Genomic DNA, 57,337 nt, shown 5'->3' with positions numbered 1-57,337 from the left:
GCCTGCTCGAGTCCGCGTGCGGAGGTGTCGATCGCCGCCTGGGTCTCGAGAGTGCTGGGTGCGCGGTCGGAACCACCCAGCACCCAGCCGGCACCGGCCAGAGCGCCGGTGCGGGTGACGGCACGCAGGTCCGGGCGCCGCGCGCACAGCTCGGTCGCAGCGGCGAGATCGTCGACGACGACGGTGCGGGCGAGCAGTGCGTCGACTCCGCCTCGCAGGTCGTCGGCACAGTCCACGACGTCGCGGGCCCACCGCGCCCCGGCCGGCAGACCGCCGCCGCTCCCGGGGCCGGCGACACCGGCGGCGACGAATGCGACGCGGCCCTGGTCGGCGTCGTCGAGAGCGGCGACCGCGGCGAGGGCGGCCTGGACCGATTCGGCGGCGATCGCGTCGGCAGCGGGACCGAGCGCCGCCGCGATCGCGGTCTCGAAGCCGGGTTCGACCTGCAACCGTTCCGCGAGGGGGCCGAGCAGACCCGCGTCGGGCCGGTGTTCGAGCAGCCAGGCTGCGCCGTCCTTGCGTTCGAGGCCCATCGACAACGCCTCGATGCGGGCACCGAGGGACGCGACCTCCTTGCCGGCGGCACGTTCGGCGTCCTGTAGCTCCTTGACCCGTTCGTCGGCGAGGCGCAGGGCCTCGAGCGCACGTTCGTGCTGGGCGTCGGCGTCGACCTCGCCGGCGTCGAGGTCGTCGATGCGGGACTGGGCGGTCTCGAACTCGGCCTGCGCCGCGACACCGCGCAGGCGCGCCTCCTCGATGGCGACGGTGAGCCGCGCGACCTCGGCGTCGATGGATTCGGCGCGGGTGCGCATCGTGTCGACCTGGCCGGACAGCCGGGCGAGTCCTTCGCGGCGGTCGGCGACGGCCCGCACCGCGGCCAGGTGCGCCCGTTCGGCGGTGGCGGCCGCTTCCTCCTGCATCGCGAGTTGTTCGCGAGCGGCTTCGAGGGTGCCGTGCGCGATCTCGACGGCCTCGAGGAGTTCGGCTTCCTCTTCCGCGATGCGATCGGCGCGCGCCTCCATCTCGTCGGGGTCCTGCCCGGCCCGGGTCACGGGCGCCTCGTCGAGGTGGCGGGCTCGTTCCTGCGCGATGCGCACGGTCGCGCCGAGTCGTTCGGCGAGCGCGGACAACCGGAACCATGTCTGCGAGGCCGCTTCGGCCCCCGGGGTCAGCCGCGCCACGGCCTGCTCGTGCCGGGCGAGTTCGGCGTTCGCCTCGTCGAAGGCGGCCAGCACATGGTCGAGGCGTTCCCGCACAATGCGTTCCTGCTCGTCCTGTCCGGCGAAGTCGCTGCGGCGGGTGACCAGATCGTCGGCGGCCAAGCGCAGCCGCGCGTCGCGCAGGTCGGCCTGGATGGTCTGGGCGCGCCGCGCGACCTCGGCCTGGCGACCGAGCGGTTTGAGCTGACGGCGCAGTTCGGCGGTCAGGTCGGTCAGGCGCGCGAGGTTGGCCTGCATCGCGTCGAGCTTGCGCACCGCCTTCTCCTTGCGACGGCGGTGCTTGAGGACTCCCGCGGCCTCCTCGACGAATGCGCGGCGATCCTCGGGGCGCGACTCGAGGATCGCGGACAGCCGTCCCTGCCCGACGATGACGTGCATCTCGCGGCCGATTCCGGAGTCGGACAGCAGTTCCTGCACGTCCATGAGCCGGCACGAGCTGCCGTTGATCTCGTACTCTCCGGCACCGTCGCGGAACATGCGGCGGGTGACGGACACCTCGGAGTATTCGATGGGAAGCGCGCCGTCGCTGTTGTCGATGGTCAGGGTGACCTCGGCGCGACCCAGGGGCGGGCGTCCCGCGGTGCCGGCGAAGATGACGTCCTGCATCTTGCCGCCGCGCAGCGCCTTGGCGCCCTGCTCCCCCATCACCCAGGTCAGGGCATCGACGACGTTCGACTTCCCCGAACCGTTGGGTCCGACCACGCAGGTGATGCCGGGTTCGAAACGCAGAGTCGTCGCGGACGCGAAGGACTTGAAGCCCTTGAGCGTCAGACTCTTCAAATACATGAGGAAAAACCCTACCCGGGCGCTACCGCTCGGCGAATCCGGTCAGATCGCCGCGCGCCGGATCCCACGATTCGACGACGAGCCGCACCTCGCCCGGGGTCTGCCCGGAACGCAGCCAGCCGAGAAGCTGCTCGAGTGCGGGACGCGGGCCTTCGGCGATGACGAGCACGCGCCCGTCCGGATGGTTGGTGGCATGTCCGACGAGCCCGAGTTCGAGTGCCCGGGCGCGGGTGAACCACCGGAATCCGACGCCCTGCACCCGGCCGTGGACCCACGCGGTCAGTCGTTCGGCCGGGCCGGTTGCAGGGGTGTTCACCGGTGTCTCCTATTCGTCGGCGGGCTGTGCGGTGCCGGGGTGCGCTGCGCGGACGGTGCCGTCGAACCCGGTGGTGTAGATCGTGTCCGGGTCCCAGCCCGGTCCGTTGCCGAAGGCCACCGACGAGACGAACGGGATGCCCTCGGCGACCCGGCAGCTCTCGCCGGTCTGCGGGTCGACGCGGAGGATCGCGCCGGCGAGGTTCAGCGCGATGTACAGCGCGCCGTCCGGGCCGAGTGTCAGGTCGTCCGGTGCCTGCAGCAGTCCCGGACCGGGCAGATCGATGCTGCGGACCGGACCGGTGAGGTCGGTGGCGGCGAGCACGTGCAGGCGGTTGACCGCTTCGAACGTGGTGACCGTGTACACGGTGTCGCCGTCGACCTCGATGCCGTTGACCGAGCCGAGGTCGGTGCGCAGCACGGTGGCCTCACCGCCGTCGCCGGCCGCGCGGCTCAGGCCGACGGCGCCGATGTCGCGGGAGGTGAGCAGCGACCCGTCGGGCAGCACCCCGAGACCGTTCGGCATGACGATCCCGGTCGCGACGGTGCGGCGTTCGCCGGTGTCGAGATCGATCGTGTCGATCGTGCCGTCGGGCGTGTTGTTCAGGCCGGACGCGGCGGTGTTGCCGACGTTCAGGTAGGTGGTGGCTCCGTCGACGACGATGCCACCGGGCCCGGTGACGTCGTCGAGGACCGTACCGACCGTGCCGTCGGAGGCGACGCGCCGCAGAGCGCCGTCACCGGCGAGCGCACCGCCGGAGACGAGCAGCCCCCCGCGCCCGTCGAATTCCAGATTTTCGAGCACCCCGAGCCCGGACGTCACCGTGCTCACGGTGCGCGGTGCGCAGGCCGTAGTGCCGGCGTTCGCGGTCGGCACCGCGATCATCGCCGAAACGGTCGCAGCCGCAACCCCGACCGCGATCCGCATCGTGTGTTCCCCCACTGTTCCCCCTCGAAATCCACCGACCGTGGCCGCTCAGGCGTCCGCGGTGATCGTCAGGCTCACCTTCGTGCCGGCCTTGAGAGTACGGCCGACCGTGCACACCTTGTCGACGGACCGCTCGACCAGCGTGAGCAGACGCTGCTGGGCGTCTGCGTCGAGTTCCGACAGGTCCAGGACCATCTCCTCCTCGAGGTGCGGATACACCTCGTTCTCCCGGTCCGCGGCCCCGGACACCTTGATGGTGGCGTCGTAGTCGTCGCCCAGCCGACGCGACAGCGGGAAGTCCGAGCTCATGCCGGAGCAGGCGGCAAGCGCGATCTTCAGCAGCTCACCGGGAGTGAACACGCCCTCGACGGTCTCGGAGCCGATGAGAACTTCGGCGCCGCGAGAGCTGCGTCCCGTGTAGCGGCGGGTGCCGGTGCGCTCGACCCACAGTTCGGTGGTCGGGGTGTCGGGAGTCTGATCAGCCATGGCACGAATCCTGCCACGGCACACCGACGGCTCCGTCACCGAGGATCGTCGGCGGCCGTCCACTCGACCGGCGGGGGCGAAGCGCGGTCGGGTCCGGCGGCGACGAGTTCCTCGGCGATCCGCACCACCGCGATGTTGCGTTCCTGCGACAGCCGGCGCAGCAGCTCGAACGCATGCACGGCGTCGATGTGGAATCGCTCCATCAGCATGCCCTTGGCCTGGCCGATCGTGTCGCGGCTCGCCAGGGCGGAGGTCATCTCCCGGTGGGCCGACGCCGCGGCGGACGCCAGGGCGGCGTGGGTGCCGAGCATCTCGGCGGTGGCTTCGTCGGAGCGGTCGAATCCTGCCGCGCGGAAGCTGTACAGGTTCAGTGCCCCGAGGGTCGAGCGCTGGCTGTACAGGTGAACCGTGAGCATGCTCAGGACTCCGGCCTCGACCGCGGCCCGCGCGTATCGGGGCCACCGCGTCTCCTCGCGCAGGTCGTCGGCTCGGACCGTCATGTCCCGGGTAGCGGCATCGAGGCACGGACCTTCCCCGAGGGCGACCTGGACGGCGGCCAGTTCGGCCGGCAGGGCCGAAGTCGCTGCTTTCGATTCGAATCGCCTGCGACCGCCGACGACGAGAACGTCGGCGCAGTCGGCGCCCGGAATCAGCTCCACGGCAGCCTCGGTGACCCGCCGGAGAACCTCGTCGACGTCGGCGGGGACTGCGAACTCCCGGGCGAGCTGGGCCATGCGGGGTCCCAGGTCCTCCGGTTCGGTGGAAACAGCCATACTTGGATTGTGCCCTCGAACGGCGGCGCGGACCTGCCGGTCCGACACGTTCCGGCCCGGTGGATTCGGTGCGCGGTGCGCGGGGAACCCAGCGGCGGGAACACACTCGGAGGTGGACGATGACATCGAATCCGGAACCGATTCCGGACGAGTTGGCGGTCGTCTACGCCCGCATGTCCGGATTGCTTCTGTCGGAACACACCGTCGCGACAGTGCTCGAGCTGATCACCTCGCTCGCCAAGGACACGCTGCCCGGCTCGGCCGGAGCCGGGGTCACCTTGTTCTCCTCGGACGCGACCGCGACCACGTCCGCGGCGACCGACCCGATCGTCGAACACCTCGACGCGCTGCAATACGAACTCGGCCAGGGTCCGTGCCTGAGCGCCGCCCAGGAGCAGGTTGTCGTGCGCGTCGACGATCTGACGACCGAACGTCGGTGGTCGCAGTGGTCCGCCCGCGCCGCCGCAGAGGGAATGCGGTTGACGGTGAGCGCACCGTTGAACTCCGCCGGACGCCCCCTCGGCGCGATCAAGGCCTATTCGGTCCATCCGCAGACCTACTCCGCGACAAGCGAAGACATCCTGCAGCGTTTCTCCGCCCAGGCCGCGATCCTGCTCGCCAACATCCACACACTCAGCGACGCCGAGCAGCTCAGCGAGCGGCTCAAGCAGTCCCTGCGGTCCCGCGACACCATCGCCACGGCCAAGGGAATCGTCATGTTGCGCGAGCATCTCGACACGGATGCCGCGCTGCGGTGGCTGCTCGAACAGTCCGGGCGCCGTCGCGTCCCCGTCCAGCAGCTGGCCGCGGAGATCATCGCGTCCGTCGCCGGCGCCGTGGACTGAGGAGCGAGGATGCGGTACCTGCCCGACGGTGAACACCGGCACCGATTCCTGGCCGCTGTGCGCGCCACCGGACTGTCGCTCGAAGAGCTCTGGTTGCGGTACTTCGGTCTCGGCGGCGACGCCGGCAAGATCGAGATCGACGCGTATCTCAGTGGCCTGGCACCGTTGTCGTCGCTCCAGCACGATCTGCTGGCCCACGCGATCAACGAACGACTCGACGAGATCGCTCCCCCGCGCGCCCCCTACGCCGAGGAACTCCCCCGGAACTCGGATTCCCCGCCTCCGACCGAATACGAATTCGACACCGGTGACGGACCGGATGCCACACCCGGGACCGACGCCGCCCGCGACTGACCGGACGCGAACCGGGAAAGGTCAGATGCGTCGAATCCGCGGTCGCGGCTGGCACTTCGGGCAACTGTAGGACGAGCGGTTCATGAACTTCTCACGGCGGATCGCGGTGCCGCAGCGCGAGCAGGGCCGGTTCTCCTGGCCGTACACGTCGAGGGAGCGGTCGAAGTAGCCGGATTCTCCGTTGACGTTGACGTAGAGCGCGTCGAACGAGGTACCGCCCTGGGTCAGGGCCTCCCCCATCACGTCCCGCGCCGCGTCGAGCACCGTCCTCAGCTTGGGCCGTGACAACGTGTCGGCGATGCGGTTGCCGTGAAGCTGTGCGCGCCACAGGGATTCGTCGGCGTAGATGTTGCCGACGCCGGACACCACGGTCTGGTCGAGCAGCGCACGCTTGATCTCGGTGTGCTTGCCCCGCAGGACCTTCACGACGGCGTCGGCATCGAAGCTGGGATCCATCGGGTCGCGGGCGATGTGCGAGACCGGCACCGGCAGCAGATCACCGTCGACCTCGACGAGCGGCGCCAGAGCCCAGCCGCCGAAGGTCCGCTGGTCCACGAATCGAAGATCCGCACCGTTGTCGAGCACGGCGCGGATACGCAGATGCTTCTCGTCGGGCACCGACGGGGGCTGCACGAGCATCTGCCCGCTCATGCCCAGGTGCACGACCAACGCGAGATCGGCCGGTTCGAGCACCAGCCACAGGTACTTGCCGCGTCGCTGCACTGCCGCGACCGACTGCCCGGTCAGCTGCAGTGCGAGGTCGCGCGGGCCGGGTTCGTGCCGTCGCACCGCACGCGGATGCAGAACCTGCACGGATTCGATCGTCGCACCGAGCACGTGCTCGTGCAGGCCGCGACGGACCACCTCGACCTCGGGAAGTTCCGGCACCGCGGATCAGTTCTGTTCGGTGCCGGTCTCGCCCGACGCAGTGCTGTCCGACGCGGTCTCGTCCGCCTCGGATCCCGCGCCGTCGGTCAGCGACTGCCATGCGGTGGCCGCCGCCTTCTGCTCGGCTTCCTTCTTGGTGCGACCGATGCCGACACCCAGCGCGGAACCGCCGATGATGACCGTCGCCGTGAACTCCTTGTCGTGGTCGGGTCCCGTGGCGGAGATCTCGTAGACGGGGACACCCACGCCACGCTCGGCGGTGAGTTCCTGCAGGCTGGTCTTCCAGTCGAGTCCGGCGCCGAGTCGCGGACCTCGTTCGAGGAGGTCGGAGAACAACCGCAGCACGACGCCCCGGGCGACGTCGATACCGTGTTCGAGATGGACGGCGCCGAGCAGCGATTCCATGCCATCGGCGAGGATGCTCGCCTTGTCGCGGCCGCCGGTCAGTTCCTCGCCCTTGCCTAGCAGCAGGTGCACACCGAGACCGCCCTCACCGAGGCCCCGCGCGACCTCCGCGAGCGCGTGCATGTTCACCACGCTCGCGCGGATCTTCGCGAGTTCGCCTTCGGATCTGTCCGGGTGCGTGAGGTACAGCTTCTCCGTGACCGTGAGGCCGAGAACCGCATCGCCGAGGAATTCGAGGCGCTCGTTGGTCGGGAGCCCCCCGTTCTCGTAGGCGTACGACCGATGCGTGAGCGCCAGCCTCAGCAGTTCCGGGTCCAGAGTCACGCCGAGGGCGGCGAGGAGAGATGCGTGATCCTCCTCGCCGCCCACGGACGATGTGTTCATCGACTTGTTCGTCACGATGCCAACCGAATCAGACGGCAGCGGTCACCTGACGGCCGTTGTACGTGCCGCACGACGGGCACGCCACGTGAGGCAGCTTCTTCTCGCCACAGCCGCGGTTCGGGCAGGTGACGAGGGTCGGCGCAGTGGTGTTCCACTGGCTGCGCCGCGACCGGGTGTTGGAACGCGACATTCTGCGCTTGGGGACGGCCACGTCTACTTCTCCTCGTTGTTCTTGCTGTCAGGTGCACTGCTGGGTCCTTCGGATCCTGCGCCGATGGCAGCTGCCAACCCAGCCCAGCGAGGATCGATTATTTCATGCCCGTGCCCGGATTCCGCAATCGCCAGGCGAATGCCGCATTCGGGGCACAGTCCCGCACAGTCGTCGCTACACAACGGCCGCAGCGGAAGCTCCAGTCCGACGGCGTCGACGATGACCGGTTCCAGATCGATCTCGTCGTCCACCATCCGATAGATCTCGTCCTCTTCGGTGGTCTGCTCCGTGACGCTGTTCGGGTAGGCGAACAGCTCCGTGAGATACAGGTCCACCGAACCGGTGAACGGCTCGAGGCACCGCGAGCACTCGCCGACGGTGTCGGCGCGGACGGTGCCCGTCACGAGCACGCCCTCCGACACGGCTTCGAGTCGCAGATCGAGTTCCACGTCGGTGCCCTCTTCGATCGCGACGAGGTCGAGACCGATACGGGACGGCGACGGCACGACCCGGTTCACCGTTCGCATCGACCCCGGCCGACGGCCGAGGGAGATCACGTCCAGCACGAGACCCTCGTCCCGGGCGGGACGAGACGCACTGTGATGACGGGCAGACACTGGAACTCGCTTTCGGATCGACGGCACGAGGCCGCCTGGTTGTACTGGGCAACCCCCCAATGGTACGCGACGGGAGGTGCCCCGGCGAAATCCGGCCGCTCGGCGAGCGTTCAGCGACGCCGTTCGGCGCGCCAGTCCGCTTCCGCGTAGTCCGGAGCCCCGGAGGTGCGCAACTGCTGCCGGCCCCGCCCCACCGAACGCAGTGTCGTATCGAGGATTTCCTCGAAATCGGCGAGTTTGCGGTCGACGTACTCGTCGCACTCGGTGCGCAGGCGGTCCGACTCGGCGTGGGCACCGTCGATCACCCGGGCCGATTCGGCGTGGGCCGCCTGCACGACCTCGGTCTGCGACACCAGCCGTGCCTGCTCGGCCTCACCGTCGGCGACGGAGCGCTCGTAGGACGCCTTGCCGGACTCGATCATGCGGTCCGCCTCGGCGCGCGCCCGGCCGGTGACGGCCTCGTACTGCCGCTGGCCGTCGGCGATCGTGTCCTCGGCCTCGGCCCGGGCGTCACGGACGAGTTCGTCGGCGTGCGCCCGCGCCTCGTGCACCATCCGATCGGCCTGGTCCTTGGCGTCGGCGAGCATGCGATCGGCGTCCGCGCGGGCCTTCTCGAGCAGCGCCCGCGCCTCGTCGTCGGCGTCGCCGACGGTCTTGTCTGCGAGGGCGCGGGCGTCGCCGACGAGCCGGTCACGATGGTCGAGCACGTCCTGCGCGTCGTCGAGCTCGCCGGGAAGCGCGTCGCGTACGTCGTCGAGGAGCTCGAGAACGTCCCCGCGCGGTACCACGCAACTCGCGGTCATCGGAACACTGCGTGCTTCCTCGACGATCGCGACAAGTTCGTCGAGTGCCTCGAATACCCGGTACACGCCCAACCCCAATCCTCGTCCGACCCGGCCGGTGCGGCCGCGGCCAGCTGCCAGTCTGCCGCAGGTGCAGCGGTGCGGCTCGACGCGCGCGGGCGTGTCGGCGAACCGGTGCCCGAGTTGTCGAAACCGTTATCCGCCGGACGTGCCGGGGCTACTTCGCCGCGGCGCGTTCCGCGATCCGCGCGAGCAGCCGCTTGTGGACCGTCGCGGGGAGCATGTCCGCGACGTCACCGCCGTACGTCGCGACCTCCTTGACGAGTGAGCTCGACAGGTAGCTGTAGGCGGGATTGGTCGCGATGAACAGGGTGTCGACACCGGTGAGCTTGTGGTTCATCTGCGCCATCTGCAGCTCGTAGTCGAAGTCGTTGGCGCCGCGGAGACCCTTGACGATCGCCGTGATGCCGTGTGCCTTCGCGTAGTCGACGAGCAGTCCCTGCCAGGCATCGACGCGGACGTTCCCGAGGTGCGAGGTGGCCTCGGCCAGCATTTCGAGCCGCTCGGGCACGGTGAACATGCCCTGCTTGTTCGGGTTGATCATCACGGTGACGACGACCTCGTCGAACTGCAGCGCGGTTCGGCTGATGACGTCGAGGTGCCCGTTGGTGACAGGGTCGAAGGATCCAGGACAGACGGCGCTGCTCATGATTCAGCACCGTAGCAGGTGGCGACCTCGATCCGGGTCTCCCCGTACTTGCGGACACGGCCGGCCTCGAGCGCCTCCGGCCAGGTTGTTTCCGGTGACCGCGAGGACCTTTCGAGCACCACCACCGAGCCGTCGCCGACCCAGCCGCCGTCGACGAGCGCAGCCAGCAGGCCGGACACCGCGTCTTCCGTCACCGCATACGGCGGATCCGCCAGCACCAGGTCGTAGACGCGGTCCGGGCTGCCGGCGAGGACGGTGGACACCGGCGCCGCGCGCAACACCGCACCGGTCAGCCCGAGCTCGGTGATGTTCTCTCGGATCACCGCCGCGGCCTTGGCGTCGGATTCGACGAGCAGCGCGTACGCGGCGCCCCGGGAGAGGGCTTCGAGGCCGAGCGCACCGGAGCCCGCGTAGAGATCCAGCACCGAGGCCCCGTCCAGATCCATCCGTGCATCGAGGGAACTGAACAGTGCCTCGCGCACGCGTTCGGATGTGGGCCGGGTACCGCGGGGCGGCACCTTCAGGCGCCGCCCCCCGGCCCGGCCCGCGACGATCCGTGTCACTCGGCGCTTTCCTCGGTGGCCACGACCACGAGCAGATCGCCGCCCTCGACCTGCTGCACGCCACCGATCGCGAGACGGGTGATCTGCCCACCGCGCGGCGCGGTGATCGCGGCTTCCATCTTCATCGCCTCGATCGTGGCGACGGTGTCCCCGGCGGCGACCTTGTCACCCTCACCGACGACGAGGGTGACGGTGCCCGCGAACGGAGCTGCGACGTGACCGGGGTTGTTCCGGTCGGCCTTCTCCGCGGCCGGGACCTCCGAGGCGATCGACCGGTCCCGCACCGAGACGGGACGCAGCTGGCCGTTGAGGATGCACATCACGGTGCGGAAACCACGCTCGTCCGCATCGGAGATCGCCTCGAGGCCGATGAGCAGTTCGACGCCCTTGTCGAGCTTGACGCGATGTTCCTCGCCCTGGCGCAGGCCGTAGAAGAACTGGTTCGCCGACAGTTCGGAGGTGTCGCCGTAGGCGTCGCGATGCTCTTCGAACTCGCGGGTCGGTGCCGGGAACAGCAGCCGGTTGAGGGTGGCGCGACGTTCGAGCGAGCCGGCGCCGAGTGCCTTCTCGTCCTCCGGCGCGAGTTGCGTTTCGGCCTTCGGCTCGCTGCGACCGGCCAGCGCTTTGCTGCGGAACGGTTCCGGCCAGCCGCCGGCCGGAGTGCCCAGTTCACCGCGCAGGAACCCGACCACCGAATCCGGGATGTCGAACCGGCCCGGCTCCGCGGCGAAATCGTCGACGGACACACCCGCACCGACCAGGTGCAGCGCGAGATCGCCGACGACCTTCGACGACGGGGTGACCTTGATCAACCGGCCCAGCAACCGGTCCGCGCCCGCATAGGCGGCCTCGACGTCCTCGAAGCGGTCACCCAGGCCCAGCGCGATGGCCTGCTGTCGCAGGTTCGACAGTTGACCGCCGGGAATCTCGTGGGTGTAGACCCGGCCGGTCGGCGCGGGCAGCCCGGACTCGAACGGCGCGTACACCTTGCGCAGCGCCTCCCAGTACGGCTCCAGGTCGCACACCGCCTGCAGGTCCAGGCCGGTGTCGAACTCGCCGTTGGCCGCGGCCGCGACGATCGCGGACAGCGCCGGCTGGCTGGTGGTGCCGGCCAGGGCCGCCGACGCACCGTCGACCGCGTCCGCGCCGGCCTGCCAGGCCGCCAGGTAGGTGGCGAGCTGACCGCCGGGGGTGTCGTGGGTGTGCACGTGCACGGGCAGGTCGAAGTTGGAGCGCAGCGCCGAGACGAGAGTCGCGGCGGCGGGGGCGCGCAGCAGCCCGGCCATGTCCTTGATCGCCAGCACGTGCGCGCCGGCCTCGACGATCTGCTCGGCGAGCTTCAGGTAGTAGTCGAGCGTGTAGAGGGTTTCGTTCGGGTTCGACAGGTCGCCGGTGTAGGACAGGGCGACCTCGGCGACGGTGGTGCCGGTCTCGCGCACCGCGTCGATCGCCGGACGCATCTGGTCGACGTTGTTCAGCGCGTCGAAGATCCGGAAGATGTCGATACCGGTGTCCGCGGCCTCCTGCACGAACGCGCGGGTGACCGCCTCCGGGTAGGGGGTGTAGCCGACGGTGTTGCGCCCGCGCAGCAGCATCTGCAGGTTGATGTTCGGGATCGCCTCGCGCAGCGCGGCCAGGCGCTCCCACGGGTCCTCGTGCAGGAACCGCAGCGCCACGTCGTAGGTGGCACCGCCCCACGCCTCGATGGACAGCAACTCGGGGGTCATCCGCGCCACGTGCCCGGCGACGGTGAGCAGGTCCTTGCTGCGCACCCGGGTCGCGAGCAGCGACTGGTGGGCGTCACGGAAGGTGGTGTCGGTGACCGCGAGGGCCTTCTGCTCGCGCAGCGCACGCGCGAAACCTTCGGGGCCGAGCTCGAGCAGCCGCTGCCGCGAACCGGCCGGGGGCTGGGCCGTCAGGTCGATCGCGGGCAGCTTGTCGTGCGGATACACCGTGGTGGGGCGCTGGCCGTGCGGCTTGTTCACCGTCACGTCCGCCAGGTACCGCAGGATCTTGGTGCCGCGGTCCGCGGAGGAGCGCTGCGTCAGCAGCTGCGGGCGTTCCTCGATGAAGGAGGTGGTGACGTTTCCGGCCCGGAAGTCCGGGTCGTCGAGCACCGCCTGCAGGAACGGGATGTTCGTGGCCACGCCACGGATCCGGAACTCGGCGACCGCGCGCCGCGCCCGCGCGACCGCGGCCTCGAGGTTACGGCCCCGGCAGGTCAGCTTGACCAGCATCGAATCGAAGTGGGCGGAGACCTCCGCGCCGACCGAGGTACCACCGTCGAGGCGGATACCCGCGCCTCCGGGGGTGCGGTAGCCGGTGATGCGGCCGGTGTCCGGGCGGAAACCGTTGGCCGGGTCCTCGGTGGTGATGCGGCACTGCAGCGCCGCACCGCGGATCGCGACGGAATCCTGCGACAGCCCCAGATCCGACAGGGACTCACCGGAGGCGATGCGCATCTGCGCCTGCACCAGGTCCACGTCGGTGATCTCCTCGGTCACCGTGTGCTCGACCTGGATGCGCGGGTTCATCTCGATGAACACGTGCCGGCCCTGCTTGTCGAGCAGGAACTCGACCGTGCCGGCGCACTCGTAACCGATCTGCTTCGCGAACGCGACCGCGTCCGAGCAGATCTTCTGCCGCAGTTCCTCCGACAGGTTCGGTGCCGGCGCCAGCTCGATCACCTTCTGGTGGCGACGCTGCACCGAGCAGTCCCGCTCGAACAGGTGCATCACGTTGCCGTGCTTGTCGGCGAGGATCTGCACCTCGATGTGGCGGGGATCGACGACGGCCTGCTCGAGGAACACGGTCGGGTCCCCGAATGCGGCGTCGGCCTCACGCGAGGCGGCCTCGATGGATTCGCGCAGCTGGCTGCGCTCGGCGACTCGGCGCATACCACGCCCGCCGCCACCGGCGACGGCCTTGACGAACACCGGGAATTCCATGTTCTCGGCAGCGGCGAGCAGCGCCTCGACGTCGGACGACGGTTCGGACGAGGCGAGCACCGGCAGACCGGCGGCCTTGGCGGCGGCGATCGCGCGGGCCTTGTTGCCGGTCAGCTCGAGCACCTCGGCGGGAGGACCGATGAAGGTGATGCCGGCCTCCGCGCACGCTGCGGCCAGGTCGGGATTCTCGGACAGGAATCCGTAACCCGGGTAGATCGCGTCGACACCCGCGGACTTCGCGGCCGAGACGATCTCCTCGACGGACAGGTACGCGCGGACCGGGTGCCCTTCCGTACCGATCTGGTACGACTCGTCGGCCTTGAGCCGATGCAGCGACTTACGGTCTTCGTACGGGAACACCGCGACGGTTCCGGCACCCAGTTCGTAGGCAGCACGGAACGCGCGGATTGCGATCTCGCCACGGTTGGCGACAAGCACTTTCGAGAACATTGGACGACGGTACCGCGCCGAAACACGCCGATTTACCCACCTGTTCCACATTGTGGGACGACGGCCCGGCTCACCGGGACTGAAACGATGCAGTTCGCGAATCGGTAACTCGCAGGTAATACCATGGATGTGCTCGTTTTAACCTCACGGTCCCGGCCGGCGGCCGGTGCGCAGAACGTTACGCGGTGACGGCGTCAGGATTTCTCGAGATATTCGACCCGGTCGGTGTCGAGCGCCGCGGTGACCATCCGCGCCAGACCGGGATGCTCGTCCAGCCCCGGGTCCTCGTCGGTCACCGCCCGCGCGAACGTCTGCGCCGCGGCGATGACCTCCACATCGTCGACGAGCGAGAGCAGCCGCAGCGTCGACGCCGTGCCGGACTGCGCGACCCCGAGCACGTCGCCCTCGCGACGCTGCTGCAGGTCGAGTTGCGCCAGCGCGAATCCGTCGGTGGTCCCGGCCACGGCGTCGAGACGCATCATCGCCTGCGAGCCGGGCCGGCTGTCGGTGACGAGCAGGCACAGTCCCTGGTGTCCCCCACGACCGACGCGACCGCGGAGCTGATGCAGCTGGCTGACACCGAACCGGTCGGCGTCGACGATCACCATCACCGTCGCCTTGGGCACGTCCACACCGACCTCGACGACGGTCGTGCACACCAGCACGTCGATCTTCCCGGCCCCGAAGTCCAGCATCACCGCGTCCTTCTCGTCCGCGGGCAACCGGCCGTGCAGCAATCCGACGCGCAGGTGACTCAATGCGCCGGTGGACAGCTCCTCGTACTGCTGCAGCACCGACTTCGTCTCCGGCGGCTCGGCACCGGCACGCGCACCCTTCCCGCTCCGGCCGCCACGGCCCTTCGCGGTGCCGCGGTCCGGTTCGGCGTCCTCGAGGACGAAGAAGTCGGCGTCGGCGTCCTCGTCCGCCTCGCCCTCCCCGATGCGCGAGCACACCACATAGGCCTGCCGTCCTTCCGCGACCTCCTCACCGATCCGCTCCCATGCACGGGCGACCCAGCCCGGATGCACCTTCGCCGGCACGACCCGGCTGACGATCGGCGAGCGCCCGCGCGGCAGCTCGGTCAGGGTGGAGACCTCGAGGTCGCCGAGGACGGTCATCGCGATCGTCCGCGGGATCGGGGTCGCGGTCATCACCAGCACGTGCGGGCTGGCCCCGTCGCGGCCCCGATTGCGCAGCGCGTCGCGCTGTTCGACGCCGAAGCGGTGCTGTTCGTCGATCACGACGAGACCGAGATCGAAGAAGTTCACACCCTGCTGGATCAGTGCATGGGTGCCGATGACGATCCCGGCGTCGCCGTTGACGGCGTCGAGCAGGGCCTGCCGTTTCCGGGCCGCGGGCATCGACCCCGTCACCAGGGTGACCTTGGTCGCAAGCTCGTGGGCGCCGAGCTCACCGGCCGCGGCCAGGTCCCCGAGCATCGACGTCAGCGACCGGGCGTGCTGCGCGGCGAGCACCTCGGTCGGGGCGAGCAGCGCACACTGGTGGCCGGAGTCGATGACCTGCAGCATCGCGCGCAACGCCACGATGGTCTTGCCCGAGCCGACCTCGCCCTGCAGCAGCCGGTTCATCGGATGCGACACCGACAGGTCCGCGGCGATCTCGTCGGCGACCGCGAGCTGCCCGGCGGTCAACTCGAACGGCAACCGCCGGTCGAATTCCGTGGCGATACCGTCGTCGCGGCGCGCGCAGACCGGGGCGGTGCGCACGGCGACGTCGTGGCGGCGACGGGCGAGCACCAGTTGCAGTGCGGTGGCCTCGTCGAAGCGCAGCCGCGACCGCGCGGCGCTCACCTGGTCCTTCGTGTCCGGCAGGTGGATGGTGCGGAGCGCCTCGTCCAGTCCGACGAGGGCGTGCTCGCGGCGCACCCAGTCCGGCAGGGGGTCGTCGACGACCTCGAGCTGGTCGAGGATCTGCCGCACACAGCGCATCACGGTCCACGATTCGACGTCGCGCGTGGCCGGGTACATCGGGATCAGCGCCCGGTCGAAGATCGACATGTCGATGCCGTCGCTGCCCTGCGCGCTGCGTGCCATCCCGGCCAGAGCGCCGGCACCGCGCACGCGGCCCGGTGCGGGTGCCGCTCCCCCGACCTCCGCGTCGCGTGGCTCGGGGAGGATCACGTAGCTGGGATGGGCGAGGCTCCACTTGTCCCGGAAATACTTGACGGTGCCGGAGAACATGCCGCGCACGCCGGGCTTGATGTTGTACTTCACCTTGTGCGGGTTGAAGAAGGTCACGTCGATCTTCTGCCGGTCCGACACCAGCACCACCGCGAGCCGCGTACCGGGCCGGCTCTTCATCCGCACCTCGTCGGCCTTCTCGACCCGCGCGATGATCGTGACGTGCTGGCCTTCCTCGGGCTGCGCGTCGCCGAGTTCCGCGCCCTGCGTCGCGTACCGGTGCGGGTAGTGGCGCAGCAGGTCCTCGACGGTCGACATGCCGAATGCGTCGAACAGGGCGTCGGCGGTCTTGCGGCCGAGAAGATGATCGAGTCGGTCCGCGAGTGTCGCCACTGCCGTCCTTCCGCCGTGCCGGCTTCTGCTCGGTGCGGCTATTCGACACCGAGTTGCAGCAGGTCGCTGCCCTGCCCACCGTGATACACCACGACCTCCACCTCGGGATGGTGCGCATCGAGGTGGGCGGTCAGCTGCTCGGTGAGGTCCTCGGGAGCGTCGGACCCGACCAGCATCGTCACGAGCTCTCCGCCCGCGGCGAGGACCTTGTCGAGAAGCGACGCGCCCGCTGCCACCAGATCATGCTCGATGACTACGACATCGTGTCCCGCCAGGCCCAGACTGTCACCCGGCTCGCACGTTCCCACCCAGGTCAGGGCACGTTCCTGCGCGACGCGCAGCGAACCCCAGCGGGTGGTCGCGGCGGCCTCGGTCATCGTGAACGCGTCGTCCACGGAGTCCCGTCCCGCGTCGTGCACGGCAAGGGACGCGAGTCCCTGCACCATCGACCAGCTGGGCAGGAACATCACCGCCCGATGGTCCTCGCGGGCCGCGGCACCGACCGCGACGAGATTCTGCTCGCTGAGCGATCCGTTGGGCAGCACCAGCACCTCCGGAGCATCGACGGCGCGGATCGCGTCGAGCAGCCCCGGGATCGTCATCGGGCGATCGGCCCGGACGACGACGGCACCCTCCGCCTCGAACAACTGCGCCGCGCCGTCACCCTCGACGACGGCGAGCACGGCCCGGCCCGACGCCGCGGGCGGATGCCGGTGCTCACCGGCGCAGCTGTCCCCGTGGACCGCGTCGAGCGCGAAGCACGTGATCTCGATGCGGTGGAGACGTCCTGCGGCCAGACCCGCCTCCACGGCGGCGCCGGGGTCGCAGCAGTGCACGTGCACGGACCATGTGCCGGCGCCGTCGCCCACCACCGCCACGGAGTCGCCGAGTGCGTCGAGGCGAGTTCGCAGCGTCTCCAGGTGCTCGTCGTCGGAGTCGCTCACGAAGTACATGACCTCGTAGTCCTGAGTTTCGCGGGTGACGTCGTGGACGAGGGTGTCGTCGAACCGGGAGTCGTCCGGTCTCGCCGCGGAACGCACCGGCGGCACGGGCCGCGTGGTGAGGGTCAGGCACCGGTCCGGCCGTTGCCCGGTCACGACCTCGACGAGTGCGTCGAGCAGGATCAGCAGGCCCAGTCCCCCGGCATCGACGACACCGGCCTCGGCGAGGACGTCGAGCTGCGTGACGGTGTGCTGCAGGGCGGCTGCGGCGGCGTCCGCGGCCGCGAGTGCGACGTCCGCGGGTGTCGCGCCGGCGCCGAGCCGGGAAGCACCGGCGGCCGCGGCGTGCAGGACGCTCACGATGGTGCCGTCGGCGGGTGTGCTCAGCGCGCGCATCACCTCGGCGGCTGCGCGATCGAGCGCCCGCGCCAGGCCGGCCGCGTCGAGCGGGTCGTCGGTGGCGGTGGCGTCGGCCATTCCGCGCAGCATCTGCGCGAGGATCACCCCGGAGTTGCCGCGCGCTCCGGTGAACGCGCCGCGCGCGAGAGCCTCGAGGACACCGGCCGCGCTGTCCGACGTGCCGGACGAGTGGAGACCGTCCACCGCGGCACGTACGGTGATCAGCAGGTTCGTGCCGGTGTCGCCGTCCGGGACGGGAAAGACGTTGAGGACGTTGATCTCGTCGCGACGCTCCTCGATGGCCTTCAGGCCGAGTTCCGCCCAGCGACGGAGCGCCCGTGCGTCCACCGCGTCCCCGGCTTCGAACAACTGTGGACACCCCTTCCCCCAACGCACCGAATTCCGATGCCGAAAGGGTAACCGCGTGGGCGGGAGGAGGCCGGTTTGGTCATCCGCCACCGGATTCGCTACTCTTGCAGGGTTGCCTCGCACGGGTAGCGACAGTTTCCCGTGTTCGTAGGTCGAGAATGACAATATCCACTACATAACAAGGAGTTCGCGACATGGCTGCCGTCTGCGACGTATGCGCCAAGGGCCCCGGCTTCGGGAAGTCGGTCTCGCACTCGCACCGGCGTACCAATCGTCGCTGGAACCCGAACATCCAGAGCGTGCGCGCCCAGGTTTCCCCGGGCAACACCCGCAAGGTCAACGTGTGCACCTCCTGCCTGAAGGCGGGCAAGGTCGTTCGCGGCTGATCGAGTCGAGACCACACGCGAGTACCCCCGGCGATCATCGTCGGGGGTACTCGCGTTTTGCCGAGTGTACGACGGCAGCTAATGTGCGAAATGTGACCGAAACTCCTGTGACCGACCTCTCCGCGAGCAGCACCGGTGCGTCCGAGGCCTCCCCGTCGCACGTCAGCGTGACCGACGGAGTCCTGCGTATCGCCGTGGCGACCGCCGAGAACGGCACCTCCCTGTCCCCCGCCGGAGTCGATCAGGGCACCGCCGCGTTGCGCGCCGCCGGACCCGAGATCGGCGCCGTCCTCCTGGTGGGTGAGGGCTCCAACTTCTGTGCCGGCGGAAACGTGCGCGGATTCGCCGGCGCCGACGACCGCCGCGAGCACGTCCGCGACATCGCCCACCGCTTCCACGAGTTCGTGCTGGCCCTCGACGCCGTGGGTGTGCCCGTCGTCGCGGCGGTGCACGGCTGGGCCGCGGGCGCCGGAATGAGCATCGTGCTGCACGCCGACATCGCACTCGGTGGTCCGTCGACGAAGCTGCGCGCCGCCTACCCGTCGATCGGGTACACGCCGGACGGCGGCATGTCCTGGACACTGCCGCGGGTCGTCGGTGTCGCGCGGGCCCGCGAGATGATCCTCACCGACTCCGTCCTCGGGGCGGACGAGGCGGTTCGCCTCGGAGTGCTGAGCCGGCTCGTCGCCGACGACGAGATCGAGAGCGAAGCGCTGCGGATCGCACGGACACTCGCCAACGGCCCCACGGCGGCCTACGCAGGGATCCGCCGGCTCGTGGCCGAGTCCGACCACCGGACGCTCGCCGAGCAGCTCGACGCCGAACTGGAGTCGATCTCGGCGGCCGCGGTGTCGCCGACCGGTATCGAAGGCGCGAACGCGTTCGTCGAGAAACGCCGCCCCGATTTTTCGGCGCTGAAGCAGAACTGACCCGGCGCGGGCCGGTGGTCAGGCCAGGCGCCAGTCCACCGGCTCGCCGCCCTGCTGTTCGAGCAGGGCGTTCGCGCGGCTGAACGGCCGCGATCCGAAGAACCCGCGGGACGCGGACAGCGGCGACGGATGCGCCGACTCGACGGTGGGCACGGTGCCGAGCATCGGCTTCAGCGTCGCCGCGTCCCGTCCCCACAGAATCGCGACCATCGGCGTGTTCCGTGCGACGAGCGCGCGGATCGCCTGTGCGGTGACCGCCTCCCAACCCTTGCCGCGATGCGACGCGGGCTGGCCCGGCTGGACGGTGAGCACCCTGTTGAGCAGCAGCACACCCTGCTCCGCCCACGGCGTCAGATCACCGTTCGCCGGTACCGGCAGGCCCAGGTCTTCGCTGTATTCCTTGTAGATGTTGACGAGGCTGCGCGGCACGGGCCGCACGTCGGGGGCGACGGAGAAGCTCAGGCCGACGGCGTGCCCGGGCGTCGGGTAGGGATCCTGCCCGACGATGAGCACCCGCACCCGGTCGAACGGCTGCGTGAACGCGCGCAGCACGTTGCTGCCGGCAGGCAGGTAGCCGCGCCCGGAGGCGTTCTCGGTGCGCAGGAACTGCCCCATGGCCGTGATGTCGTCGGCGACGGGCGCGAGGGCCTGCGCCCAGCCCTCCTCGACGACCTCGGTGAGCGGTCGCGGCCCGGCCGGGGTGTCCGGATCGGTGATCTGGTCGGTCATGGTGCTCGTTCCTAGTCGATGCGGCGCAGCGCGGTGCGGTAGTAGTCGGCGTTCGCCGCGTACATCTCTGCGTTCGCGGCGAAGTTGCCTTCCGGGATCTCGTGGCCTTCCCGGACCTTCGCGGGCACACCCATGGCCATGCGTCGTTCCGGCAGTTCGAACCGCGGCGGCACGAGTGCACCGGCGGCGACCTGCGATCCGGCGCCGAGGGTCGAACCGTTGAGCACGAGCGACCCGGACCCGACGAGGCAGCCGTCACCGATGGTGGCGCTCTCGATGTGGGCGTTGTGCCCGACCACGCAGCGGGCGCCGATGATCGTCGCCTGGATCGCGGTGCAATGGATGATCGTGCCGTCCTGGATGTTGGTGTACTCGCCGACGGTGATGTAACCGTAGTCGCCGCGCAGCACCGCCGTCGGCCACACCGACGCGTGCGCACCGAGGGTGACGTTGCCGATCACCACGGCGTCGGGATGCACCCAGGCATCGGGGTGGATATCGGGGACACGATCGCCGAGCGCATAGACAGCCATACTCGGAAACCTATCTCGAGAAGCTCTGCCATCCGCCGGGGCCCGTGTGGTCGCGGCCGTCGACGGTGACGCCCGATCCGGGGCGCACCGTCCCGATGCGACGCCAGCCGTCCGGCAACATCACGTCCGGCGGGAAGCACGCGGCCAGCGCGTGGTCCTCACCCCCGGTGAGCACCCACTCCCACGGATCCGCACCCACATCGGTGGCGGCGGCGCGCAGTTCGTCGTCGGGTTCGAGCAGCCCCGATTCGACATCGATCGCGACCGCGGACGCGGCCGCGATGTGGCCGAGGTCGGCGAGCAGGCCGTCGGAGATGTCGGTTCCGGCGCGGGCGCCGGCGCGGGCCGCGGCGACACCCGCCTCGTACGGCGGGTTCGGCACCCGGTGCATCTCGACGAGACCGGGGTGTCCGGTGTCGCCGGCGAGCAGCAGCGCCAGCCCCGCGGCGGAACGGCCCACGGTTCCGGCCAGGGCCACCACGTCACCGGGGCGGGCCGCGGTCCGCAACAGGGGCGTCCGGCCTTCGAGGTCGCCGAGGACCGTCACCGAGACGATCACCTGATCGGCCTGGACGAGGTCGCCGCCGACGACGCCCGCCCCCATCGCCTCAACCGCTTCCCCGAGACCTGCGGAAATCCCCTCGAGCACCTCGACGGGGGTACCGGGAGGGCATCCGAGGCCGACGACGAACGCGGTCGGGCGGGCACCGAGCGCCGCGACATCCGCACCGTTCTGTGCCGCTGCCTTGCGTCCGACCTGCTGCGGCGTCGACCAGTCCAGCCGGAAATGCCTGCCCTCGACGAGCATGTCCGTCGAGATCGCGACGCGGCCGTCGGACGCGGCGACGACCGCCGCGTCGTGACCCGGCCCGACGAGTGTCGACGCGGGCTGGCTCCGGCCGGCGGTCGCACGGTCGATGACGGGGAATTCGCCGAGGTCGGCAACGGTGGGGCCGGTGCGGTCGGGCACGGTGGCGGCTGTCTCCTTCCGGCTCCGGCCGGCAGGCCGACGCCTCGGTGGGCACGGAGGTTCTCGGGGCACTGATAGGTTCGAATCACGCTACCGCTCCCGAAAATGGACCTGATGATCGAATCCGATTCTTCTCCCGAACCCGACGGCTCCCGCGGGGCCGACACCGCTCCCACCGCGTCCGATGCGCAGAAGAGCGACGAGGACCGCCGCCATCCCGCGGTGATCGCCACGGCGATCGCACTGCCCGTCGCACTGCTCGCCGGAATCGTCGTCGCCGCGGTGATCGTCGACCGCACACCTATGCTCGGTCCGCTCGCGCTGGGTCCGGTACCCGCGCCGGAAGCCGAATCCGACGCGTGCGCGGGCCTGCTCGCGGCACTGCCCGAGAAACTCGGCGACTACGCGCGAGCCGAACTGGTCGATCCGATTCCGGCCGGCACCGCGGCCTGGCAGATCGCCGAGGCGGAACCGGTCGTGCTGCGATGCGGCCTGGACCGTCCGAGCGAATTCGATGCGGCCGCGGCGCTGCAGGTCGTCGACGGAGTGCAGTGGTTCGAGGTGTCGGGCGAAGCCGAGGGCATCGACGCGAGCACCTGGTTCGCGGTGGACCGGCCCGTGTACGTGGCGTTGACGGTGCCGAACGGGTCCGGGCCGACACCTCTCCAGGAGGTGTCGGCCGCGCTCGGTGAGGCGCTGCCGCAGCAGCAGATCGACCCGGCGCCGGTCGGCGGCAACTAGCTCTTTCCCTCGGGAATCCGTCGAAGTTGCACGGAGACAATCGAATCCACAATCGATCGGTCCCGGCACAGGTGTTCGAGCCCTGCCCGGCCGCGCCGGGCAGGGCGACGATCACGGACGCATCGAACCTGTTTCGACGAATCGCTGATGGAACGAGAAGGCGTCGCCGAGCAGGTGCGGGGTGTGCCCGGCGCCGGGCTCGGCCTCGGCGCGGGCGACGTACTCGTGCAACGCGTCCCGGTAGTCGGGGTGCGCGCAGTTGTCGATGACGACCCGCGAGCGGCGCCGCGGCGAGAGCCCGCGCAGATCCGCCAGGCCCTGTTCGGTGACCAGCACCTGGGTGTCGTGCTCGGTGTGGTCCACGTGGGGCACCATCGGGACGATCGAGGAGATGCTGCCGCCCTTGGCGGTGGACGGGCTCAGGAACATCGAGACGTAGCCGTTGCGGGCGAAGTCGCCGGAACCGCCGATACCGTTCATGATCTTGGTGCCCATGACGTGGGTGGAGTTCACGTTGCCGTAGATGTCCGCCTCGAGCATGCCGTTCATGGCGATGAGGCCCAGGCGCCGCACCACTTCCGGATGGTTGCTGATCTCCTGGGAACGCAACACGATCCGCTCGCGGTAGAAGTCGATGTTGGAGACCAGCTCGTCGATACCGGCCGCGCTCAGCGCCAGCGCCGTCGCCGACGCGAACCGCACGGTGCCGTGCTTGATCAGGTGCAGCATGCCGTCCTGGATGACCTCGGAGTAGCAGGTCAGACCCTTGTGGGGTCCCGCGTCGAGTCCCTGGAGCACAGCATTGGCCACGTTACCGATGCCCGACTGCAGCGGCAGCAGCGAATCGGCAGGCAGCCGACCGCGGGACACCTCGTGTTCGAAGAAGTCGAGCACGTGCGACGCGATCGCCTGGCTCACCGCGTCCGGCGGGGTCAGCCCGCTGGCGCTGTCGCGGACGTTCGTCTCGACGACCGCGACGACCTTGTCGGGGTCCACCCGGAAGGTGGTCTGTCCGATACGGTCCTCGACGCCGGTGAGCATGATGGGTTTGCGGTCGGGCGGCAGCGCGGTGCCGTAGTAGACGTCGTGGATGCCCTCCATCGCGGCAGGCACCCAGGAGTTGACCTCGAGGACGACCTTCTCCGCGACCTCGAGCCAGGTCTTGTTGTTGCCGATCGACGTGGCCGGGACCAGTTCGCCGCTCTCGGTGATTCCGGAGATCTCGACGACCGCGATGTCCACATGCCCGTAGTACCCCTCCCAGACCTGCTGGGCGACGTGCGAGAGGTGGATGTCGACATAGTCCATGGAGCCGGCGTTGATGCTGCGGCGGGCGGTCGGCTCGGCCTGATAGGGCATGCGCAACGACACGCCGTCGACCTCGGCGAGCATCCGCTCGGTGTCGGGCGCGACCGACGCGCCGGTGAGCAGGTTCACCGTGAAGTCCTCGCCTGCGGCCCGGGCGAGGCGGATCCGCTCGGCGAGCGCCGGAGTCACCGCCTTCGGAGTGCCCGCGCTCCCGAAACCGCTGATCGCGACGGTGTTCCCGGCGTGGATGTACTTGACCGCCTCCTCGGCGGAGACGATCTTGTTCCGAAACACGGAGTTACGGATCCGGTTCGACTCCGCCGTGACTTCGGGGAGGAGGTGGTGCGCGTTCATGCCCCTCAGATTAGACGTGGCGACGAAAGGCCCGTCACATTCTCCGAGCGCGAGGGACCCACACCACTCACAGTGGGCACCGCCACACGGCCACCGAACGGTACTCGTGAACCACTGCACCACAACGCTTTCCGAACCGATACCGAACTTCGGACCCGAGGCGGCCCGATCGGCGCGCCGACCTCCGGCGAACAGCGACCGGGGCGCGCTCGTCGCATCATTGCAACCGCTCGCCGCGCCGGGGCGCGCGCTCGACGCGGACGGACCATGATCGTGGCAGCATTCGCGTGACCCGTGTCCGTGTCACCCCGGTCCGGCACGATGGTCGGCATGAGTACCGCGACGACGAATCTGCGCGACGAGGCCGAACGACTGCTGCGCGAGCTCGCCGGTCCGCACGCGCGGCTGCGCGAGGACCAGTGGACGGCGATCGAGGCGCTGGTGGTGCAACGCCGCCGCGCCCTCGTGGTGCAGCGCACCGGCTGGGGCAAGTCCGCCGTGTACTTCATCTCCGCGAAGCTGTTGCGCGCGCATGGACACGGCCCGACGGTGATCGTCTCGCCACTGCTGGCGCTGATGCGCAACCAGGTCGAGGCCGCCGAGCGCGCCGGGGTGCAGGCCGCAACGATCAACTCGGGCAACGTCACCGAGTGGGACGAGATCCACGAGCGCATCGCCTCGGGCGAGATCGACGTGCTGCTGGTCAGCCCGGAACGGTTGAACAATCCGGATTTTCGCGATCAGGTGCTGCCGGCTCTGGCCCGAGACGCCGGGCTCGTCGTCGTCGACGAGGCGCACTGCGTCTCCGACTGGGGGCACGACTTCCGGCCGGACTACCGGCGGATCCGCACGCTCGTCGCCGAGCTCGGGGAGGGCATCCCGGTGCTGGCCACGACCGCGACCGCGAACGACCGGGTCGTGGCGGACGTGGCGGCCCAACTCGGTGTCGGTGAGGGCACCGGGGAGACGCTCGTGCTGCGCGGCGGGCTCGACCGGCCGTCGCTGCACCTGTCGGTGGTGCGGATCGACGAACCGGCCCGGCGGGCGGCGTGGCTGGCCGAGCACCTCGACGAGCTGCCCGGTTCCGGGATCGTCTATGCGCTGACCGTGTCGGCGGCTCAGGATCTGGCCGCGTTGCTCGCCGAGCGCGGGTACGCGGTCGCGGCGTACACCGGGCAGACCGACACCGCCGAGCGTGAGCAGCTCGAGGCGGACCTGCTGAACAACCGGGTCAAGGCGCTGGTGGCGACCTCGGCACTGGGGATGGGCTTCGACAAGCCCGACCTGGGGTTCGTGGTGCATCTCGGGGCGCCGTCCTCTCCCATCTCCTATTACCAGCAGGTCGGCCGCGCGGGTCGGTCCACCGACCGCGCCGAGGTTGTACTGCTGCCGGGCCGGGAGGATCAGCAGATCTGGACGTGGTTCGCTTCGGTCGCGTTCCCCGGCGAGTCGCTGGTGCGGCGGGTCGTCGAGGTCCTCGACACCGAGCGTCCGCAGTCGACGCCCGCGATCGAGCCGCTGGTGGATCTGAACAGATCGCGACTCGAGATGGTGCTCAAGGTGCTCGACGTCGACGGCGCGGTGCGCCGCGTCAAGGGCGGCTGGGTGGCGACCGGGCAGCCCTGGCACTACGACGCGCCGCGCTACGCCCGGCTGGAGGAGGCCCGTGCCGCCGAGCAGGCCGCGATGCTCGAGTACGAACGCACCACCGAGTGCCGGATGCTGTTCCTGCGCCGGCAGCTCGACGATCCGGAACTCACCACGACCGTCGAGGGCTGCGGACGGTGCGACAACTGTTCCGGCGCCCGCTGGAGCACCGATGTCGACGAAGCCGGTGTCGCGCGAACCATGGCCCGCCTGGACCGGCCCGGGGTCGATCTGGCTCCGCGCAAGCAGTGGCCGACGGGCATGGCGAAACTGGGCGTACCGCTGTCCGGGAAGATCACCGACGGTCCCGAACCCGGGCGGGTGCTGGGCCGGTTGTCGGATCTGGGGTGGGGGCCGCGGCTGCGGGCGCTGCTGGACGGACCGGATGCCCCGGCTCCGGAGGAGCTCATGCGGGCCGCGATCTCGGTGCTCGCGGCGTGGGACTGGGCACAGCGCCCGGTCGCGGTGATGGCCGTCGAGTCGGAGTCCCGTCCATTGCTCGTCGGCTCGCTGGCCTCGGGACTGGCCCGGGTCGGCCGTCTGCAGGATCTCGGCACGCTGCGGTCCCGTCCCGGGCGGCCACCGGTGACAGCGGCGAACTCCGCCTATCGCATCGCCGCACTGGTCGATGCCTGGATCCCGCCGGAGCTCGACGGGGTGCACGGTCCCGTCCTACTGGTCGATGCGGTGACCGATACGGGGTGGACGCTGACGATGGCAGCACGGGCGCTGCGCGCTGCCGGCGCGGAGGCGGTGCTGCCGTTCGCGCTGGCGAGCCCGAAATAATCGGTACGTTCGCACCGATTGCTACACGATGTGACTCAACTCACTCGGGTGTCCTTACCTGCGCGTAGGCAAGGGTTCCGATGTCCGATTTCAGCGACGCGCGTGATTTCGGCACGAAGGATTGTTACGTTGCCATTGCTTATGACGCCCGTTACGGAGAGAAGTACCCCGACCCCTGCACCGGCCGAATCGAACCTGCGGTCACCGGCCGAATTGCAGTTCAGGACACCTCGGATCGCAGACGGAATTCGGATGTGGGAAATCGCCCGCGATTCCCGAGTGCTCGACGTCAATTCCGGTTACGCATACGTACTGTGGTGCCGCGACTACTCGGCAACCTCGGTCGTCGCGACCGACGAGTTCGACCGGCCCGTCGGATTCGTGACCGGTTACCGCCGTCCCGAGTCACCCGCCACGCTGTTCGTGTGGCAGGTGGCCGTCGACGCGGATCAGCGAGGACGCGGTGCGGCCGGTCGTATGCTGCACACTCTCCTGGACCGGCTCCGCCCCTGCGGCGTGACCCGCCTGGAGACCACCATCAGTCCGGACAACACGGCCTCGATCGCATTGTTCACGGCCGTCGCGCAACAGCGCGGCACGCATATCACGCGGACCGATCTGTTCGCGCCGGACGATTTTCCCGATTCACACCTGGCCGAAGATCTCTACACAATCGGCGACTGAATTTCGGTCCCGATCCACAATTCAAAATCAGGAGGAGCACCCAAAATGACCATCCTGGAACAGCGTGAAACTTCTCGGACCAGCATTTTCGAGAACCTCGAATCCGAAGTTCGCAGCTACAGCCGCTCCTGGCCCGCCGTTTTCGAAACGGCGTCCGGTTCGTGGCTGCGCGACGAGAACGGCAAGGACTATCTCGACTTCTTCGCCGGTGCCGGCGCCCTGAACTACGGGCACAACAACCCGGTCCTCAAGACCGCGCTCGTCGACTACATCATGAACGACGGCATCACCCACGGTCTGGACATGCACACCGTGGCCAAGCGGGAGCTGCTCGAATCGTTCGAGCGCACGGTCCTCGAACCGCGCGGACTGGACTACAAGGTGCAGTTCCCCGGCCCGACCGGGACCAACACCGTCGAGGCCGCGCTGAAACTGGCCCGCAAGGTCACCGGCCGCGAGTCGATCATCAACTTCACCAACGCTTTTCACGGCATGACGCTCGGCGCCCTGTCGGTGACCGGCAACTCGATGAAACGCGCCGGCGCGGGCGTGCCGCTCGTGCACGCGACCCCGATGCCGTTCGACGGCTACTTCGACGGCTCGACCGAGGACTTCCACTGGTTCTCGCGCGTCCTCGACGACTCGGGCAGCGGCCTGAACCGGCCGGCCGCGGTGATCGTGGAGACCGTCCAGGGCGAGGGCGGCGTCAACGTCGCGCGCCCGGAGTGGCTGCGAGCGCTCGCCGACCTGTGCGCCGAGCGCGGCATCCTGCTCATCGTCGACGACGTGCAGATGGGCTGCGGCCGCACCGGCCCGTTCTTCTCCTTCGAAGCCGCCGGCATCACGCCGGACATCGTGACGCTGTCGAAGTCGATCGGCGGCTACGGACTGCCGCTGGCCCTGACGCTGTTCAAGCGCGAACTGGACGTCTGGGGTCCCGGTGAGCACAACGGCACGTTCCGTGGCAACAACCCGGCGTTCGTGACCGCGCGGGCGGCGCTCGACCACTACTGGTCCGACGATCGCCTCGAGCGCGACACCCTGCGCAAGGGCGAGCGGATCCGTCAGACGTTCATGAACCTGGCGACGATGTTCGACGGTGTGTCCACCCGCGGTCGCGGCCTCGTCCAGGGCCTGGTGTTCGACGACCCCAGCGACGCGCAGAAGGTGTGCGCGTTCGCGTTCGAGGAAGGGCTGCTCGCGGAGACCGCGGGACCTTCCGACGAGGTCGTCAAGCTGCTGCCGCCGCTGACCATCACCGACGACGAACTCGAGTACGGGCTCAACATCATCGCCGAGGCCACCGCGAAGGTCTGCGCCTGATCCGCCCGCACTGCTCCACCTGCGCGGTCCGTCCGCGAAAGTCTTTACAGCAGAGGATTTTTCCATGATCGTACGCACCACCGACGAAATCACCGGCACCGAACGAGACGTCGAGTCCGAGGACGGCAACTGGCGTAGCAAGCGCATCGTGCTCGGCGGCGACCGCGTCGGCTTCTCGTTCCACGAGACCACCATCGGGGCAGGCACCGTCAACGAGTTCCACTACGCGAACCACGTCGAGGCGGTGTGGCTCGTCGAGGGCACCGGCAAACTCACCGACCTCGAGACCGGCACGGTGTACCCGCTGGCGCCGGGCACGATGTACCTGCTGAACGGTCACGAGCGGCACCGCGTCGAGCCGGACACCCGGATGCGGATGCTGTGCGTGTTCAATCCGCCGGTCACCGGCCGCGAAGTCCACGACGAGAACGGCGTCTACCCGCTCGTCGAAGTCGACTGAGCGCACAGCACGAGATGACCCGGAGCGGGCGCACGAATAGAGTCGAACCATGACCTTCGTGCGTCCGCCCCGCATCGCTGTCGGTCCCGTCCCGGACGCGTTGTTCGACCGGGCGGTCGTGCGCGGGGGTGGGGTGCCGTGCCGGCTCGACGAGCAGCCGGACGCGCTGGTGTGGACCGGTGGGCCCGCCGATTTCCCCGAGTCGCTGCCCGCGTCGGTGCGCTGGGTGCAACTGCCCGCGGCCGGGGTCGAGCAGTGGTTCGACGCCGGCACCGTGAAGTCGCACCCACAGGTGGTCTGGACGTCCGCGGCCGGCGCCTATGCCGCAACGGTCGCCGAGCACGCTCTCGCACTGCTCCTCGCCGGCGTGCGGGCGCTGCCCGCCCACCTGGCCGCGTCGTCGTGGACCCCCGCCGAGTTCTACCCGAAGCTCGGCACGTTGCGCGGCGCACTCGTCGGCATCATCGGGGCCGGGGGGATCGGCCGCGCCCTGATCCCGATGCTGGCCGGCATCGGCGCACAGTCCCTGGCCGTGACCCGCAGCGGCCGTCCGGTCCCGGGCGCCGCCGAAACGCTCCCCGTCGAACGGATCGACGAACTCTGGCCCGCCGCAGACCATTTCGTGATCGCCGCGTCCGCGACCACGCGGACCGTGCGGCTCGTCGGTGCCCGTCAGTTCGCGGCGATGAAATCGACGGCCTGGGTGATCAACGTCGCCCGCGGGTCGCTCGTCGACACCGACGCGCTCGTCGACGCGCTCTCGACCGGTGCGATCGCCGGCGCCGGACTCGACGTCACCGATCCCGAACCCCTCCCCGACGGCCATCCCCTGTGGGCGCTGCCGAACGCGATCGTCACCCCGCACGATTCGAATCCGCCGGCGCTGCGCATACCCGCCTTCGCCGACCACGTCGTCGAGAACGTCACCCGCTTCGCCTCCGGCGCCGAACTCGCCGCGATCATCGACACCAGCGCGGGTTACTGACCCGGTTCGGCGAGCCCGGCCGCCTCGTCCCGATCCGCCCAGTCCAGCAGCGGATCGAGCGCGAACACCGCCTCGTCGATGCCCGCATGCAGGTCCCCCAGCTTCGCGAACCGGTCCGGAACCGTGCGAATCGTGAAATCGCGAGGGTCCACATCGTCGATCTCGTCCCACGTCACCGGCGTCGACACGGTCGCCTCCGGGACCCCGCGCACCGAATAGGCCGCGGCGATCGTGTGGTCCCGGGCATTCTGGTTGTAATCGACGAACAGCTTCGCGGGATCGCGGTCCTTGCGCCACCACGTGGTGGTGACGTCCTCCGGGACACGTCGTTCGACCTCCCGCGCGAACGCGAGGGCAGCCCGGCGCACGTCACCGAAATCCCACCGCGGATCGATCCGCACGTACACGTGCAGGCCCTGCCCACCGGAGGTCTTCGGCCATCCGGTCGCCCCCAGCTCGCCGAGCAACTCGCGCACGACACCCGCCACCCGCCGCACGGTGCCGAAATCGCACTGGGGCATCGGGTCCAGATCGATGCGCCACTCGTCGGGCCGTTCGACGTCCGCGCGCCGGGAGTTCCACGGATGGAACTCGACCGTCGACATCTGCACCGCCCACACCACGTCCGCGATGTCGGTGACGCACAGCTCGTCGGCGTAGCGGTCGTAACGCGGGAAGTGGACCTGCACGGTCTGCACCCAGTCCGGGGCTCCGCGCGGCAGGCGCTTCTGGTGCACCTTGTCGCCGGCCAGTCCGTCCGGGAACCGGTGCAGCATGCACGGGCGCTCCCTCAGCGCCCGCACGATGCCTTCGCCGACAGCCAGGTAGTAGTGCGCCAGGTCCAGTTTCGTCGCGCCCGTCCGCGGAAAGTACACCCGGTCCGGATGGGACAGGCGCACGGTGCGGTCGCCGACGATCAGTTCGACGGCGTCGGACGACTTGCCGGTCGGTGCCATCGGTCCATTGTGTTCACTCTCGGCGGCCTGTGGGACGGAACGCGTGGATCGGGGTCGCGCTACCGTGGACAGCGTGATCGACGACCTGCACTCGCTGCTGGCCGGGCGCCGGGTCGCGGTTCTCACCGGGGCCGGGCTCAGCACCGACTCCGGCATCCCGGACTACCGCAGTCCGAACTCTCCCCCGCGCAACCCGATGACATTCCAGCAGTTCGTCGGCGACCCGGTGTTCCGCCGCCGCTACTGGGCGCGCAACCACGTCGGCTGGCGTCACATGGACGCGGCACGCCCCAACGACGGACACCGCGCGCTCGCCGCACTCGAGCGCAGCGGCACGGTGCTCGGCGTCATCACCCAGAACGTGGACCTGTTGCACACCAAGGCAGGCAGCCGCCGCGTGGTGGATCTGCACGGCACCTACGCGCAGGTGCGCTGCCTCGCCTGCGACCATCGCATCTCGCGGTTCACCCTGTCCGAACTGCTCACCAACGCCAACCCCGGATTTCTCGAACATGTCCGTGCCACAACGGGTTCGGAGGTCGCACCGGATGCCGACGCGGTGGTCGAGAACACCGACGAATTCCGGGTCGTCGACTGCGAGCGGTGCGGGGGCATGCTCAAACCCGACATCGTGTACTTCGGCGAGTTCGTGCCCCGCGACCGCGTCGAGCGGGCGTACACACTCGTCGACGAGGCCGACGCACTGCTCGTGGCAGGCAGTTCCCTCACGGTGCAGTCCGGCCTGCGGTTCGTGCGCCGGGCGGCCGCGAGCGGCAAACCGGTCGCGATCGTCAACCGCGGCCGCACCCGCGGCGACCGCTTCGCCGATCTTCGGGTCGACGCCGGCTGCTCGGAAACCCTCGCCACCCTCGCCGACACCGATGCGCGCGGCACCCTGGACGAAAGCGCCTAGAAGCGGGCGAGGTCGTCGGCGTGCACGACGGGACGCTGCAGGTCCGGTGGGAGCTGCTGCGTCGAGAAACCGATCATGAAGTCCAGTTCGCTCGCGTCGTACGCGACGACGCCCCGCGCAACGGTCCGTCCGTCCGGGCCGACCAGCCCGACGACGTCCCCGGCATGGAACGACCCGCTGAGCCCGGTGACACCGGCGGGCAGCAGCGAACGCCGGCGTTCCACCACGGCGCGGACCGCCCCGGCGTCGAGGTGCAGATCGCCGTGGGTGTCGGCGGCGTGCCGCACCCAGAACGTGCGGGCGGACATGCGGTTCGGGCGCGCCGCGAACGCGGTCCCGACGTCCGCTGCGGTGAGCGCCCGATCTGCCTGCGCGGCAGCGGTGAGCAGCACCGGCACTCCCGAATCGGCGGCCAGGCGTGCCGCGGACAGCTTCGACGCCATCCCACCGGTGCCGAGCGCGCCCCCGGATCCGGCGACGACCCCGTCGAGATCCTCGGGGCTGGTGACCTCCGGGATCAGCGTCGCGGTGCCCTTGCGGGGATCACCGTCGTACAGACCGTCGACATCCGAGAGCAGGATGAGCGCGTCCGCGCCGACCAGGTGCGAGACGAGCGCGGCGAGCCGGTCGTTGTCGCCGAACCGCAGTTCCGTGGTTGCGACGGTGTCGTTCTCGTTGACGACCGGAACGGCGTGCAGGGCACGCAACCGGTCCAGGGTGCGCTGCGCGTTGCGGTGCTGAGTACGGCGGGCGATGTCGTCGGCGGTGAGCAGCACCTGCCCGACGGTACGTCCGTAGCGGGCGAAGGACGTGCCCCACGCGTGAGCGAGCGCGAGCTGTCCGACACTGGCGGCGGCCTGCTTGGTGGCCAGGTCGCGGGGCCGGCTGGTCAGCCCGAGCGGCGCGAGACCGGCCCCGACCGCACCGGAGGACACGACCGTCACATCGGAACCGGCCTGCATGCGGGCCTCGATCGCGTCGACCAGCCGGTCGAGACGATCACGGTCGAGGCCTCCGACCAGGCTGGTGATCGCCGACGAGCCGATCTTGACGACGACGCGGCGTGCGGAAGCGATGACCTCGCGGGTGTCGCTCACGGTGGTTCTGGCCTGCCTTTCGGATGAGCGCCGATCTAGAATTCGTCGTCGTCGGTGGCGAGCCCGCGACGCACCTTCTTCGCATGACGGCGCTCGGCTGCGCCGACACGGTCGACCTGATCGAGGCGGGCATCGGTGCCGCGGCCGGTGGGCACGATATCGACACCGGCCTGCGTCTGCGGCTCCCATTCGAAGCTGACGTCGCCGATGGTGACGTAGCAGCCCGGCTCGGCGCCCTGCTTGACCAGTTCGTCCTCGACACCGAGGCGCGCGAGACGGTCGGCGAGGTAGCCGACGGCCTCGTCGTTGTCGAACGCGGTCTGCCGCACCCAGCGTTCCGGGCGGGTGCCACGGACGATGAAGCCGCCGGGGGTCTCCGGATCGGCGATGACGCTGAATCCGGATTCGTCGCGGGCGACCGGCCGGATGACCGGGCGCTTCGGCGCGGCCGCCGGATGAGCGGTCCGGTACTCCTCGACCATGCGGGCCAGGGCGAAGGTCAGCGGGCGCAGACCCTCGCGGCTGACCGCGGAGATGGTGAACACGGGCCATCCGCGTGCTTCGAGTTCGGGGGTGACGAACTCGGCGAGTTCGGCGGCATCGGGTACATCGGCCTTGTTGAGGATGACGATGCGGGGCCGGTCGGCGAGGTCGCCGAGGCTGCTGTCCCCCGACAGCGCCGGCTGGTAGGCGGCGAGCTCGGCTTCGAGCGCGTCGATGTCGGAGATCGGGTCGCGGCCCGGTTCGAGGGTCGCGCAGTCGACGACGTGCGCCAGCACCGCGCAGCGTTCGATGTGCCGCAGGAAGTCCAGGCCCAGACCGCGGCCCTCGCTCGCGCCGGGGATCAGACCCGGCACGTCGGCGACGGTGAAAGTGGTGTCGCCGGACTGCACGACCCCGAGATTCGGCACCAGCGTGGTGAACGGGTAGTCGGCGATCTTCGGCTTCGCCGCGGACAGCACCGACACCAGCGAGGACTTGCCTGCGGACGGGAAGCCGACGAGGCCGACGTCGGCGACCGACTTGAGTTCGAGGACGAGATCGCGTTCTTCGCCTTCCTCACCGAGCAACGCGAAGCCGGGCGCCTTGCGCGCCTTCGAGGCGAGCGCGGCGTTGCCGAGACCACCGCGGCCACCGTGCGCCGCGACGAATCGGTTGCCGACGCCGATGAGGTCGGCGAGCACCTTGCCGTCGGTGTCCAGCACGACGGTGCCGTCGGGCACCCGGAGCACCAGGTCACCGCCGTTGGCGCCGTCGCGGTTGCTGCCCGCGCCCTGCGCGCCGTTGGTGGCCTTGGCGTGCTGATGGAAGTGGAAGTCGAGCAGCGTGTGGACGTTGCCGTCCACTTCGAGGATCACGTCGCCGCCGTTGCCTCCGTTACCGCCGTCGGGGCCGCCGAGCGGCTTGAACTTCTCGCGATGGACGGAGGCGCAACCGTTGCCGCCCTTACCGGCGCTGACGTGCAGCACCACCCGGTCGATGAAGCGGGACATGGGTGGACCTCTCTCCGTCCGGACACCGATGACGTTCGGCATCGGGTGTACAGGAAAATCAGGGTGTAAACGAAAACAGTAGGGGCGGACCGGGTATGCGACCCTGGTCCGCCCCTACTGGGAGTATGTCGCGAGGGAAGCCCTCGCAAAGTCCGAATCGGACGGCAGATCAGGCGTCTGCCGCGACCGGAACGATGTTGACGGTCTTGCGACCGCGCTTGCTACCGAACTCGACCGAGCCGGCAGCAAGGGCGAACAGCGTGTCGTCGCCGCCGCGTCCCACGTTCACACCGGGGTGGAAGTGGGTGCCGCGCTGACGCACGAGGATCTCGCCGGCGTTGACGGCCTGGCCGCCGAAACGCTTGACGCCGAGTCGCTGCGCGTTCGAATCGCGACCGTTGCGGGAGCTGGATGCACCCTTCTTGTGTGCCATGACGAACCCTCCTGGGGTTGAAGCTGGAAGTTCGAGTTACTTGATGCCGGTGACCTTGACGACCGTCAGCTTCTGACGGTGGCCCTGGCGCTTGTGGTAACCGGTCTTGTTCTTGAACTTGTGGATGCGGATCTTCGGGCCCTTGGTGTGCTCGACGATCTCGGCGGAGACCGAAACCTCGGCCAGCTTGTCGGCATCGGTGGTCAGCGCGGACCCGTCGACGACGAGGACCGGAGCAAGGGAGACAGCCGTGCCGGGCTCACCCTCGATCTTCTCGACCTTGACGAGATCGCCCTCAGCGACCTTGTACTGCTTACCGCCGGTCTTGACGATCGCGTACGTTGCCATCGGACGGCTACCCCTTGCTTCTTCGAACGTGCTCGCGCCACGGTGTGCAGCGCGACTGGTCTGTGGTTGCTGACTCGGAGCCCGCAAGTCTTACCCGATTTCTCGGTTTCCCGGAATCCAGGCGCAGCTGGGCTGTATCGCGAGTAGCGACTGTGCAAGATTACGGGAAGGTGACTGCCAGGGTCAAACCGGTGGTGCCGATTGTGTCGAACGACGCCTGCGCTCGGCAGCCACCCCTCACCGGCCCGCGAACGGCGGGCCGGTGAGGGTGTCTCACGCTTCTGCGTCGACCGGGGGACCCGCGGGCCGGCCGGCGGCACGACGCCGGCGAGGCCGTCGTTCCACGACCGTCGCGGCCGCGTCCCCGTCTCCGCCCGCGACAGCCGGGGCGGGTTCCGCCGCCGGCGCCTCGACGACCGTGGGCGTCGGGATGACGAACACGGTGCCTGCACCTTCGCTGTCCCCGGCCGGTGCCGCTGCGGCGCGGGAGACCCGGCGGGCACGGCGGCGCCGGGGCGCCTCGGCCTCCGTCGGCGCTTCCACCTCCGGTGCCGCGGTCTCCGACTCCCCCGCCTCGCCCTCGGGTGCCGAGGGCTCACCGGCGGGCTCTGCGCCGACCGTGGTCTCGGCAACCGGCTCGGACGGGGTAACCGGGGCGCCGGGTGCCTCGTCGGCAACCGCAGCCTCCGACTCCTGCTCCACTACCGCCGCGACGGCGGGCGTCTCCGCCTCGACCGCGGTCACATGCTCGGTGTCCGCCTCGGTCGCATGGTGGGCAGCCATCGCCAGCGCGACCGGATGCGCCCGGCGAGCCGCGGCCTCCTCCGGCGTCGCATGATGCTGCGCCGCGGGTTCCGCCGCCGGCTCGTGGTGCTGCGGCTGCTGCGACTCCTGCCCTGCCCCGCGATCACGGTTGCGCTTGCGACGCGATCCGCCACCCTCGCTCTTCGAGCGGCCCGACTCCTCGGCCGGCTTCGATTCGATCGGATCGGAATGAACGATGAGGCCGCGCCCGTGGCAGTGCTCACACGTGGTCGAGAACGCCTCGACCAGGCCGGTGCCGAGCCGCTTGCGGGTCATCTGGACCAGACCCAGCGACGTCACCTCGGACACCTGGTGCCGGGTCCGGTCGCGCCCGAGAGCTTCGGTGAGGCGGCGCAGCACCAGGTCGCGGTTCGACTCGAGGACCATGTCGATGAAGTCGACGACGATCATGCCGCCGATGTCGCGCAGCCGCATCTGCCGCACGATCTCCTCGGCCGCTTCGAGATTGTTACGGGTGACCGTTTCCTCGAGGTTGCCGCCCGCACCCGTGAACTTACCGGTGTTGACGTCGACGACGGTCATGGCCTCGGTGCGGTCGATGACGAGCGTGCCACCGGACGGCAACCACACCTTGCGGTCGAGCGCCTTGGCGAGCTGCTCGTCGATGCGGTGGGCGCTGAACACGTCGACACTGCCCGGGTTGTCGTACTGCTCCACCCGCGGCAGGAGATCCGACGCCACGGTGCGGATGTAGTTCTCGACGGTGCGCCAGGACTTGTCACCCTCGATGACGAGCTTGGAGAAGTCCTCGTTGAACAGGTCGCGGACGACCTTGACGAGCAGGTCCGGCTCCTCGTACAGCGTCTTCGGGTGGCCGGATGCCTCGGACTTCGCCTTCGCGGCCTGCTCCTCGATGGCGGCCCACTGCGTCTGCAGCCGGGTCACGTCACGCGAGAGCTCCTCCTCGCTGACGCCTTCGGCGGCGGTACGGATGATGACGCCGGCGTCCGCGGGGACGATCTCACGCAGGATCTCCTTGAGACGCTTGCGTTCGGTGTCCGGAAGCTTGCGGCTGATGCCGGTCGACGAACCGCCCGGCACGTACACGAGGAATCGGCCCGCAAGGCTGATCTGTGTGGTCAGTCGGGCACCCTTGTGCCCCACCGGGTCCTTGCTGACCTGCACGACGACGTGATCGCCGGGCTTGAGCGCCTGCTCGATCTTGCGGGAGTTGCCGCCGAGGCCCGCGGCCTCCCAGTTGACCTCGCCGGCGTACAGCACGCCGTTGCGGCCGCGGCCGATGTCGATGAACGCGGCTTCCATCGACGGCAGCACGTTCTGCACCCGGCCCAGGTAGACGTTGCCCACCATGGACGCCGAGTTGGCGCTGGTCACGAAGTGCTCGACGAGGATGCCGTCCTCGAGCACCGCGACCTGGGTCATGCCGGCGTGCGAACCCTCGGTGCGCTCCCGCACCACCATGACCCGGTCGACGGATTCGCGACGGGCGAGGAACTCGGATTCGGTGAGGATCGGCGGACGCCGGCGGCCGGCCTCCCGGCCGTCGCGGCGGCGCTGACGCTTCGCCTCCAGTCGCGTCGAACCACTGATGCCCTGGACCTCGTCCTTCGCGGCACGGGTCTTGCTGCGCGGTTCACGCTCGTGGATCACGGTGGGAACGGAGTCGTCCTCGGTGGTGTCCGCGGCCTCGCTGCCCTTGCGACGACGGCGACGGCGACGGCGACGCGAGGTGCCCTCACCCTGCTCGTCCTCCGCGCCGGCCTCGTCCGACTCCGCAGTCTCCTCGGCGGACTCGGTCGCCTCGGCCGCCGGGGTCTCCTGAGCTTCGGCGCTCCGCTCCGGCTCGGCCTTGCTCTCCGCTTCGCCACCCTCGGTGGTGTCGATGTCCTCGCCGCCTTCGGCTGCTTCACCGCGACCGCGACCACGACCTCGGCGTCCACGACGCCGACGGCGGGGATGGTCGTCGTCGCTCTCGGCGACGGCCTCGGAGGGCGCTTCCTCCGTCGCGGGCTCTTCGGTCTCCTCCATCTCGGCGACCGGCTCGGCGGGCGCCTCGGCACCGCGACGGGTGCGGCGGCGGCGCGGCGCGCTCTCGGCCGGCGGAGTCGGCTCGGGCTGCAGGAACAGCGGTGCCTCGACGACGGGTTCGGTGGTCGCGGGCTGCGGAACCTCGAACAACGGGGTGTCCTGTACCGGAGCGGTGAAGAGTGACCCGGGTCCGGCGGGATGCTGCTCGGTTTCGGGGGCTGCTTCGGGTTCCGGGGCAGCCTCGACCTGCGCTTCGGTCTCGGCGGGGGCTTCGGTCTCGGCGGGGGCTTCGGTCTCGACCGGAGCTGCCGGTGCGGTCTCGGGGACCGTCTCCGCGGCGGGGGCGGTTTCGTCGGTCGCCGGGGCAGTTTCGTCGGTCGCCGGGGCAGTTTCGTCGGTCGCCGGGGCGAGCAGCGCGGCGCGCACCTGCTCGGCGGCTTCCCGGTGGAGGGTCGAGTGCGCGCTGCGCAACTCGTGGCCGAACTCCGCAGCTTTCGCGATGACCTGCTTGCTCGTCAGTCCGAGCAGCTTGGCGAGAGCGTGCACCCGGATCTTCGCGGGCAGCTCCGCTGCGGCTTCGGTGGAATTGTTGTCCTGCGGCACCTGATCGGCCACGTAAGTCTCCTAATACCCCCGGGCGCGTCCATCGCTGTCATCGACGATGTGACGCGGCCACGCGGGGGCGCAGCTTGTGTGCTCGCGCCCCTCGGGCGCGAGATTCCGGTCTCGCATCGCGCGGTCGTCCGGTGCCCGTTATCACTGCACGGCCGAGCGTTGCCTGGCTTGATCGCGAGTCGAGCGCCGGAACATCCAGCATGTCGCCGAGCGAGGTGTCTCCTGCGTTTCTCGGCCACAGCGATGTCGGGCATCGATCCGTGATGTCGTCGGCCGCTCCGCACGTGTTCGTCCGGAGCAACCTTCCCCAGTATCCCACACAGGATTGCCCGGATACGCCAACGGCGCCCCGAAGGGCGCCGTCGACCGGTCTCGGCTTCGGCGAGCGACTAGCCGTTCGCGAGCTCCGGGAACCACAACGCGATCTCCCGCTCGGCGGATTCGACCGAATCGGAACCGTGCACCAGGTTCTCGCCCGCGTCGAGTCCGAGGTCGCCACGGATCGAACCGGGAACGGCCTTCTCGACGGGGTCGGTGCCACCGGCGAGCTGCCGGAACGCCGCGATGGCGCGCGGGCCCTCGAGCACGGCGGCGACCAGCGGGCCACCGGTGATGAACTCGATCAGCCCCGGGTAGAACGGCTTGCCCTCGTGTTCGGCGTAGTGCGCCCCGGCGATCTCTTCGGTCGCGGTGCGCAGCTGCAGCGCCACGATGTTGAGGCCCTTGCGCTCGACGCGCGAGAGGATCTCTCCGACATGACGGCGTGCGACGCCGTCGGGCTTGATCAGTACCAGTGTCCGTTCAGTCACGCCGAACAGCGTAGAGGTTCAGTCGCGCTGGCCCGGGAGCAGACCCCGCGCCTCCCGTTCCTTGATGTCCTTGCGCAGGTAGAGCAGGTACGCCCAGACCACCGAGAACAGCACGCCCACGGCCCCGAGCGCGGGGTCGATGAAGAAGCCGAGCAACGTCAGCACCTGCAACCCCAGGTTGAACGGGATCGCCCACGAGCGGCCCTGCACCCCCGCGCCGAGGAACATCAGCACGGCCAGCACCACGATGTAGCTGCCGGAGAACGCGTCGAGACCACCGCCGACCGCGGCGACGACCGGCAGCACGAGCAACACGACGATCGCCTCGAGCACCAGCGTGCCTGCCATGACGCCGCGAAAGCCCTTCCACGGGTCCTTCGCCGGGGGCCGGATCTCGCGGTCCTGTCCGTCCGGGTTCTCGTTGCTCACGCTGGGTCCTTTCCGAACAGGCTGCGGGCGGCACCGGCAGTGACGACCGATCCGGTCACCACGACACCCGCCCCCGATACTGCCTCACCGGGTTCGGCCACCTCCTCGGCGATGGCGATCGCCGTCTCGATCGCGTCGGGCAGTGTCGCCGCGGTCACCACGCGTTCGTCGCCGAACCGGGCGACGGCGAGATCGGCGAGGTCGTCGACGTCCATGGCCCGCGGCGACCCGTTGTGGGTGACGACGATCTCGTCGAACACCGGCTCGAGGGCCTCGAGCAGCCCGCGCACGTCCTTGTCGGCCATCACCGAGACGACACCGACGAGCTTGCGGAAGTCGAATTCGGCGGCGAGCGCCGCGGCGAGGGCCTTCGCGCCGTGCGGGTTGTGGGCGGCGTCCAGGAACACCGTCGGTGCGCTGCGCACCCGTTCCAGCCGGCCCGGGTTCACCACCGAGGCGAACGCTTCGCGCACCGCGTCGACGTCGAGCTGCCGATCGGGTCCGGCACCGAAGAACGCCTCGACCGCGGCGAGCGCCAGCGACGCATTGAACGCCTGGTGCTCGCCGTGCAGCGGCAGGAAGATGTCGCTGTACACACCGCCGAGTCCCTGCAGCTCGAGCTGCTGGCCGCCGATGGCGATCTGCCGCTGCAGGACCGTGAACTCCGAGCCCTGCCGCGCGACCGCGGCGTCGGACTCGACCGCCTGACGCAGCAGCACCTCCATCGCCTCGGGTTCCTGCCGGGCGATGATGGCGACGGTGTCACGGGGCACCAGGTCGTCGGGGCGGGCCGGCTTGATGATCCCGGCCTTCTCCCCCGCGATCTCGGTGAGGGTGTCGCCGAGATAGCCGGTGTGGTCGATGCCGATGGGTGTGATCACCGCGACCTGGCTCTCGACGACGTTGGTGGCGTCCCAGCGACCGCCGAGACCGACCTCGACGACCGCGACGTCGACGGGGGCGTCGGCGAACGCGGCGAACGCCATCGCGGTGGTGACCTCGAACTTGCTCATCCTGGGGCCGCCCGCGGCCTCGGACTGCTGGTCGATCATCCGGACGTACGGCTCGATGTCGCGGTAGGTGTCGACGTAGGTGCGCGGCGAGACGGGCACACCGTCGATGCTGATCCGCTCTGTCGCCAGCTGCAGGTGCGGGCTGGTCGTGCGGCCGGTTCGCCGGTGCATGCGGGTCAGCAACGCGTCGATCATGCGGGTGACCGATGTCTTGCCGTTGGTGCCGGCGACGTGGATCACCGGATAGCTGTGCTGCGGGGAGCCGAGCAGGTCCATGAGCGCGGCGATCCGGGTCAGCGACGGTTCGATCTTCGTCTCGGGCCAGCGCTGGTCGAGTTCGGCCTCGACCAGCGCCAGCTCTGCGAGATCGACGGGGGACGGTTCCCCGGGACGTTCGGTGCTCACGCCTGTCCCAGCTCCGCCAGCCGGGCCGTGAAACGGGCGATCTCCTCTTCGGCGATCTGCTTGCGCGCCGTGATCTTCTCCACCACCGGCGCCGGGGCCTTCGCCAGGAACGCCTCGTTGCCGAGCTTGGCGGAGGTGCCGGCCAGTTCCTTCTCGGCGACGGCGAGATCCTTGCGCAGACGCGCGATCTCGGCTGCGACATCGATCGTGCCCGAGGTGTCGAGCTCGACCGTGACGGTCGCGCGGGACAGGCGCACCTCGACGGACGCGGTCGCGGAGAACCCCTCCGCGGGATCGGTGAGACGGGCCAGCGACCGCACCGCCGGAACCTGCGCGGCGAGGTCGGCGGCGTCGATCTCGGTGATCCGCGCGGCGACCTTCTGCGACGGCTTGAGGCCCTGATCGCTGCGGAAACGGCGCACCTCGGTGACGAGCTTCTGCATGTCCTCGATGCGGCGGGCCGCGTCGTCGTCGGCGGTCTGCGTACTCGCGGCGGGCCATGCGGCGACGACCAGCGACTCACCGCCGGTGAGCACCTTCCACAGGGTTTCCGTGACGAACGGGATCACCGGGTGCAGCAGGCGCAGCAGCGCGTCCAGGACGGTGCCGAGCACGGCCCGGGTGTGCGCGGCACGGTCGGCGTCCTCGGCGAACTGCACCTTGGCGAGTTCGAGATACCAGTCGCAGACCTCGTCCCAGGCGAAGTGGTACAGCGCCTCGCATGCCTTGGAGAACTCGAACTTCTCGAACGCCTCGTCGACGTCGGCGCGGACCTGCTCGAGCCGGTCCAGAATCCAGCGGTCGGCGTCGGTCAGGTCGCCGCGGGCCGGCAGCTCGGCCACCACGGCACCGTTCATCAGCGCGAACTTGGTGGCGTTGAAGAGCTTGTTGGCGAAGTTGCGCGAGGACTGGGCATGGTCCTCGCCGACGGCGAGGTCGCTGCCCGGGTTCGCGCCGCGCGCGAGCGTGAAGCGCAGGGCGTCGGCGCCGAAGCGGTCCACCCAGTCGAGCGGGTCGATGCCGTTGCCGCGGGACTTCGACATCTTCTTGCCGAACTGGTCCCGGACCAGGCCGTGCAGGAACAGGTCGGTGAACGGAACCTTGGCGTCGCCGATCGCGTCGTCTCCCGAGACGTAGGTGCCGAACATCATCATGCGGGCGACCCAGAAGAACAGGATGTCGTAGCCGGTGACGAGAACGCTGGTGGGATAGAACTTTTCGAGTTCGGCGGTCTTCTCGGGCCAGCCCATCGTGGAGAACGGCCACAGGCCCGAGGAGAACCACGTGTCGAGCACGTCGGGGTCCTGCTCCCAGCCCTCGGGCGCGGTCTCGTCCGGTCCGAAGCACTCGACCTGACCGTCGGGGCCGTACCAGATCGGGATGCGATGACCCCACCACAACTGCCGGGAGATGCACCAGTCGTGCATGTTGTCGACCCATGCGAACCAGCGCGGCTCCTGGCTCGCCGGGTGAATCACCATGTCGCCGTTACGGACTGCGTCACCGGCCGCCTTCGCGAGCGTCTCGACCTTGACCCACCACTGCATCGACAGACGCGGCTCGATGGTCTCACCGGACCGCTCGGAGTGGCCGACGCTGTGCAGGTACGGGCGCTTCTCGGCGACGACGCGCCCCTGCTCGGCGAGCGCCTCGCGGATCTTCACGCGGGCTTCGAACCGGTCCATGCCGTCGAAACGCGTTCCGCTGTCGGCGATCTTGCCGGCCTTGTCCATGATGGTGGGCATCGGCAGGTTGTGCCGCAGGCCCATCTCGAAGTCGTTCGGGTCGTGCGCCGGGGTGATTTTCACTGCGCCGGTGCCGAAGGTCGGGTCGACGTAATCGTCTGCGATGACCGGGATCTGCCGTTCGGTGATCGGATGGTGGATCGTGGTGCCGACGAGGTGCTTGTAGCGCTCGTCCTCGGGGTGCACCGCGACGGCGGTGTCGCCGAGCATCGTCTCGACGCGGGTGGTCGCGACGATCACGTGCGGTTCGTCGTCGTTCAGGGAGCCGTAGCGCAGGGAGACGAGTTCACCCTCGACCTCCTCGAACTTGACCTCGATGTCGGAGATCGCGGTCTGCAGCACCGGCGACCAGTTCACGAGACGCTCGGCGCGGTAGATGAGGCCGTCGTCGTACATGCGCTTGAAGACGGTCTGCACGGCGCGGGACAGGCCCTCGTCCATGGTGAAGCGGTCGCGGGACCAGTCGACGCCGTCGCCGATGCGGCGCATCTGCCCCTGGATGGTGCCGCCGGACTCGCGCTTCCAGTCCCACACCTTGTCGATGAACAGCTCGCGGCCGAAGTCTTCCTTCGCCTTCCCGTCCGCGGCGAGCTGCTTCTCGACGACGGTCTGGGTGGCGATGCCGGCGTGGTCCATGCCGGGCAGCCACAGCGTCTCGTACCCCTGCATGCGCTTGCGGCGGGTCAGCGCATCCATGAGGGTGTGGTCCAGGGCGTGACCCATGTGCAGGCTGCCGGTGACGTTCGGCGGCGGCAGCACGATGGAGTAGCCGGGCTTGTCGCTCGCCGGATCGGCACTGAAGTACCCGGCATCTACCCAGCCCTGGTAGAGCTCGGCCTCGACAGCGCTGGGGTCCCAGCTCTTGGGGAGGGCGTCGGCGGGATTCTGCGGGTTCTCTGGCGCACTGGTCACCAGGCAATCCTAAGCGCCGGGCACAAATCGCCTGGACAGCCCCCGATCGTCGGACCTCGCGGCCGAGTTCACTGTGCCCAGGGCGGGGTCAGCCGGGTGCCGTCGCCGAGGGTCGCGGTGAGCCCCGGGGTCGTCGTGACCCACACTGCCGCTCCCCGCGGACCGCCGTCGACGATCACCTCGGCGCCGGCCCGCACCAGCGCGACGTCGCCCGCCGCGACGCGGTGGTGGACGCCGTCGATGGTGATGTGCAGGGTGCCGTCGAGGACGAGAAGCACCTCGTCGCGGCTGGGACGGTGGGCGACACCGCGCGACCCGGCCGGGACCGTGAGCTTCCAGGCGCACAGTTGCGTGCTGTTCCTGGATGCCACGTAGGACGAGAACGTGCTGCCGTGCGCCTCGAATCGGATGCTGGCAGCGGAGTCGAGAACCGTCATCTCTGTTCCTCTCGAATGGTCAATCTCCTTGTCTATATGGTCAAGCTCCTTGTCCTTTCTGTCAAGATGGTTGCATGCCCGATTTCCCGGATCTGCCCGCGCTCGTGCTGCGCGCGGCCACCCAGCTCATCGATGCCATCCAGGACGGTGTCGTAGAACGGGGGTTCACCGACGTGCGGCCGTCGCACGGATTCGCGTTCGCGCGGATCAGCGCCGGCGACGCCACCGCCTCCGACCTCGCCGACCATCTGGGTGTCACCAAGCAGGCCGCCGGGCAGCTCGTCGACCAACTGGTCGAGCGCGGCTACGTCACGCGCGAACCGGCCCCCACCGACGCCCGGGCGCGCCTGCTGCAGCTGACGGACAAGGGCTGGGCCTGTACGCGCGCGGCGGACGACGCAGCGCGGGAAGCGGTCGCGCGATGGCAGCAGCAGCTCGATCCCGCGACCTTCGCCGCGCTGGGCACCGCCCTCCGGACGGTGATCACCCCGGGAGGCCTCCGCCCCTCATGGTGACCGCCCCTCGTGGTGAGGCCCCTCATGGTGACGGTCCCGCCGGGCGGCCGCTCCGCGTGTGAACCGGCCTCCCACCGGGTATCCCATGGGCCCGAACCGGTCGACACGAACGGGAGACCACGATGATGCGAGCACTGATGCTGGCGGCGGGTGCGGCCGCGGCGGGGTACGTCCTCGGCTCGAAATCCGGCAGAGGCGCCTACGAGAAGATGAAGGGCCAGTCGGCGGATCTGTGGCACAACGCGGCAGTCCAGGACAAGGTCAGCGAGGCGTCGAAGGTCGTCAAGGAGAGCGTTCCCCACGCGAAGGAGACTGTCAGCGAACTGGCGAAGAAGGCCGGACACCGCACCGGCATCACATCCTGACTTGTCCCGACTTCCGCCCGCGTGACGCGCCGATCGGCGGATTTCAGCCCAGCAGCTCCGGGAGGTCGATCGGCCGGCCCAGCACGTGCTCGGACAGGAACGCTTCGACCGTCCGGTACCAGATCGCCGTGTGCTGCGGACTGAGCACCCAGTGGTTCTCGCTCGGGAAGTACAGGAAGCGGTGGACGGTGGTGCCATCGTCGTCGGCCGGCAGGCCCGATTCGGACAGCAGTTCGTACCAGAGGCGCAGCGCCTCCCCGATGGGGACGCGATAGTCCTTGTCACCGTGGATCACCAGCATCGGGGTGACGATGCTGTCCACGTACAGATGGGGCGAGTTCTCCACCGCCATCTCCGGGGTCATCTCGCGCTGCCAGTACCAGGCAGCGTCGGTCGTCGGCGCGAACTGGTCGAGCGCCCACAGGCTCGCGTGGGTGACGATCGCGCGGAACCGGTCGGTGTGCCCGGCGATCCAGTTCGCCATGTAGCCGCCGAACGATCCGCCCATCGCGGCGGTGCGCTCGCCGTCGATCTCGGGCAGCGCTTCGGCGGCGTCGGTGATCGCCATGAGATCGGTGAACGGTTCCTTGCCCCAGCGGCCCCAGCCACGCTGCACGAAATCGCGGCCGTATCCGGTGGACAGAGCAGGGTCGGGCAGCAGCACCGCGTAGCCGCGGGCGACGAGCAGCCACGGGTTCCACCGCCACGACCAGGTGTTCCACGAGCTCAGCGGCCCACCGTGCACCCACAGCAGCAGCGGGGCGGGAGTTGCCGCAGCGGCGCCGGCGGGCAGGGCCAGCCAACCACGCACGGGTGTGCCGTCGACGGCGGTCGCGTGCACCTCGGTGAGCCGGCCGGGCAGCTCGGGCAGCTCGCTCGGAGCTCGCAGCGGCACGACCGTGCCGCGGTCGTCGCCGGTCAGGGCGATGCGCACGGGATGCGGTGGCGTCTCGTAGGAGGCGCGCAGCGCGAACGCGTACCGGCCGTCCGGCGCGACCTTCACGTCGCTGTACGCGGCGTCGTCGGTGGTGAGCCGAACGGGCAGTTCGTCGCCGACGGTGCACGCGAAGATCGGTGCGCGGCCGTGGTCGTCGGCGATGAGCAACAGTCCCGATCCGTCCGGCAGCCACGCCAGCGAGGTGGGCCAGCGGTCCCAGCCGAGGGTCGCGTCCGACGTCTTCCCGGTGGGAAATTCATACACGCGCAACGTGATTCGCGGCGGATCCTCGGGGGTCGTGACGGTTTCCCGGAGGAAGGCCACACGAGTGCCGTCCGGCGAGATCCGCGGCGAGACGGCGTCGCCGCGTTCGTCGTCCACGAGCGACGTGCGCAGGCCGGTCCCGAGATCGACGCGCACGAGCGTGGTGCGGCGCGAGCCGAGCGGGCCCGGCACGGACCACGTGGTGACAGCGAAGGTGCCGTCGGCCGCGATGTCGACTGCCGCGTTGCGCAGCGAACCGCGGATACCGGGAGTGAGATCGTCGAGGGTGCCGTCGGCACCGACCGACAGCAGATGCGGGCGCTCGGGGCCGAGGTCGGCGTCCCAGTAACGGACGGGATAACCGGTGTGCAGGACGGCGGAGACCTTCGCATCCTTGCGGGCGGCGCGGAGCCCCTCGTCGTCGCTGTCGGCGTGACCCAGCACGGGTGCGGTCACGACGATGCGGTCGGCGCGGGTCGCGGTGTGCACGGCGGAGATACCGCCCGGGCGGTACGCGATCCGTTCGGCCTCTCCGCCGCCGGCGGGCAGCCGCCACAGTGATGCCGGATCGTCGTCGGCGCCGCGCGCGGCGGTGAACAGGAGATCGCCCGCTGCAGTGAAGACCGGGTTCGCTTCACCTTTCGCACCGTGGGTGAGCCTGCGCGCCGGGCCCCGGCCGTCCGGGTCGAGCTCCCAGAGCGCACCGGTGTAGGCGATCCCCTTCTCGTCGAGCGTGGACCGGGCGACGACCACCCGCGTGCCGTCCGGGGACAGCGCGAGCGCGGTGACACGAGGCAGTGCGAGGTAGTCGTCGAGGTTGTCGAACGCCGTCATGGCGCTCACAGTAGCGGCGCGCTACCCCGGGCGGCCCCGGCCCGGCACCCGACCGGTTGTTAACCTGTGTGCCGACCGATCGTGGCAGTTCGTCCACGGTCCCCACACCTCGAACGGAGAACACCGCTGTGGTCGACCTCGCCTTCGTCATCGCCGGTTCGGAAGCGACCGGGGGCGCCGGCCTGCAGGTGGACCTGAAGACGTTCCAGCAACTGGGTGTGTACGGCGTCGGCACGACCACGTGCATCGTCTCGTTCGACCCGGAGAACAACTGGGGCCATCGGTTCGTGCCGATCGATCCGCAGGTCATCGCCGATCAGATCCAGGCCGCGACCGCAGCGCACGATCTCGATGTCGTGAAGATCGGCATGCTCGGCACGCCCGCCACCATCGACGTCGTCGCCGAAGCGCTCGGACGGCAGTCGTGGCGGCACGTGGTGCTCGATCCGGTCCTGATCTGCAAGGGGCAGGAACCGGGCGCCGCGCTGGACACCGACAACGCGCTGCGCACCCAGGTGCTGCCGCACGCGACGGTCGTGACCCCGAATCTCTTCGAGGCCCGCACGCTGTCCGGGATGGACAGCATCGATTCCGTCGACGATCTGATCGAGTCCGCGCGGCGCATCCACGATCTGGGGCCGCAGTACGTCATCGCAAAGGGGGGCGTCGAACTCGACGGTGACGACGCGGTCGACGTGCTGTTCGACGGCAGCGAGGTGACCTTGCTGTCCGCGCCGAAGGTCGGCAGCGAGCGGGTCTCCGGCGCAGGTTGCACGCTGGCGGCGGCGATCACCGCTCAGCTCGCGAAGGGTGCCGACGTGGCCGCGGCGGTCGCACTGGCGAAGGACTTCGTGACCGCGGGCATCGAGGCACGGGTGTCGGCGAACACTCCGTTCGACACCGTCTGGCAGGGCGCCTACCGGGGCTGAGCTCCGTCGTTCCTCCGTGGGCCGCAGCGTCGGCGTCCTGAACCAGGTGAATCCGATTTCATTGCAGGACATGCCAGTTCGACCGGTTATCGGTGCGGCTCGACCTGCCTCTGCGGCGGCGGGGATCCGAAACAACGTCGTGCGGCGAGGATCAGTGCGCCCACCGCGATCACCGCAGCCCCCGCCTGCACCAACCCGACGGGCGTCGTGACGGCCAGGATGATGCATCCGGCCGGCCCGAGCGCCACGACGACCCGCGCCGCCCGTGCCGACTTCCGACCACCGCGATAGTCGGCCGCCGTGAGCAGCACGACCGCCGCGACCGGAACCGCGTGTGCCCGCTCCGGCCAGGCGTGGAGTCCGACGGGCAGCGCCACGGCGGCGCACGAGGCGGTCGTGCCGACCACGGAACACCAGCCCGCCAGACATCCCCAGAACTCGCCGAGCCGTTCGCGTCCGTACACGTACGCGCCCCCGGAGACCGGATATCGCGCCGCCGGCCGTCCCGACCAGACGCATTGCAGTACGCCACCCACCGCCACCGCCGCGACCGCGAGCCCGATCGGCCAACCCGATCCCGCGACTCCGACCGCCGTTCCGGTCGGGTTACCGCGGCCTGCTGCGTCCGCGTCCCGAACCGTCCGACGGGCGAACTCGGCGGCATCGCAAAGAATTGCGGACGGAAGCTTGCACCCGACCCACTCTAAGAATACTATTCTGCCAATCCGGAATGTGGTTTCCGAAATAGAGACCGCTACTCTTCCCTCACTCGTCGGCGACCGGAATCCGTCGCCGACCACGTTCCGGTGCGATGACGAAGAAATCATCGAACACAGTGCACGAGAACAGTATCCACTTCGAGACGGAGCAAACGATGAAGGTCGACGTTGATCCGCGACGCTGCCAGGGACACACCCTGTGCGCCATGGCCGCCCCCGCGTTGTTCGAGCTCAGCGAGATCGACGGCCATGCCACCGCCGTCCGCAGCGACATTCCGGCCGACCTCGCGGACAGCGCACGAGAGGCCTTCCGCAGTTGCCCCGAACAGGCCGTCTCACTCCACTGACACCGCACGTCCGAATCCGCACCCACCGTTACCCGCGCGCGAGAGAGCAGGACATGAACGTCGAAGACACCGCACACCGAACACCCGTATTCCAGTTCGATCGACATGCCCCGGACTACCGTGACAACTTTCTGCGCATCACCGACGAGATGCATTCGAAGTGCCCGATGGCCTGGTCCGACACCCACGGTGGTCACTGGGTGGCGGCAGGCAGCAATGCCGTCTTCACGCTCTCCCGCTCGGCCGACATCTCGAACGACCACGACATCAAGGGAGAACGCCGCGGATACAAGGGGATCATGATTCCGACGGCGGCCCGAGCGTCGGGTGTCCGGGGTGGAATCCTCGAGATGGACGACCCCGAACATAGAGAGTTCCGCACGGTCCTCAATCCGTACCTGTCCCCCGCCGCCATCCGGAAGTGGGTTCCACTGATCGACGAGGTGATCCGGGCCTGCCTCGACGAGAAGATCGAGACCGGTGAGATCGACTTCATCGACGATCTGGTGAACATCGTGCCTGCGGTCATCACGCTGGCGATGCTGGGAATTCCGGTTACGAAATGGAAGGTGTACTGCGAACCGGTCCACGCCGCGATGTACACACCTCCGGACTCGCCCGACGTTCCCCGCGTGGCGGAACTCCATCGCACGATGGGCGTGGACCTCCTCACCAACCTCCACGAGATCCGCGAGAATCCCCGCCCCGGCATGGTCGACGCCGTCGCCCGGGCGACCGTCGACGGCGAGACGCCCGACGACCTCGAACTACTCGGCGTCCTCAGCCTGCTCATCGGCGGCGGATTCGACACCACCACCGCGCTGACCTCCCACGCGCTCGAATGGCTGTCCCAGAACCCCGATCAGCGCGAGGTCCTCAGCACGGAACGCGACCGGTTGCTCGACTCGGCGACCGAAGAGTTCCTGCGGTTCTTCTGCCCGTCGGCCGGCGACGGACGCACCTTCTCCGCGGATGTCGAACTCGATGGTGTCCGGTTCAAGGAGGGCGAACGAGTCTGGCTCTCCTGGGCGATGGCCAACCGGGATCCCGAACTGTTCTCGGACCCGAACACCATCGACCTCGAACGCACCGGCAATCGCCACTTCAGTTTCGGATTGGGCGTGCACCGCTGCATCGGATCCAACCTCGCGCGCACCATGTTCAAGCGGATGCTCGTCGCCGTCCTCGACCGTGTACCGGACTACCGGTGCGATCCGGAGGGCACCGTTCACTACGACTCCATCGGGGTCATCCAGGGCATGCGACGGCTTCCGGCCACCTTCACACCGGGTCCCCGGCTGGGGGCCGGGCTCGACGAGACCCTGACCGGAATCCAACGGCTCGTCGACGAGCAGGGGCTTGCCGCGCCCGTGACGGCGCGAGGGTAGACACGCCGGCACGCGACCGGATCGCGCTCGCTGCGCGGTCCGGTCGTAGGACCGGATTCGGTCACCGCGGCGTGCGCCACATCGCCCACAGCGTGGGTCCTCCTCCGGGCACGACGATCTCGCCGGTGACATCGAACCCGAACCGCTCGTAGTAGCCGATGTTCGATTCCTTGCTGGACTCGAGGTAGGCGGGCACACCTGTGGCGTCGCATCGATCGAGGCGTGATCGCAGCAGCGCCGCACCGTATCCGCCACCGCGTGCGGCGCTCGCGGTGCCGATCGCCGACAGGTACCAGTGCGGTTCGCCGGGGTGCGCCGCGTCGAGTGCTTCGCTGACCTCCTGCCCGATGCGGGATCGACGCCCGAGGGCGAGCATCAGGCGCGGCATCATGCGCAGCGACTGCACCGCCGACGGCTTCCACGCTCCGGGCGGCGCCCACAGGGTCGCTCCGGCCGCGGCGCCGTCGGCACCCTCGGCGATCTCTGCCCCGCCGCCGGGTACCGCATGGAATCGGGCTTCGGCGGCGAACATTCGCGGCAAACCCCGTGCGCGGTGTCGCATCTCGGGTCACATCCATTCCATCACCGGGTCGTCGGCGAACGCCTCGGCGAGAACAGCTGCAACGGCGGAGACATCGGCTTTCGAGGCGGGACGCACGGGGACCGTCATGGCGCCGACGGTACCCGGCCGCGGGACGGCGCGACCGCGGACCGGTGCGGTCGTCCCGGCAGGGTTTACCTCGTCGTCACACAGCGTCATCCCACCGAGTTTCTTTTCATGCAACAGTGTACATTGACAAGAAACAACGACCTGCGAGGATGACCGATGACAGAAAGCGCCCGTGTAGTAATCGTCGGCGGCGGACTCGAAGGACTGGCCACGGCATGGTCCCTCGCCGAGCGGGGCGAGACCGACGTCCTCGTCCTCGAACGGGGAACCCTGTGCTCCGGCATGACCGGAAAGTCCAGCGGCATCGTCCGATGCCACTACGGCGTACCGTCCCTGGCCGCGATGGCCTGGCACGGTGTTCAGGTCTTCGGCAGCGCCGACGAGATCTTCGGCACCGACATCGGATTCCGGCAGACCGGCTACATCGTCGGAGTGGGCGAGAACAACACCGGCCCCCTCGCCGCGAACGTCACGATGCACCGCGAACTCGGTGTCCCGGTCGAGAGCATCGACGCCGACGAGGTCCGCCGGTTGTGGCCCGGAATCGCCCTCGGCGATTTCGCCGCCTTCGCCTACGAACCGCTCGGCGGTCACGGCGACGCGTACATGACGGGAATGGCCTACGGCACCAGGGCCCGGAGCCTCGGCGTCCGGGTCCGCCAGTCCACCGAGGTGACTTCGCTGCTGCAGCGCCCCGGCGGCGACGTGTACGGTGTAAAACTGGTGGACGGCACCGAAATCCATTCCGACACCGTCGTTCTCGCGACCGGGGTCTGGTCACCGACCCTCGGCGCGACCGCGGGGGTCGACCTTCCGATCCGGGCCCAGCGCGAACCGATCCTCCTGGTCGATCAGGGCGTACCCACCCCCGACGTCCCGACGTTCTCGGACCTGGTCAACCTGCACTACGTGCGCCGCGAGCCGAACGGCGAACTGTTGGTCGGCAACAGCGATCACTCGTCGCCCGAGATCGCCGATCCCGACTCGTATTCCAACCGCGCCGACGACGGCTACATCGAGGTCGCCGTCGGCAAACTCGAACGGCTGCTGCCGGAGATGCCCGATCCGCGGCTGGCATCGTCGTATGCGGGCTGTTACGACATCACCCCCGACTACAACCCGATCATCGGCCCCTCCCCCGCGCCCGGATTGTTCCTGCTCGTCGGGTTCAGCGGACACGGCTACAAGATCTCCCCGGCGGTCGGCCGGCTCGCTGCCGATCTGCTGCTCGACGGAATCTCGAGCGACCCGGCCGTCGACGGGAACGACTTCCGCTACTCCCGGTTCGCCGAGGGCAAACCCCTGACGAGTCTCAACCCCTACGTCGGCGCGGGCGAAATGCGCTGACCTACGCGTGCCCGTGCGCGGTTCCGGCAGCGGCAGCTGCCGGAACCGCGCACGAGGTCACTGGGAACGTAACCAGGCCATCGCGGCCATCCGATACGAGTCGATGCCCTTGTACCGCGCGATCTCGTCAGGCAGTTCCTCGACGATGTCCGCGAGCTGCGCGGCCCACTCCGGAATCCGGGCGACCTCCGAGAGCGGCGCCATGTAAGTGCGGATGTTGAAGACGATCGCCCCGGTCACGGGCAACCGGATCAGATGCTCGAGCTCGATCCGCAACTGGATCCGGCCCCAATCCCCGTCCGCGATCAACCGGGGCATGTCGTCCATCCACTCCGGCATCGACTCGAGACTCGTGTCGCGGCGTCGCGACCCGACAGCCGAGAACGTCCAGTTCACCCGGCGGTATGCCTGATCACTGGTGAGCCGGCGCATGAATTGCTCGGCGCGGTCGGTGATCCCGTCCGGCGTCAGACCCGGTACGGGCCGGTGGATCTCGTGCAGGCTCATGCCGATGTCGAACTTGACCGACCAGTCCGCCGACGACGTGACCAGCGCGGCATCGAACCACAGGTGCCCGTCCCGCTCCGTGACCAGCAGCACGTCGTCGGGCAGCTGGCACCCGACGAACACGAGGGGATGTTCGGGCAGTGAGGTCTCGTCACCGAGCACGAACCGCTGGTCGATTCCGAGCAGATCGTTGCGCCAGCGGTACCCGGTCTCGTCGGCGTCCAGGTGCATGACGTCGGGAAACGACTGCGCCATCTCGCGCATGTAGTAGAGCAGCAGGTCCCAGCACGCCGGGGTCATGTGGGGAAGCGTCTGCACCCGCGCCGGATCCGCGCGGAGGATCGCGCGGCGTAATGCCATCATCTCGACGTACTCGTCGTGGCTCTTGCCGAGATCGACGATGTGCTCGCCCCACACGCCGGCCGCGGTGACGGTGCGCCTCGGCGCGGGCTCGACGTTCACGGCGTAGCGGAAGGTACCGTCCCCCGCGGGAAACGGCCACGGCAGGCAGGACAGGTCGCTGGCGACGGAAGTGGTCACGGTGTTTCCTTTCCTGGTGAAGGACAGGCCACGGCACCGAGGTAGGTGCCGTGATGTCCCGACAGATGAGGGCGGATCTCGAGGTGGAGCCCGCACGATCCGCAGGCGACGACCGCGCCCGGCTCCGCCTCGACGTCGCCGGTCCGGCCGCAGTGCGGGCAGAACAGCGAGACCCCTTCGGTGGCAGTGACATAGGTGGTCGTCTCGCACGGCAGGACACCGGCGGCGCGCGCCGCGGCCGCCGCGAGCATCGCTTCGCGGCGAGGCCCGGCGATGAGCACACGGCTGCCGGCCCGTGCCTGCTGCACGAACTGCGTCACCCGGGCGGCGGTGGCCGCGGGCACCACGGTCGCGACGCGGCCGGCGGCCAGCGCCTGAGCCGCCCAGGTCCCGACGACTGTGCGGGCGTCCGCACAGTCGCCGACGCAGAAGAGCAGATGGATCCGGCCGGTGGGATCGATCGGTGGGACGGTCCCGGTAACGATTCCGGAGTTCTTCACGGTCGCACACCCCCGAATTCACGCAGCCACTTCAGGCCCGGCTCGCGGGTTCGTGTGATGCCCTTGTAGTCGGCCATGTCGTCCGGGAGTTCCTCGAGCACCCGGTAGAGGCGGTCGGCCCACTCCGGCACGAGCGCGACCTGTTCGAAGGGCAGCAGGTGGGTGCGGATCAGAAACATGAGCGCGCCGGACTCACCGAGCCGGATCAGGTGCTGCACTTCCACCCGGAGGTGCAGGCGCCGGCCGACGTCGGCGAGAGGTCCCTCCGCGAGCAGCCGGCGGTCGCGTCCCCATTCCGGGTAGGTCTCGGTCGCGGTGTCGAGTCGGCGATCCACGGTGAGGGTCCAGTTGGTACGCCGATAGCGTTGTCCGCCGGCCAGTCCCATGAGGAAGGACTGGGCGCGCCCGATCACACCCTCGGTGTGGATACGAGGTACCGGACCGTGAATCTCCAGGAAGCTCATACCGATGTCGAAGCGCAGCGACCAGTCCGCCGCGCACGTCACGAGCCCCGCGTCGCCCCACAGCGCGCCGTCGCGCTGGTCGAGCAGCACGACATCCTCCTGGATCTGCCTGCCGATGTAGAGGAGGGGCGGTTCGGGCAGGGTCACGGCCCGCCCGAAGACGAATGCCTGCTCGAGATCGAGTGCGACATTGCTCCACCGCCAGATGTCGCCGTCCCGGTCGAGGGCGAACCTCCGCGGGTACGCCTCGGCGAGCATCTTCATGAGTGTGAGCATCGCGTCCCATTGCGCGATGTCCATGTGCGGGAGCGCCTGGAACCGGCCGGGATCTGCGGCGAGCACGCGGGAACGCTCGGCGAGTTCGTCGAGGTGGTGTTCGTCGATGTCGACGGGATGGTCCCCCCAGCCGCCGGCGGCCGTCTCGGTCCGGGTGCCCGCGGGTTCGACGTTCGTGCTGTATCGGTAGTTGTTCCGCGGGAAAGGGAAGGGGAATCGTGCGACCCGGTGCGGCAGCACGGCGGATTCGGTTGCCGTGGTCACAGTTCCAGCTCCAATCGGGATCCGGCAGCGCGGGAGACACACGGCATCATGCAGTCGCCGGCGTCCTTCTCCGCTGCGGTCAGGTACAGATCGCGGTGTTCGACGGCACCGTCGGCGACGGACGTCCGGCATTCGCCGCACACCCCCTGCCGGCACAGGTTCGGTATCGCGACACCTCTGGCCTCGAGGGCGTCGAGCAGGCTGACACCGGATTCGACGTCGATGTCCAAGCCGGCGCGGCGCAGGTGCGCGGTGAACGGCGACCCCGGATCGAGGTCGCCGACGCCGAAGTGTTCGTAGTGGATCCGCGCGTCCGGCCAGCCCGCGTTCCGGGCGCGGCCCGCGAGATCCTCGATCAGGCCGGACGGTCCGCACACGTACAGATGGGTGCCGAGCGGCCGATCGAGCAGGGCCGGGTCCATCGCGGCCCAGAACTGCTCCGGCGTGTGGTAGGTGTGCAGCCGATCGCTGCACAGGTCGCGCAACTCGTCGAGGTGCGGACCGTCGCCCTCGCGAAACGTGTAGTGCACCTCGAACGACCGGCCCCATCGAATCGCCGCGCGGACGTGCGACAGGATCGGCGTGACTCCGATGCCGCCGGCGACGAGCATGTGGTGCCGCGCGGTCAGCACCGGCGCGAACGCGCTGCGCGGCGTGCTGACCTCCACGAGGTCGCCCACCGCGAGATCGTGGACCCAGCGGGAACCGCCCCGGCCGTGTTCGTCGAGGCGCACGGAGATCGAATAGCTGTGCGGCTCGAACTCGGCACCGGTCAGCGAGTAGGAGTTGCGGCGGGGACGGCCGTCGGCGTGGTGGCCGCAGGACAGCACGATGTGGCTGCCGGGGGTGAACGAGGGCAGCGGCCCGCCGGTTCGATCGGCGAGCCGGACGTGCCGGACGTCGCGCCCCACGGCGGCCACCTCGGTGACCGTCAGAGCCAGGGCGGTGCCGCCGTCCCGGACGGCGGCACCGGAATCGGAATCGGAATCGGAATCGGAATCGGATACGAGGGTCATCAGCTCTCCTCCGCGTCGATCATGTAGCCGAAGTACGCACCATGCCGCCTCGAAACATGGTGATAGACCATCAGTTTCGCGTCACAGCCCGGACAGGCTCCGGTCCCGCCGATCGCCGCGTCCGTCGAATGGACGGACAGGCAGTGCACGCAGTACAGCCGGCGACGTCCGGCGACGAGCACCTCGGGAAGGATCTCCGCGTCGAGTGCGCCGGCGGCGACGGCCTTCGCACGGGCGGCGAGAACGGACGCCTCGTCACCGACCAGCACCAGGCGCCATCCCACCCGGGCCGCGGAAAGGTGACGTTCGAGAGCCGCATCGGCCGCGTCACCCCAAGTGGTGGGCACGCGCAGCCAGCTCACCCGGCGGCCTTCGAAGGACGCGACCAGGGTGCGCGCCCGCTCGGCGGCCGCGTGACCGAACGACATGACGGTGACGACCCGCCCACCGGGGGCCACTGCTCGCTCCTCCGCCCAGCGGGGCACGCTGGTCGTGTTCGCACACACGCTCATCGGCTCGGCCTTCCTAGGGGGCGAAGGTGCGCTGGCCGACGTAGAACGCGATCGCGCCGTCGGGGGTCGTGAACCGGATCCGCGAGCCCTTCGGGAAGAAGATCGCGTCCCTCGCCCGGGCGATCTCGACCTGCCCGGTGTCGAGGTTCTCGAGCCGGAACTCGCCGTCGAGAACGACCTTCATCTCGTCGTATTCGTACAGGTAGTCCAGCGGTGCGTCGGTGTGGTCGAGCTTGAAGTAGCCAGCCGCCATCGCCGAACCCTCCGGGTTCGGGTACACGTCGTCGATGTAGCCGCGGGTGCCGGGAAACTCGTCCACCGGCATCTGCGGGAGCGACTTCCAGAAGTCTGCGGTGACGCGGAAAGCGGGAACCGCGACGGTCTCTGCCATGGAAACTCCTCGGGGACGGTGGTCGAAAGGGCCGTTGCGAACGAAGTTCGGAGCGGAAAACGACCAGCGTGATCGCTGTCGTGAAACACACAGTAATGCGATGAAACCCTCGGATCGGTTGCGCCCGGGTTAACGCCTGTAACGAAACAAGCTCGGCTGCAACCGATTACACCGTCCGTGCGGATTCGCAACCGGAAGCGGCGGCCTTCACGACATCCTCACACCGGCGTAACCGACTGGCAATGCGGCGCGTGTTTCCTTATATTCGACAGCGGTTCACCTAGTGAAACCATGCAGCCGAAGCCGAGGAGTCCCCATGACGCTCGAAGCACCCGATCTCGCCGTGATGCGCCTGCCGTCCCCCACCCCC

55 protein-coding genes and 1 pseudogene (1 of these 56 cut by a window edge) are annotated in these 57,337 nt (G+C 69.4%); 17 read left to right on the top strand and 39 right to left on the bottom strand.

Going from position 1 to position 57,337, the window contains the following annotated elements; all coding sequences use genetic code 11:
• The 5 genes in view from smc to A8G15_RS18690 are tightly spaced (at most 48 nt apart) and all read right to left on the bottom strand, a layout consistent with a single transcriptional unit that may run on beyond the window.
• On the bottom strand, positions 1-2,006 hold the 5' portion of the coding sequence (gene smc, locus A8G15_RS18710; RefSeq protein ID WP_082899996.1) for a chromosome segregation protein SMC. It extends 1,660 nt beyond the left edge of the window; the window shows 2,006 of its 3,666 coding nt (coding positions 1-2,006); it begins with the start codon at positions 2,004-2,006; the stop codon falls past the left edge of the window.
• A gap of 22 nt (positions 2,007-2,028) precedes the next feature.
• Complete coding sequence (locus A8G15_RS18705) at positions 2,029-2,322, bottom strand: acylphosphatase (protein WP_245687896.1); 294 nt, start codon at positions 2,320-2,322, stop codon at positions 2,029-2,031.
• Positions 2,323-2,331: 9 nt separating this feature from the next.
• Positions 2,332-3,249, bottom strand: coding sequence for an SMP-30/gluconolactonase/LRE family protein (locus A8G15_RS18700; protein ID WP_068162882.1), 918 nt, complete (start codon positions 3,247-3,249; stop codon positions 2,332-2,334).
• 48 nt (positions 3,250-3,297) lie between these two features.
• Positions 3,298-3,735, bottom strand: coding sequence for an OsmC family protein (locus tag A8G15_RS18695; RefSeq protein ID WP_068162880.1), 438 nt, complete (start codon positions 3,733-3,735; stop codon positions 3,298-3,300).
• A 35-nt stretch (positions 3,736-3,770) separates the two neighbouring features.
• A complete protein-coding gene (locus A8G15_RS18690; RefSeq protein WP_068162878.1) occupies positions 3,771-4,508 on the bottom strand; it encodes a GAF and ANTAR domain-containing protein in 738 nt (245 codons plus the stop codon).
• 119 nt (positions 4,509-4,627) lie between these two features.
• Here A8G15_RS18690 and A8G15_RS18685 point away from each other — a divergent pair, with 119 nt between their 5' ends.
• Positions 4,628-5,353 (top strand): GAF and ANTAR domain-containing protein, encoded by a 726-nt coding sequence (locus tag A8G15_RS18685; protein WP_068162875.1) that lies wholly within the window; start codon positions 4,628-4,630, stop codon positions 5,351-5,353.
• Between the two features lie 9 nt (positions 5,354-5,362).
• Positions 5,363-5,707, top strand: coding sequence for a hypothetical protein (locus A8G15_RS18680; protein ID WP_082899994.1), 345 nt, complete (start codon positions 5,363-5,365; stop codon positions 5,705-5,707).
• A gap of 21 nt (positions 5,708-5,728) precedes the next feature.
• On the opposite strand, the gene mutM is transcribed toward A8G15_RS18680, so the two are convergent.
• The 10 genes from mutM to A8G15_RS18630 form a co-directional block, all read right to left on the bottom strand.
• Positions 5,729-6,595, bottom strand: coding sequence for a bifunctional DNA-formamidopyrimidine glycosylase/DNA-(apurinic or apyrimidinic site) lyase (mutM, locus tag A8G15_RS18675; protein ID WP_068162872.1), 867 nt, complete (start codon positions 6,593-6,595; stop codon positions 5,729-5,731).
• A gap of 6 nt (positions 6,596-6,601) precedes the next feature.
• Positions 6,602-7,384 carry a ribonuclease III gene (rnc, locus tag A8G15_RS18670; RefSeq protein ID WP_425415107.1) on the bottom strand — a complete coding sequence of 261 codons (783 nt, stop codon included), beginning with the start codon at positions 7,382-7,384 and terminating at the stop codon, positions 6,602-6,604.
• A 28-nt stretch (positions 7,385-7,412) separates the two neighbouring features.
• Entirely contained in the window at positions 7,413-7,595 is a 183-nt protein-coding gene (gene rpmF / locus A8G15_RS18665; protein ID WP_003939052.1) for a 50S ribosomal protein L32, read from the bottom strand.
• A gap of 2 nt (positions 7,596-7,597) precedes the next feature.
• Positions 7,598-8,212, bottom strand: a complete 615-nt coding sequence (locus A8G15_RS18660) for a YceD family protein (protein WP_245687895.1) — start codon at positions 8,210-8,212, stop codon at positions 7,598-7,600.
• A 110-nt stretch (positions 8,213-8,322) separates the two neighbouring features.
• A complete protein-coding gene (locus tag A8G15_RS18655) occupies positions 8,323-9,081 on the bottom strand; it encodes a DivIVA domain-containing protein (RefSeq protein WP_068162862.1) in 759 nt (252 codons plus the stop codon).
• Between the two features lie 151 nt (positions 9,082-9,232).
• On the bottom strand, positions 9,233-9,724 hold the full coding sequence (gene coaD, locus A8G15_RS18650) for a pantetheine-phosphate adenylyltransferase (RefSeq protein ID WP_068162858.1): 492 nt from the start codon (positions 9,722-9,724) through the stop codon (positions 9,233-9,235).
• Positions 9,721-10,287: a 16S rRNA (guanine(966)-N(2))-methyltransferase RsmD gene (rsmD, locus tag A8G15_RS18645; protein WP_068162855.1), complete on the bottom strand. Its 567-nt coding sequence runs from the start codon at positions 10,285-10,287 to the stop codon at positions 9,721-9,723. The genes coaD and rsmD overlap by 4 nt, the downstream gene beginning before the upstream one ends.
• Positions 10,284-13,685 carry a pyruvate carboxylase gene (locus A8G15_RS18640; RefSeq protein ID WP_068162853.1) on the bottom strand — a complete coding sequence of 1,134 codons (3,402 nt, stop codon included), beginning with the start codon at positions 13,683-13,685 and terminating at the stop codon, positions 10,284-10,286. Before A8G15_RS18640 ends, rsmD begins: the two co-directional genes overlap by 4 nt.
• A gap of 194 nt (positions 13,686-13,879) precedes the next feature.
• Complete coding sequence (gene recG / locus A8G15_RS18635; RefSeq protein ID WP_068162850.1) at positions 13,880-16,219, bottom strand: ATP-dependent DNA helicase RecG; 2,340 nt, start codon at positions 16,217-16,219, stop codon at positions 13,880-13,882.
• A 38-nt stretch (positions 16,220-16,257) separates the two neighbouring features.
• Complete coding sequence (locus A8G15_RS18630) at positions 16,258-17,928, bottom strand: DAK2 domain-containing protein (RefSeq protein WP_068162847.1); 1,671 nt, start codon at positions 17,926-17,928, stop codon at positions 16,258-16,260.
• A 194-nt stretch (positions 17,929-18,122) separates the two neighbouring features.
• Between A8G15_RS18630 and rpmB the strand changes: the two genes are divergently transcribed.
• Complete coding sequence (gene rpmB / locus A8G15_RS18625; RefSeq protein ID WP_068162844.1) at positions 18,123-18,314, top strand: 50S ribosomal protein L28; 192 nt, start codon at positions 18,123-18,125, stop codon at positions 18,312-18,314.
• 107 nt (positions 18,315-18,421) lie between these two features.
• Positions 18,422-19,243 carry an enoyl-CoA hydratase-related protein gene (locus tag A8G15_RS18620; RefSeq protein WP_068162841.1) on the top strand — a complete coding sequence of 274 codons (822 nt, stop codon included), beginning with the start codon at positions 18,422-18,424 and terminating at the stop codon, positions 19,241-19,243.
• 18 nt (positions 19,244-19,261) lie between these two features.
• On the opposite strand, the gene A8G15_RS18615 is transcribed toward A8G15_RS18620, so the two are convergent.
• The 3 genes from A8G15_RS18615 to A8G15_RS18605 are packed head-to-tail and all read right to left on the bottom strand — an operon-like array spanning position 19,262 to position 21,475.
• A complete protein-coding gene (locus A8G15_RS18615; protein WP_068162836.1) occupies positions 19,262-19,972 on the bottom strand; it encodes a uracil-DNA glycosylase in 711 nt (236 codons plus the stop codon).
• Positions 19,973-19,983: 11 nt separating this feature from the next.
• The gene (locus tag A8G15_RS18610; protein WP_068162833.1) at positions 19,984-20,505 is read right to left on the bottom strand and encodes a gamma carbonic anhydrase family protein; all 522 of its coding nucleotides are present in this window, start codon (positions 20,503-20,505) and stop codon (positions 19,984-19,986) included.
• A gap of 10 nt (positions 20,506-20,515) precedes the next feature.
• Positions 20,516-21,475, bottom strand: coding sequence for a thiamine-phosphate kinase (locus A8G15_RS18605; protein WP_068162831.1), 960 nt, complete (start codon positions 21,473-21,475; stop codon positions 20,516-20,518).
• A gap of 114 nt (positions 21,476-21,589) precedes the next feature.
• Between A8G15_RS18605 and A8G15_RS18600 the strand changes: the two genes are divergently transcribed.
• Positions 21,590-22,216 (top strand): DUF3515 domain-containing protein, encoded by a 627-nt coding sequence (locus A8G15_RS18600; RefSeq protein ID WP_068162893.1) that lies wholly within the window; start codon positions 21,590-21,592, stop codon positions 22,214-22,216.
• Positions 22,217-22,327: 111 nt separating this feature from the next.
• Here the strand turns inward: A8G15_RS18600 and scpC are convergent, their stop codons facing one another.
• Positions 22,328-23,878 (bottom strand): succinyl-CoA:acetate CoA-transferase ScpC, encoded by a 1,551-nt coding sequence (gene scpC, locus A8G15_RS18595; protein ID WP_068162828.1) that lies wholly within the window; start codon positions 23,876-23,878, stop codon positions 22,328-22,330.
• A gap of 330 nt (positions 23,879-24,208) precedes the next feature.
• Here scpC and A8G15_RS18590 point away from each other — a divergent pair, with 330 nt between their 5' ends.
• The 5 genes from A8G15_RS18590 to A8G15_RS18570 all read left to right on the top strand — a co-directional run bounded on the left by A8G15_RS18590 (position 24,209) and on the right by A8G15_RS18570 (position 29,763).
• The gene (locus A8G15_RS18590; RefSeq protein WP_068162891.1) at positions 24,209-26,311 is read left to right on the top strand and encodes a RecQ family ATP-dependent DNA helicase; all 2,103 of its coding nucleotides are present in this window, start codon (positions 24,209-24,211) and stop codon (positions 26,309-26,311) included.
• A 141-nt stretch (positions 26,312-26,452) separates the two neighbouring features.
• Positions 26,453-26,995, top strand: coding sequence for a diaminobutyrate acetyltransferase (gene ectA / locus A8G15_RS31485; RefSeq protein WP_068162826.1), 543 nt, complete (start codon positions 26,453-26,455; stop codon positions 26,993-26,995).
• 45 nt (positions 26,996-27,040) lie between these two features.
• Positions 27,041-28,318, top strand: a complete 1,278-nt coding sequence (ectB, locus tag A8G15_RS18580) for a diaminobutyrate--2-oxoglutarate transaminase (RefSeq protein WP_068162823.1) — start codon at positions 27,041-27,043, stop codon at positions 28,316-28,318.
• A gap of 64 nt (positions 28,319-28,382) precedes the next feature.
• Positions 28,383-28,778 carry an ectoine synthase gene (locus A8G15_RS18575; RefSeq protein WP_068162820.1) on the top strand — a complete coding sequence of 132 codons (396 nt, stop codon included), beginning with the start codon at positions 28,383-28,385 and terminating at the stop codon, positions 28,776-28,778.
• A gap of 49 nt (positions 28,779-28,827) precedes the next feature.
• Positions 28,828-29,763 (top strand): D-isomer specific 2-hydroxyacid dehydrogenase family protein, encoded by a 936-nt coding sequence (locus tag A8G15_RS18570; RefSeq protein ID WP_068162817.1) that lies wholly within the window; start codon positions 28,828-28,830, stop codon positions 29,761-29,763.
• Here A8G15_RS18570 and ligD read toward each other — a convergent pair.
• Positions 29,757-30,719: a non-homologous end-joining DNA ligase gene (gene ligD / locus A8G15_RS18565; RefSeq protein ID WP_068162815.1), complete on the bottom strand. Its 963-nt coding sequence runs from the start codon at positions 30,717-30,719 to the stop codon at positions 29,757-29,759. The genes A8G15_RS18570 and ligD overlap by 7 nt on opposite strands.
• A 73-nt stretch (positions 30,720-30,792) precedes the next feature.
• Between ligD and A8G15_RS18560 the strand changes: the two genes are divergently transcribed.
• Entirely contained in the window at positions 30,793-31,632 is an 840-nt protein-coding gene (locus A8G15_RS18560; protein ID WP_068162889.1) for an NAD-dependent protein deacetylase, read from the top strand.
• Here A8G15_RS18560 and proB read toward each other — a convergent pair.
• From proB to A8G15_RS18510, 10 genes are all read right to left on the bottom strand, one after another.
• Positions 31,629-32,729, bottom strand: a complete 1,101-nt coding sequence (proB, locus tag A8G15_RS18555; RefSeq protein ID WP_068162812.1) for a glutamate 5-kinase — start codon at positions 32,727-32,729, stop codon at positions 31,629-31,631. The two genes, A8G15_RS18560 and proB, sit on opposite strands and share 4 nt — an antisense overlap.
• Before the next feature lie 35 nt (positions 32,730-32,764).
• A complete protein-coding gene (gene obgE / locus A8G15_RS18550; RefSeq protein WP_068162809.1) occupies positions 32,765-34,222 on the bottom strand; it encodes a GTPase ObgE in 1,458 nt (485 codons plus the stop codon).
• Between the two features lie 169 nt (positions 34,223-34,391).
• Positions 34,392-34,655, bottom strand: coding sequence for a 50S ribosomal protein L27 (gene rpmA / locus A8G15_RS18545; protein ID WP_068162806.1), 264 nt, complete (start codon positions 34,653-34,655; stop codon positions 34,392-34,394).
• Positions 34,656-34,691: 36 nt separating this feature from the next.
• The gene (gene rplU, locus A8G15_RS18540; protein WP_068162803.1) at positions 34,692-35,003 is read right to left on the bottom strand and encodes a 50S ribosomal protein L21; all 312 of its coding nucleotides are present in this window, start codon (positions 35,001-35,003) and stop codon (positions 34,692-34,694) included.
• A 273-nt stretch (positions 35,004-35,276) separates the two neighbouring features.
• Complete coding sequence (locus A8G15_RS18535; RefSeq protein WP_068162801.1) at positions 35,277-38,432, bottom strand: translation initiation factor IF-2 N-terminal domain-containing protein; 3,156 nt, start codon at positions 38,430-38,432, stop codon at positions 35,277-35,279.
• A 389-nt stretch (positions 38,433-38,821) separates the two neighbouring features.
• Positions 38,822-39,241, bottom strand: a complete 420-nt coding sequence (gene ndk / locus A8G15_RS18530; RefSeq protein WP_068162798.1) for a nucleoside-diphosphate kinase — start codon at positions 39,239-39,241, stop codon at positions 38,822-38,824.
• An 18-nt stretch (positions 39,242-39,259) separates the two neighbouring features.
• Positions 39,260-39,670: a DUF4233 domain-containing protein gene (locus tag A8G15_RS18525; protein WP_068162795.1), complete on the bottom strand. Its 411-nt coding sequence runs from the start codon at positions 39,668-39,670 to the stop codon at positions 39,260-39,262.
• The gene (folC, locus tag A8G15_RS18520; RefSeq protein WP_068162792.1) at positions 39,667-41,088 is read right to left on the bottom strand and encodes a bifunctional tetrahydrofolate synthase/dihydrofolate synthase; all 1,422 of its coding nucleotides are present in this window, start codon (positions 41,086-41,088) and stop codon (positions 39,667-39,669) included. Before folC ends, A8G15_RS18525 begins: the two co-directional genes overlap by 4 nt.
• Positions 41,085-43,748, bottom strand: coding sequence for a valine--tRNA ligase (locus A8G15_RS18515; protein WP_211270197.1), 2,664 nt, complete (start codon positions 43,746-43,748; stop codon positions 41,085-41,087). Before A8G15_RS18515 ends, folC begins: the two co-directional genes overlap by 4 nt.
• 65 nt (positions 43,749-43,813) lie before the next feature.
• Complete coding sequence (locus A8G15_RS18510) at positions 43,814-44,182, bottom strand: cupin domain-containing protein (RefSeq protein WP_068162784.1); 369 nt, start codon at positions 44,180-44,182, stop codon at positions 43,814-43,816.
• Positions 44,183-44,256: 74 nt separating this feature from the next.
• Between A8G15_RS18510 and A8G15_RS18505 the strand changes: the two genes are divergently transcribed.
• Both A8G15_RS18505 and A8G15_RS18500 read left to right on the top strand, forming a co-directional pair.
• Entirely contained in the window at positions 44,257-44,697 is a 441-nt protein-coding gene (locus A8G15_RS18505; protein ID WP_068162781.1) for a MarR family winged helix-turn-helix transcriptional regulator, read from the top strand.
• Between the two features lie 122 nt (positions 44,698-44,819).
• Positions 44,820-45,062: a hypothetical protein gene (locus A8G15_RS18500; RefSeq protein ID WP_068162779.1), complete on the top strand. Its 243-nt coding sequence runs from the start codon at positions 44,820-44,822 to the stop codon at positions 45,060-45,062.
• 43 nt (positions 45,063-45,105) lie between these two features.
• Here A8G15_RS18500 and A8G15_RS18495 read toward each other — a convergent pair whose 3' ends face one another.
• Complete coding sequence (locus A8G15_RS18495; RefSeq protein WP_068162776.1) at positions 45,106-47,097, bottom strand: S9 family peptidase; 1,992 nt, start codon at positions 47,095-47,097, stop codon at positions 45,106-45,108.
• A gap of 128 nt (positions 47,098-47,225) precedes the next feature.
• Here A8G15_RS18495 and thiD point away from each other — a divergent pair, with 128 nt between their 5' ends.
• Positions 47,226-48,026 carry a bifunctional hydroxymethylpyrimidine kinase/phosphomethylpyrimidine kinase gene (thiD, locus tag A8G15_RS18490; protein ID WP_068162773.1) on the top strand — a complete coding sequence of 267 codons (801 nt, stop codon included), beginning with the start codon at positions 47,226-47,228 and terminating at the stop codon, positions 48,024-48,026.
• 86 nt (positions 48,027-48,112) lie between these two features.
• Here thiD and A8G15_RS32535 read toward each other — a convergent pair whose 3' ends face one another.
• A complete protein-coding gene (locus A8G15_RS32535) occupies positions 48,113-48,490 on the bottom strand; it encodes a hypothetical protein (protein WP_211270196.1) in 378 nt (125 codons plus the stop codon).
• Positions 48,491-48,900: 410 nt separating this feature from the next.
• Here A8G15_RS32535 and A8G15_RS18480 point away from each other — a divergent pair, with 410 nt between their 5' ends.
• Both A8G15_RS18480 and A8G15_RS18475 read left to right on the top strand, forming a co-directional pair.
• A complete protein-coding gene (locus tag A8G15_RS18480) occupies positions 48,901-49,092 on the top strand; it encodes a ferredoxin (RefSeq protein ID WP_068162885.1) in 192 nt (63 codons plus the stop codon).
• A 53-nt stretch (positions 49,093-49,145) separates the two neighbouring features.
• The gene (locus A8G15_RS18475; protein ID WP_068162767.1) at positions 49,146-50,480 is read left to right on the top strand and encodes a cytochrome P450; all 1,335 of its coding nucleotides are present in this window, start codon (positions 49,146-49,148) and stop codon (positions 50,478-50,480) included.
• A 61-nt stretch (positions 50,481-50,541) separates the two neighbouring features.
• Here the strand turns inward: A8G15_RS18475 and A8G15_RS18470 are convergent.
• Positions 50,542-51,150 (bottom strand): annotated as a pseudogene (locus tag A8G15_RS18470) (GNAT family N-acetyltransferase).
• A gap of 156 nt (positions 51,151-51,306) precedes the next feature.
• Between A8G15_RS18470 and A8G15_RS18465 the strand changes: the two are divergent.
• Entirely contained in the window at positions 51,307-52,497 is a 1,191-nt protein-coding gene (locus tag A8G15_RS18465; protein WP_068162765.1) for an NAD(P)/FAD-dependent oxidoreductase, read from the top strand.
• 57 nt (positions 52,498-52,554) lie between these two features.
• On the opposite strand, the gene A8G15_RS18460 is transcribed toward A8G15_RS18465, so the two are convergent.
• From A8G15_RS18460 to A8G15_RS18435, 6 genes are read right to left on the bottom strand one after another with little or no spacing between them, the layout of a single operon-like run.
• The gene (locus A8G15_RS18460; RefSeq protein ID WP_068162762.1) at positions 52,555-53,544 is read right to left on the bottom strand and encodes a heme-dependent oxidative N-demethylase family protein; all 990 of its coding nucleotides are present in this window, start codon (positions 53,542-53,544) and stop codon (positions 52,555-52,557) included.
• The gene (locus tag A8G15_RS18455; RefSeq protein ID WP_068162759.1) at positions 53,541-54,044 is read right to left on the bottom strand and encodes a dimethylamine monooxygenase subunit DmmA family protein; all 504 of its coding nucleotides are present in this window, start codon (positions 54,042-54,044) and stop codon (positions 53,541-53,543) included. The genes A8G15_RS18460 and A8G15_RS18455 overlap by 4 nt, the downstream gene beginning before the upstream one ends.
• Positions 54,041-55,048: a heme-dependent oxidative N-demethylase family protein gene (locus A8G15_RS18450; RefSeq protein ID WP_068162756.1), complete on the bottom strand. Its 1,008-nt coding sequence runs from the start codon at positions 55,046-55,048 to the stop codon at positions 54,041-54,043. Before A8G15_RS18450 ends, A8G15_RS18455 begins: the two co-directional genes overlap by 4 nt.
• Positions 55,045-56,064, bottom strand: a complete 1,020-nt coding sequence (locus tag A8G15_RS18445) for a PDR/VanB family oxidoreductase (protein WP_068162753.1) — start codon at positions 56,062-56,064, stop codon at positions 55,045-55,047. The genes A8G15_RS18450 and A8G15_RS18445 overlap by 4 nt, the downstream gene beginning before the upstream one ends.
• Complete coding sequence (locus A8G15_RS18440; RefSeq protein ID WP_068162749.1) at positions 56,064-56,576, bottom strand: dimethylamine monooxygenase subunit DmmA family protein; 513 nt, start codon at positions 56,574-56,576, stop codon at positions 56,064-56,066. Before A8G15_RS18440 ends, A8G15_RS18445 begins: the two co-directional genes overlap by 1 nt.
• 13 nt (positions 56,577-56,589) lie before the next feature.
• Positions 56,590-56,967 (bottom strand): cupin domain-containing protein, encoded by a 378-nt coding sequence (locus tag A8G15_RS18435; RefSeq protein WP_068162745.1) that lies wholly within the window; start codon positions 56,965-56,967, stop codon positions 56,590-56,592.
• Positions 56,968-57,337: the final 370 nt, after the last annotated feature.

The organism is Rhodococcus phenolicus (assembly GCF_001646785.1).
In the GTDB taxonomy this organism is placed as follows: Bacteria; Actinomycetota; Actinomycetes; order Mycobacteriales; family Mycobacteriaceae; genus Rhodococcus; species Rhodococcus phenolicus.
The sequence above is the reverse complement of the archived record's forward strand: the minus strand, read 5'-3'. Positions and strand labels throughout refer to the sequence as shown.

Bases quoted from the DNA above. Each gene is read 5' to 3' on its own strand.
- A8G15_RS18700 (WP_068162882.1), bottom strand. From the start codon at position 3,249: ATGCGGATCGCGGTCGGGGTTGCGGCTGCGACCGTTTCGGCGATGATC.
- A8G15_RS18695 (WP_068162880.1), bottom strand. From the start codon at position 3,735: ATGGCTGATCAGACTCCCGACACCCCGACCACCGAACTGTGGGTCGAG.
- A8G15_RS18690 (WP_068162878.1), bottom strand. From the start codon at position 4,508: ATGGCTGTTTCCACCGAACCGGAGGACCTGGGACCCCGCATGGCCCAG.
- A8G15_RS18685 (WP_068162875.1), top strand. From the start codon at position 4,628: ATGACATCGAATCCGGAACCGATTCCGGACGAGTTGGCGGTCGTCTAC.
- A8G15_RS18680 (WP_082899994.1), top strand. From the start codon at position 5,363: ATGCGGTACCTGCCCGACGGTGAACACCGGCACCGATTCCTGGCCGCT.
- rnc (WP_425415107.1), bottom strand. From the start codon at position 7,384: ATGAACACATCGTCCGTGGGCGGCGAGGAGGATCACGCATCTCTCCTC.
- coaD (WP_068162858.1), bottom strand. From the start codon at position 9,724: ATGAGCAGCGCCGTCTGTCCTGGATCCTTCGACCCTGTCACCAACGGG.
- A8G15_RS18640 (WP_068162853.1), bottom strand. From the start codon at position 13,685: ATGTTCTCGAAAGTGCTTGTCGCCAACCGTGGCGAGATCGCAATCCGC.
- rpmB (WP_068162844.1), top strand. From the start codon at position 18,123: ATGGCTGCCGTCTGCGACGTATGCGCCAAGGGCCCCGGCTTCGGGAAG.
- A8G15_RS18615 (WP_068162836.1), bottom strand. From the start codon at position 19,972: ATGACCGACCAGATCACCGATCCGGACACCCCGGCCGGGCCGCGACCG.
- A8G15_RS18610 (WP_068162833.1), bottom strand. From the start codon at position 20,505: ATGGCTGTCTATGCGCTCGGCGATCGTGTCCCCGATATCCACCCCGAT.
- A8G15_RS18600 (WP_068162893.1), top strand. From the start codon at position 21,590: ATGATCGAATCCGATTCTTCTCCCGAACCCGACGGCTCCCGCGGGGCC.
- scpC (WP_068162828.1), bottom strand. From the start codon at position 23,878: ATGAACGCGCACCACCTCCTCCCCGAAGTCACGGCGGAGTCGAACCGG.
- A8G15_RS18590 (WP_068162891.1), top strand. From the start codon at position 24,209: ATGAGTACCGCGACGACGAATCTGCGCGACGAGGCCGAACGACTGCTG.
- ectA (WP_068162826.1), top strand. From the start codon at position 26,453: ATGACGCCCGTTACGGAGAGAAGTACCCCGACCCCTGCACCGGCCGAA.
- ectB (WP_068162823.1), top strand. From the start codon at position 27,041: ATGACCATCCTGGAACAGCGTGAAACTTCTCGGACCAGCATTTTCGAG.
- A8G15_RS18575 (WP_068162820.1), top strand. From the start codon at position 28,383: ATGATCGTACGCACCACCGACGAAATCACCGGCACCGAACGAGACGTC.
- A8G15_RS18570 (WP_068162817.1), top strand. From the start codon at position 28,828: ATGACCTTCGTGCGTCCGCCCCGCATCGCTGTCGGTCCCGTCCCGGAC.
- ligD (WP_068162815.1), bottom strand. From the start codon at position 30,719: ATGGCACCGACCGGCAAGTCGTCCGACGCCGTCGAACTGATCGTCGGC.
- obgE (WP_068162809.1), bottom strand. From the start codon at position 34,222: ATGTCCCGCTTCATCGACCGGGTGGTGCTGCACGTCAGCGCCGGTAAG.
- rpmA (WP_068162806.1), bottom strand. From the start codon at position 34,655: ATGGCACACAAGAAGGGTGCATCCAGCTCCCGCAACGGTCGCGATTCG.
- rplU (WP_068162803.1), bottom strand. From the start codon at position 35,003: ATGGCAACGTACGCGATCGTCAAGACCGGCGGTAAGCAGTACAAGGTC.
- A8G15_RS18510 (WP_068162784.1), bottom strand. From the start codon at position 44,182: ATGACGGTTCTCGACTCCGCTGCCAGCATCCGATTCGAGGCGCACGGC.
- A8G15_RS18505 (WP_068162781.1), top strand. From the start codon at position 44,257: ATGCCCGATTTCCCGGATCTGCCCGCGCTCGTGCTGCGCGCGGCCACC.
- A8G15_RS18500 (WP_068162779.1), top strand. From the start codon at position 44,820: ATGATGCGAGCACTGATGCTGGCGGCGGGTGCGGCCGCGGCGGGGTAC.
- A8G15_RS18495 (WP_068162776.1), bottom strand. From the start codon at position 47,097: ATGACGGCGTTCGACAACCTCGACGACTACCTCGCACTGCCTCGTGTC.
- A8G15_RS18480 (WP_068162885.1), top strand. From the start codon at position 48,901: ATGAAGGTCGACGTTGATCCGCGACGCTGCCAGGGACACACCCTGTGC.
- A8G15_RS18475 (WP_068162767.1), top strand. From the start codon at position 49,146: ATGAACGTCGAAGACACCGCACACCGAACACCCGTATTCCAGTTCGAT.
- A8G15_RS18465 (WP_068162765.1), top strand. From the start codon at position 51,307: ATGACAGAAAGCGCCCGTGTAGTAATCGTCGGCGGCGGACTCGAAGGA.
- A8G15_RS18445 (WP_068162753.1), bottom strand. From the start codon at position 56,064: ATGACCCTCGTATCCGATTCCGATTCCGATTCCGATTCCGATTCCGGT.
- A8G15_RS18440 (WP_068162749.1), bottom strand. From the start codon at position 56,576: ATGAGCGTGTGTGCGAACACGACCAGCGTGCCCCGCTGGGCGGAGGAG.
- A8G15_RS18435 (WP_068162745.1), bottom strand. From the start codon at position 56,967: ATGGCAGAGACCGTCGCGGTTCCCGCTTTCCGCGTCACCGCAGACTTC.